We start from the raw sequence: 57,671 nt of genomic DNA on the forward strand, positions 1-57,671 counted from the left end.
CGGTTCAGTTCGCGGTGAAGTTCATAGGCGCTTGTCGTGCGGCCTTCGTTTTCGTAGATCTCCTTCCACCGCGCGAGGCCCCAGTTGTAGGCAAAACGAGCGGCCCCGGCGTGCTTGGCGAGGAGAATGCGTTGTTCCTTGTTGGGATCGAGCTCGTAGCGGTAGGCTCTATGGATCTTCACGTCGAAGCGCCTCCAACACTTTTTTGCCCGGCGTTTCGCAGAACGCTTGCCGTAGAGACAAACAGCTAGGGAAGGGAGTACTTCGGCCATTAGGTGATGCCGCGCCTTTTGGCCCATTCGCTGAGTTTCATGGGTATACTTTACCAAAGAAAGGAATGAAGATCAATCGTATTTTTATCTGTTGGCAACCCTCATGCTACACATGCATTACCTGGACATCTACCGCTTCCAAGTAGCCAAGCAGCCGGACGTTCCCCTCTGGCTCTACCTTGGCTCTACCTCTTCCCGCGCAAATTTTCGCCGGAAGAAATTCGAGAACACCTCGCCTACTACGAACCGATCGCCGTCCACGACTCTTCCCTTTCGCCTTCCGTATTCGCCGCGCTTTGGGCGCGAGCGGGGGATGTTGAGCGCACCTACGCGTATCTCCGGTACGCCGCCCGCATCGACCTCGACAACCTGCACGGCGACACACGGCACGGCGTACACCTTGCCGCCATGGGCGGCGCGTGCCAGGCGTTGCTCGAAGGTTTTGGCGGCATCGTCGCCGACGAAGATAGGCTCGAAATCTCACCCCGCCTCCCCGGAGCATGGAACTCCCTCACCTTTCGCTTCCGCTACCGCGGACGTCTCCTCGAAGTTCGAGCCACGCGTGAGCGTACCGACGTCCACCTTCTCGCGGGCGAGCCCTTTTCCGCCACCGTACACGGCGCCCGTGTCGAACTCGTTTCCAGAAAGCCGCAGTCGATTCCCCGAACATGGTAAAAAAAGCCAATGAGCACTCGAGACCTTGACCTTAAATAAGTTTGCGGAATCTCCGGTGTGAAAAATCCCATCGCTTCCGGTGACAGCGTAGGTTGGCCGCTCATGGACGTGATCGAATACTTTCTCATCGCGTTCGGCGGACTCCAACTACAGCTTGACTTGAACAAATGGCGTTAGTCCCTCTCTTTCAGGGACTTGCCGCCCTCGACTTGATCAACTCGTACGTCGGGCTCATTTTCGTCCACGCCGCCTGGGGGCTACCGTGGATCACGATGTTCCTTCGGAACTTCTTTACAACCGTGCCCGTGGAGCTCGAGGAAGCGGCGCGCATCGACGGCGCTTCGCGCACCTACACCTTTTTCCGCATCCTCCTGCCCGTAAGCCTCCCGGCCCTCGCCTCGGCCGCGGCTCTCCAGTTCAACTGGGTGTGGAACGACTTCTTTCTCGCCCTCATCCTCATCTACAGTCCCGACAAGCTCCTTGTCACCCAGCGAATCCCGCTTCTTCGAGGACAATATTACGTGGACTGGGGTCTTTTGTCCGCCGCGGCTCTCCTTGCGATGTCCGTACCCATCCTCGTCTTTCTCCTTCTCCAGCGCTACTACGTGCGCGGGCTTGTAGGCTGGAGCGTGGAAAAGTGATCCCTTACGTTCGCGTCAACGCTCAAGAGATTTCCCCCTCTCAGAGTCATAGGTGTGGGTTATTTAGGTGTGGGTTATTATTTTGAACGATTTCGTAGCTAGCCGAGGTCAGTCGGCCCGGGACGTCATTAGTGTAGGTGGCTTCGCCTACCGGCAGAACCATACTGAGCAAAAGCAGGATGTCACCGGCTGCTTCTAGGAAAATCTCGGCTTCACAGTCATCACCCCTCTCTATGCTATATCCAGCGTAGATCATTTCTTCCTTACCACCAGTTTTCCACTTCTTTTATTATCCTTTCATCTATATTTTTGCCGTCACCGTTAACACCTACCACTACGAAGCCTTCAAGCATCCTCGGGTATGTCGAGTAGTGAAGCTTCTTCGGGATAACCGCTACTTCTCTAAACATTAGGAATAGTTCATTATCCATCGGTGTCACTTCTTTTATCCTCGGACTGTCAAAAACCTCGGTTATCGTGAACTCCTTTCCTCTTATCGCGCCACTGTACTTGCCTTCTGCCAGGATCGCCTTGTACCTGTTCTCCCCCGGTTTTCCTACCGGGTCCAGGTAGCACGCCGTATCTACATCGTACTTCGACAAAAGGGCTTTAAGGTTGTTCTGCACAATCGTAATTAATATTCCTTGTGTTGCACCGTAAATAATTACGAAAGCGCAGACAGTTGACAAAAGAGAAAGTTTCGCAATACCATATGTTATAACCTCATGATATACTAAAATGGGAATTGATAAAGTTTCAACAAAAACAGTTATTCCGCCGAGCAATCCCAAGATTAAAGGAAGATGTTTTGTTTTTTTATGCAAAAGAAATCCGCCTAGCACACCGACTAAAATATTCAAAGACATTGTATAAATGTAAAAGATAAATTTTCCTCTTTCTTCTTGAATATATATGATATATCCAAATATTACAACGACCACGAAAAATAATGCTATCATGTAATAAGTAAACATAATAAATATTCTTCTTTTGTCCAAAACTATTCTCCTTTCTTTTTAAGTTATAGCATTCTTATATAAAGGTGCTATTTTAGAAAAAAATGCTACTTAAAACTTGACATAGGCTTCAATGACTTTTCCAGTGTTAGGGCAAAGTCGTAAGTAGTCATAGCTCCTTGGATTTCTAGACTCTTCGTGGAATAAAGCAGTGGGAGAACTCTGCCCTCTGGTGTAAATGTTGTCAAGTTTTCGATCATGTTGCCTACCTTTCCCATAACACCACCTACTTTGGACAAAAATCCGACCTTTCCCATAACACTACCTGCTTTGGACAAAAATCCGAGACCCGGAATTATACCAAGAGCATTTGATATTTGTGTAAGAATGTATGCCGTGTCCATCGGCTGATTAGATTTCTGACGTTGATATTCTGTATATACAAGAGAAACTGATGATGCTACTACTCCCACCATTGTGGCTCCCAACACCACCACAGCGGGAGCCCCTGCCAACCCTGCCCCTAAAGCAATAACTCCTGCTGCAAACCCTGCTACGCCCGCTATAACTGATATCCAGTCCCGCCCGAGGGGATCGATGAAAATTACGGGGTTGTCTGCAGCGAAAATGTAGGGGTTTAGGCTCAGAGGATCAAATATATCACTCGCTCTCCTGTCTTTGCTCACAAACCTCTTGATCTCCGGGCTGTAGTACCTAGCCCGCATGTAGTAAAGCCCGTTGGGGTCGGTCATTACTCCGTCCCGCCCGTTGTACAAAAACGGAGTCTGCGATTCACCCACGTGTCGCAAAAGTTCGCCGTACGGACCGTACCAGAAGCGATCGCGAACTTCTCCCAGAAAGCCGCTCAAGGTAATCATACTGCCTCGCAGGTCGTAATGGTAAGCACGGAACTCGCCGCCGCTTTCCTCTCCGATCAAACCGAGACCGTACACGTAGTACGTCTTTTCCCCGTTGTCATCCTCGCGTACGAGGACACGGCTCAGCCCCATTCCGGATCCACCACGCATTTCGTCTGCCGTACACCTTGGTCGATTACGGCAATTCGGTTCCCTTCTGCGTCGTACACATATTCCGTTTGCCCGACACGAATTAGTTTCCCTTGGGAATCATAAACAAAATTTACCATTTCTCTACCCAAAGGTCCACATGCCATATTACCATCGCCGTGGTATTTGACCTCTTCACCACGGTATCGAGCGAGACGGTTGTCTGGACCGTAAACGTACTCTTCGTCGGAGTTCGGATAGGGGACCACCTTTGTACCCGACTCTTCTCGCACGATATTCCCTGCCGCGTCGTAGGCAAATTCGTAGCGTGCGATTTCTTCACCTCGATCGTTCCGGTCAACCTGTCGCACGACGCGCCCTGCATCGTCGTACTCCAGGGTCAACTCCGTTCCGTTCGGACGGCGAATTTTCGTGACACGGCCGGCGGCATCGTAGACGTAACTCGTCTTACGACCAGCCCAGTCGGTAACTTCCGTGAGACGTCGCACCCCATCGTAGGCATATGCGACCTCTTTTCCGTCGGGGTAGGTAAGCTTTACGAGATTTCCTCCCGCATCGTACGTGTAGCGAATGGTATTCCCATTTACATCCGTAAACCGCACCACTCGGTTCAACGCATCGTATTCGCGAACGATTTTTCCGATTGGATCTTCCACTTCCAGGAGATTTCCGTTGGTATCGTAGCGATAACTTACCTCCCGATCGGGGTAGATCACCTTCGTCAACCGCCCGGCCGCATCGTATCGGTACAAGATCTCCTGACCGCGGCCGTTGACGACCTTGGAGACAAGCCCACGGGCATCGTATTCAATCCGCGTGCGGTCGCCCACGGCTGTGACAATTTCTACAGGTCTGCCGGCCCGATCGTAGACAAACCGCGTCGTGTTTCCGTTCGGATCCGTCAGACTTTCGAGATTGCCGTCCACATCGAAAGTCTGAGAAGATTTCCCTCCCAAAGCATCAAGCGCCTCGATCATACGGTCGTATACATCGTAAGCGTAAGACGTCGTCCGTCCAAGCGGGTCTACAGACTTTACCATGCGCCCTAAAGTATCATATGCAAAAGTTTGTGCGTTCCCGAGTCCGTCTGCTCCTGAGAGAGGCGACTCGGGTTGAACATAAAGAAAAGGAGCGTGTCGTACTTTGCAAGCTCATCCGCCGTGAGTTCATCGGGATTGAGCTTGCTAAACTCCTAATCCGGATAGTCATTAGGATTAAAATATCCCAAAGCAGATGCGTAGAACTTGCCGTCATATGCTTCATCAAGAACCCCCACAAACCGAAACCGACTCGACTTCTTAGCTCCTACCTCCAATTCCTTGGCGAGAGCAACTTCGGGCCTCGGAAGAGCGCAATGGGTTCCACCAAATAAGACAATAAGGCCAAGACAACGAGTACAACCGTGGCTTTCCAAAGAAGACCTCTGGAATGTCCTATATAACGCCAACCTCCTCAAGACTCGTTTTGTTTTCGTGATGCTTGACGTAAGTGAACAAAAAATCGGGAAAAACAGATAGGAGAAAATTTCTACGTCCTGAAAGCACCTGCATCGCATCTCAGAATTAAAAATCGATGGAGAGAACGTCTATTTGCGTAGAGCAATGTAGCCCGAGTAAACTCTAGACACACTTCTCCCATCCAAACTCGTGCCGTCGAAGTGCGACACCGCCCACGGCAAGAACTGCCCCGCCCACGACGAGAAGGAATTCCGGCGACAAAAGGCCCGTTCGAGGGAGGGTACGCACGGATCCAGAGGCTAAAGCGTGCGACGGATCGGAGGTTTTGGGCACCGTGGGGAGGATCGGTTCAGAAGACTTGGGCGTCCCGGAGGGAGGTGCATCGCCCGACGAAGGAGCGTTCCCCGTATCGTCCGAACCCGGCGGAGCGGTACCTGCCTCGTCGCCGGGAGTTGGGGCGGGGGAGGTCGCCGCGTCCGCGCGTTCGATGCGGCCTTCCACGCGAGGCGAGACCGGGGAGTGGGCTTCTAGGTATTCGACCAAGGCGTCGTGGTCAACTTCGTAGAGTTCGATGATCCGGCCTTCGTCTTTCGCCCGCTTGAAGACCTCGTAGCCGTCGCCCCCGTCGGCGACGAAGTTGTTCGTCACGAGGAGGTACGTCGCCTTGGGGTCGAGGGGGCGGTACGCCCGTGCCCCTTCGTCCCAAACCTCGACGCGAAGGATGCGCTCCCCTGCGGGGCGGGATGGATCGAAGGCGTAGCGCATCCCCGCGACCTGGGGGAACCTCCCGTGCTTGTCCTCTACCTTGGAGACGCCGTTTTCTAGCGCGTTCAAGATTTCCGCGCCTGTAAGGCGGAGGATCACGAGCATGTTGTTAAACGGCATGACCTCAAGAACCTGACCCAAGGTGACGTCTCCGGCGGGGATGGACGCGCGGATGCCGCCGCCGTTGACCAGCGCGAGCTGAGTCCCCGGAACCGCCTTACGGGCCTTTTCCAAGTAGGCGTCGGCGATCAAATTGCCGAGGTTGGTCTCCTGCGTGCGCACGCGCTCCCGCGCTCCGTCCAAGCCGACAAGCGTCTTCCCCACCACACGCCGCTTGATCTCCTCGAGGGGGGCGTCGTACGAGTTGAGGAGTTCCTTGAGCTCCGGATCAGGAGGGACGTCTTTAAGGGAAAGGAGCTCCCCCTGCACCCGGGAAAGCCGAGGCTTCCCGCCGGACTCGAGACCAAAGGACAAATCGAGGCGCCCGAGGTACTTCCCCCACTCCCCAGCCTGGGCGATCCACATCGTTCGTCCGTCGGGTTGGGACAAGCTTACGGGAGGGTTGAGCGCGGTATGCGAGTGGCCGCCGACGATCACGTCGATTCCCGGCACGGCCTGGGCGAGGCGCCTGTCCTCGGCGTAGCCGATGTGGGTGACGGCTACGATCACGTCGGCGCCGCGCTTCGTAAGCTCTTCCACCATCCGCCGCGCCGTCTCTACCTCGTCGGCGAAGGCTACGCCGGGCCCAGGGTTTGAAAGAATCGCCGTCTCCTTGGTCGTAAGTCCGAAGATCCCCACGCGCACGTCGCCAAGATCCCAAACGGCGCCGGGGTAGATCTTCCCGGCGTAGTCCTTCTTCGTCGCCGGGGTGATGACGGGGATTTCGTTTGCCACCACTTCGGCAAGCTTCGCGTCGGGTTGCACGCTGAGGTTGGCAGAAAAGACGGGAAACGCGAGCGCGCGGACAAACGTCGCGAGAACCTCTTGCCCTCGGTCGAACTCGTGGTTTCCGAGGACGAGGAGGTCGTAGCCCATCCGGTTCATGAAGTCGGCATCGGCGAGCCCTTGGTAGTGCGATGAGTAGAGCGTCCCCGTAAAGACGTCCCCCGCGTCCACGAGAAGGACGCGCTTCCCAGCGGCCTCCGCCTCGCGGCGAATCTCGGCGATCTTGGTCCCGCGGGCGGGGGCGTTCTCCAGATGGCCGTGGGTGTCGTTCGTGTGAAGGATGAGGAGATCCGGCGGCGGCTGAGGTGCCTCGTCCTCGGCGCGGGGGAGGCCAAATCCCCCAAAAAAGAGCGAGATGAAAAAGACAGCGAGGAACATCCCCGCCAAACCGGAACGAAGTCGCGCTCGCGCGCGGATTCCCTTCATCGACAATACCTCCCCGACCTTGTCCTTGCTATGGCTCCCATCGTTCCGCAGACGGGAAACGCGATCCACCACGCCGACATGGGGCTTCCAGACGTCAAGGTAGGCGCTCGAAAGAATGCACAGGGTTGTCCCCTTTGCGCACCATTGTAGTTCACGAAGATGAAGTCCCGGTAAACTTTGCGTAAAGATTCGGTTACAAAACGAAACACACAAGGGGCGGGGAATCCCGCCCCTTGTGTGTGGCATCCGATTCCGGTTCGTCTTTCCCGAATACGAAACCGGGGGCTTTTCTCCGACGGGGCCTCCAAAGGTGGTGCGGGTTCTCGTGCGACCTCAAAACGCGCCCCCACAGCCCAAACGGGTACACCTGCAGGCGGAAAGGTGGAGGAGATTCGGAGAAAAAGCACCCGGTAAGGGAAGGGAGCGACGCGCGATTCCCTTCGCCTACGCTTCCGGAGGTTCTTCGGCGATCCGGCGCTTCAGGTAGTCGACGAAGGCGCGCAACGCCTGGCCCCGGTGGCTGATCGCGTTCTTCACCTCGAGGGGGACTTCGGCGAGGGTCTTTCCGAGGTCGGGGACGTAGAACACGGGGTCGTAGCCGAAACCGCCCGTCCCCCGCGGTTCTTCGGTGATGACGCCTTCCAGCCTGCCTTCGAAGGTCTGCACGGGCTCCCCGGGAGCCGCGAAGGCGACCACGCTCACGAAGTAGGCCCGGCGGTCGGCGACGCCTCGCATCTCGGCGAGCAGCTTGGCCACGTTTGCCGCGTCGTCTGCCCCTTCTCCCGCATAGCGGGCCGAACGAACCCCCGGACGCCCGCCCAGGGCGGGGACGACGAGGCCGGAATCGTCGGCCAGGCTGGGAAGCCCGGTAGCCTCCATAGCCGCGATGGCCTTGCGCACGGCGTTTTCGGCAAAGGTCTCGCCCGTCTCGGGAGGGAGCTTTACGTCGGGAAACCTCTCGAGGGAAACAATCCCCCACGCGAGGGAGGCGAGGAGCTCGCGCACTTCCCGGATTTTCCCGGGATTTTGGGAAGCGATGAGGAGGAGGCGCATGAGGCGCGGGCGGCTCACGACGGACCACCGTCCTCGGGAACCCCGCCTTCGGAAGCGTCGAGGGCCCCATGCTCCTCGGAGGTGCGATCGTCGGCCGCGGACGCGCGTCGCGCGAGCTCGGCAATCCGCTCCCCGATCGGACCCAGGACCTCCCGTTCGATTTCCACGAGGCGCTGGATTCCGCGTTCCGCAAGGGACAAGAGCTCTTCGAGCTCTGCGCGAAGAAAGGGGGATCCTTCTCCGCTTCCCTGGATTTCGACATACCGCCCGCTGCCCGTCATGGCCACGTTCATGTCCACACGCGCCTCGGAATCCTCGGCGAAGTTGAGGTCGAGGAGGGGCACGTCGCCGACGACGCCCACGCTCGTCGCCGCGAGAAAGTCCACGAGGGGGATTTCGGCAATTTCCCCGCGCTCGCGCAGGCGTTCAAAGGCAAAGGCGAGGGCGACAAAACCGCCCGTGATCGCAGCCGTCCGCGTTCCACCGTCCGCCTGGAGGACGTCGGCATCGACGATCACCGTGCGCTCCCCTAGCCGCTCGGGGTCGACCACGGCGCGGAGTGCCCGACCGATGAGGCGCTGGATTTCCATCGTGCGCCCCTGGAGGTGGCCCCGTACGGACTCGCGCTGCGTGCGGGTTTCCGTAGACCGGGGGAGGAGGCTGTATTCGGCCGTCACCCAACCGCGCCCTTGCCCGCGGAGGAAGGGAGGGACCTTGTCTTCCACGGTGGCCGTCACGTAGACGCGCGTATCGCCGACCTCGATGAGGACGGACCCTTCGGCGTACTTGTTTACGTGGGGTGTGATGCGGACAGGCCGGAGTTCGTCGGGGCTACGTCCGTCGATGCGCACGCGTTCCACCTCGCTTCGAACCGCACGAACCACTCCCTCATTATACCCGAACCGTTCCACCTCCCCACGGGGAACCGAGGGTACACCCGAGGTACCCGTCCTCAAGCGCTAAAAACCCAAGGGGTTCAAAGTTCGGGGGCGCGCCACGGGGCGCGTGAGGTCGAAGTCCTCCCCAACCTTGATCGCCTGCCCGTCTACGAGGATCTGTGCTTCCTTCGTCCCCGCCATCTCGGTTGCCGTGAGCGCCAAAGCCTGCACGGAACGCGCCGCCCAGGCGTCCGCCTTCCCGTCTTTGGTGAGGAGGTGGGGATCCACGTCCACGACCGCAACCCCGCCGTCGACGAAGGCGCGGTGAAGGCGCACGGAAGGACGCACGGTGGGCAGGAGGGAACTCCCTCCCAGGGGACCGCGAATGAGTTCGCGAATCGCCGCCTCGAGCGGCCGATCCGTACGGGGGACGAGGCGCGTTACGGGCACGAAGTAGGTAAACGTGCCGTCTTCCGATTGGGCTTGGAAGTACAGGCGAACGGGAGTCGTATCGCCGGGAGTGGCCTCCGGTGCAAGCTCGACGTTGATCCCCATCGACCGATCGAGGGGAGAGGAGACGGGTAGTCCTCCCTTCCCAAACCTCTCGAGCGGATGTCCGGAAACGCGCAGGGACACGCGCTTCACTGTGGGAAACTCCGTAAGCGTCCAGACGACGGCCTCCAGGGTGCGCGCGGCGTGTTCTGCCGCCACATTTTGTACCTCGGGACCGAAGTCGACTACGGCCTCCCCCTCCGGAGTCACGTCTATGGTAAACGTCGTTCCCTTGGGCAGGGGAGCGTGAAAGCCGTGGGGGAGAATCGCTTCTCCGGGGCCACCTTCTACGAGGTACGTGAGCGCCTGCTTTGCCACACCCTCGACGAGCGGCAGGCGGGCGGTGAAGGGGACGACGTACCCGTGGGCGTCCGTAACGTACAACGTGTAAGACGTAAGGGCGAGTTCTTTCCCTGGGGTCGCGGGGTGAAGGGAAGAAGCGCCTCCCTCGTTCTTGGACGGCGAAGGGGAAGGACCACTCGCCTGATTCCCCGTTCTCCCGCAACCCGCAAAGGAAAGAACCGCTACGACCAAGGCGAGAACGAGGGCAATTCCGCGAACGTAAGGAACGGTGGTTCCGGCCGACCGTGTCTTCCCGCGCATCCGTAAGCCCCTCCTTACGGCAGCGTAGTCCTAGGGCATGTATACGGGTGCGGGGACAACGGTAGACCGGCGGGGTCCCGAAGCGCGATCGGCGCTCATCCGCCGAAACCCGGAAGCGGCGCGTCTTCGGAACCCTGGAGGACGGACAGGGGAAGATGGACCACGTGCACGGGGCGGGCGAGCACCGCTCCCGCCCAGCGGGAAAAAAAATCCGGGTCCCCCGTCGTGTAGAAAAGGACCTCCCCCTTCAGAGAGGAAGGGTACATACGGGCCACTTCCTCGGCGACTTCCTCCGCGGGGTTGAGCAGGGTAACCTCTTCGCCGAGGCACTCGCGAATGTACGGGGCGAGAAGCGGGTAATGCGTACACCCGAGGAGGACGGCGCGGAGACGGCGTCTCCCGTTGGCCCCAGACCCATTCCAGAGAATCCGTACGGAGCCAAGCTCCTCGCACACCGCGCGGCGAAGGCGCTCGGGTGGAGCACCTCCCTCGAGCAGAGGTACCCACGTAGGACAGGACTTGGAAAAGACGGAGAGCTCGGGCCGCAGGTGGTAGAGGAGGCGAGGGTAGACGCCGCTGGCCACGGTTACGGGGGTGGCGAGGACGGCGATCTCCTCCGCACCGGCCCGGGCGGCAAGACGTGCCCCGGGTTCTACCATCCCGAGGACGGGGACGTCCGCCTGGCGGCGAAGGAGGTCGAGGGCCACAGAGGAAACCGTATTGCACGCCGCAACGACGAGGGCGGGCCGAAAGCGCAGGAGGAATCCCAGGATCTCGAGAGAAAACATCCGGATCTCCTCGCGCGAGCGCGAACCGTACGGACTGCGCGCCTGATCCCCTACGTAGACGAGAGGCGCCCGGGGAAGGCGAAGGAGGATTTCCCGTACCACGGTGAGACCGCCGAGCCCCGAATCGAACACCGCAATCGGCCCGGTCATCTGCTTCTCGCCCCTTTTTCTGCGTGTCCCGACGAAATCGCATCTCCGTATCGCCTAACCCCGGCTTCACCCAAAGCTCCGGAAATTCATCCTAGTCATCTCTATGCGTGGCACGACCGCTTTCGAACTCGCGCACCATTTCCGCGTGCAGGCGGGCGAGAAGGCGGCGCAGCTCTTCCGCCTCCTCGGGAGAAAAGCGGCGGAGGAGCCCGGCAAGGTACGCCTGCCGCCGGCGGATGACCTCCTCGATGACCGTACGCCCGGCCTCGAGGAGTTCCACGCGCACGACGCGGCGGTCGTGGGATGCGCGCACGCGGCGCACGTAGCCGCCGCGTTCCAATCGGTCCACGAGGTCGGTTACGGTGCTGTTCGCGAGGTACATTTTGGCGCTGAGTTCGCCAATCGTGAGGTTTCCGGCTTCTTTGAGCCACTGCAGGGCGATGAACTGCGGAGGCGTAAGGGGGGTTTCCTGAAGGAGCTCCCTTCCCTTTTGCTTCAGAAGGGCGCTCACGTGCCGAAGGTGCCACTCCACTTCCTCGGCGATCGCCCGTCCGCCTTCCTCTTCGGCACTCCGGCGATCCGCCCCTTCTCCTTCGTTTTGCGGAAACTCTCCCCCTGCGTTCCTCTCGTCCACTCCCGCTCGTCCCCTCTCGGGCCGGCAACCGGCCTTCCCTACCCGACTTCGCTTGCCTCTATCAAACCGGAAGGGCAAAACCCATGTCAAGGGGCGCCTCCCCCCCCCGACATGCAACCAGTTCCTGACGGGTGGTACAATAAGACGCACCGATACAAGGCGAAGGGGGCGACATATGTGGGCAAACGCTACGCGATCGTTGGCGGCGACGCCGCGGGGATGAGCGCGGCGACGCAGATCCGCCGTGTAGACCCGCAGGGCGAAATCGTAGTCTGGGAAAAGGAAGGCGTGATCTCCTACGCGCAGTGCGGCCTTCCCTACTACGTCGGCGGCGTAGTTTCCGCTCCGGAACGACTCCTCGCCCGAACGGCGGACGAATTCCGCGAACGCTATCGGATCGACGTACGCCTGCACCACGAAGTCCTGGCGATCGACCCCCAGGGGAAACGCGTGCGCATCCTCCGCCGCGACACGGGCGAAGAAATCGAGGAAGGGTACGACGTCCTCCTCCTCGCGACGGGGAGCGCCGCCGTACTCCCCCCGTGGGAAGGAATCGACCTGCCCGGCGTCTTTCCCCTTAAGACGCTGGCGGACGCCGAGCGGTTGGTGGCCTGGCTCTCCCGGCGCAACCCCAAGCGCGTCGTAATCGTCGGCGGCGGGTACATCGGCCTGGAAGCGGCGGAAGCGCTCGTGCACCGCGGCCTTTCCGTCACCGTGGTGGACGTGGCGCCCCAGCTCATCCCGAGCTTTGACCGGCCGATCGCCGAGCTCGTCCGGCAGGAACTCGAACGGCACGGCGTCGAAGTTCGCCTGGAAGAACGGGTACGCGGCTTTTCCGGCGACTCCGCAGGCGTGCGGGAGGTCCTCCTGGAAGGCGGTTCCCTTGCGGCGGACCTCGTCCTCGTCGCCGTAGGCGTCAGACCGGTCAGCGAGCTCGCGCGCGCCGCAGGGATCGAGCTCGGACCTCGGGGGGCCGTCCTCGTCGACGAATACCTGCGAACGAGTGCGCCGGACGTGTACGCCGCGGGCGACTGCGCGACGCACTTTCACCGGATAAAAAACGCTCCCGACTACATTCCCCTGGGTACCACGGCCAACAAGCAGGGGCGGATCGCGGGAGCAAACATGGCCGGTGCGCAAATCCCCTTTGCCGGCGTTTTGGGCACGGCCATCGTCAAGGTCTTCGACCTCGCCATCGCCCGCACCGGTCTAGGAGAGGAAGAGTGCCGAACGTCGGGGAGGACGTGTGAGACGGTGGCAATTCAGGCGCGTCCCGTGAGCCACTACTACCCGGGAGCAGAAGACGCGCTTACGCTGAGGATTACGTTCGACCTCAAGACGCGGGCGCTTCTGGGCGGACAGATCGCAGGCCGTCGCGGAGTAGACAAGCGCATCGACGTCCTCGCCACGGCGCTCTACGCCGGCCTCACGATCGACGAGCTCCAAGCCCTCGACCTCGCCTACGCGCCGCCGTTTAACGGCGTGTGGGACCCCCTGCAGCAGGCGTCTACAGTAGCACAAAAGAAGGCATAGCGCGATACGTCGGGCGTGGCGCGACCGGCGCCGCACCTCCGCCGAACGAACAAGCTCCTCCTGGATGCCTAGATCTTGAGTTCCCCCATGCGCACGAGCTCCACGACGGCTTGAGATCGGCCCTTGACGCCCAACTTTTGAATTACGTTGGAGATGTGGTTCCGCACGGTCTTTTCGCTGATGAAGAGCTCGCGCGCGATCTCCTTGGTGGTTTTATCCTTTACGAGCAGTTCGAAGACTTCCCGCTCGCGCGGCGTGAGGATCGACGAACGTTCGAGGTTGGGGGCCACCCCTACCCCTCCCTTCCGAAGCCACCCGAGAAGGTGCGGTGCCGGATGTCAACGTATCGTATGTGGAAGGGATTGGTGGGGTGTAGGCCGGTATCGAGGGGAGTCCGAAAATCCCCGCGAACTAGGCCTCCCGCCTTCCGCCCTGGGGAGAGGGGGTACCCTCCGCCTCGGCAGCTTCGTCGTCGAGGCCAAACGCCGTGTGCAGGAGACGGGCGGCCCGGCACGCCTGCTCGCGTTCGACGACGACGGAAATCTTGATCTCCGAGGTGGAGACCATCTTCACGTCGATCCCCGCGTCGGCGAGGGTCCGGAAGACTCCGGCCGCCACCCCGGGACGCGACGCCATCCCCGCACCTACGACGGATACCTTGGCCAACCCGCCTTCCGCGTCCAGGCGGTCGTAGGCGAGAGAACTCCGCCGCGCCGCGAGGAGTTCGATGGCGCGCTCGAGGTCTCCCGCCTCGAGGCTGAAGGCGACGTCCAGCCCGTCAGGGCCCGCGACACTCGTGATGATGATGTCCACGTTGATCTCCGCCTCCGCGAGAAGGCCGAAGAGGCGCTTGAGGGCCCCCTCCGGTGGGCGAACACCCCGAAGCGTCACGCGGGCGACGGATTCGTCTACGGCGACGCCGGTGACGACGCGTCCTCCTTCCATGTCCTGCGCCTCCCCTCCGATCCACGTCCCTTCCCGATCGTCCAACGAAGTGGCCACGTAAAGCGGTACTCCGTAGCGCTTGGCGAGTTCTACGGCCCGGGGGTGCAACACGACGGCACCGAGGTGGGCAAGTTCGAGCATCTCGTCGTAAGTGACGTGGGCGAGCTTGCGCGCCTTGGGAACAACCCGCGGATCGGACGTGTAGACGCCGTCCACGTCCGTGTAGATCTCGCACCGCTCCGCCCGAAGGGCAGCTGCGAGGGCCACGGCCGTCGTATCGCTTCCCCCCCGACCGAGCGTGGTGATCTCCTCTTCCGCGGTAACCCCCTGAAATCCCGCGACGAGGACGACCTTCCCACCGCTCAGGTGGCGTTCGAGTCGCGCCGACTCCACGGACTCGATGAGGGCCCGGCCGAAGGAGGGCGTCGTGCGGATGCCCGCCTGCCACCCCATGAGGGCAACCGCCGGCACGCCGCGGTCGCGCAGCGCCATTTCCATAAGGGCGATGGACACAACCTCGCCCGTAGACAAGAGGAGGTCCAGGGCGTCCGGGTGGGGACGCGGGGAGACCTCGCGGGCAAGGGCGAGGAGCTCGTCCGTCGTATCGCCCATCGCGGAAAGGACGACGACCAACGGTCCGTGCTCGCGGTACGCCCGCGCGATGCGTTCGGCTACGTTCAGGATCCGCGCGGGCGTCGCGAGGGACGAACCACCGTACTTCTGAACAACGCGCACCGGCGTTCCCCCCTACGCGACCGAATTCGCTCGATCCGCTCTTGCAAAAGCTTTTTCTATTCTACGGAGTCGTGATTTTTCCCGCAAGGTCTCCGACGCCGTCTCCCGTTCCGCCGGACGTGTAGACCCTCAGGAAATCCTCCCCGTATCGACCTCCTCCTTCGGGAGGTCGTCTCGTCCTGTGCGGTCGGCACCTCGGTCGGTACGGTACTCCCCGGGTGATTCCGCCACCGCATCGGCCGTAGAGGCAAGGGCGCCTTCCTCTCGACCGTAGGAAGACAGATACGCCCGCAACGTCTGGGCGAGCTTTTTCCCCACCACGGCCGCGAGCTCCTCCTCGGGCGCCGTCCGGATGCGCTCCAAGGAACCGAAGCGGCGGAGAAGCTCGCGCTTGCGCTTGGGGCCTATGCCCGGAACCTCGTCGAGGACCGAAGCGAAAGCTTCCTTCTTCCGCCGCCGTCGGTGGGTCGCCACGGCAAACCGGTGCACTTCTTCCTGCATGCGCACGAGGAGGAGGAAGGCCGCACCGCGCCGGGAAAGGGCGAGGGGGCGCGGCGGATCTCCGGCCAGCGCCACGCGCGTCTCGTGGCGCTCGTCCTTGGCCAGGGCGAGGAGGGGGGTAGGCCGCCCGAGCTCCTCCGCGAACACCTCGCGGGCTACGGCCAGGTGACCGCGGCCTCCGTCCAGGACGACGAGATCCGGCCACGGCCCGCCTTCCTCGAGGAGCTTGCCGTAGCGGCGCCGGAGGACCTCCCGCAAGGCTCCGTAGTCGTCCCCGCGGGCTGCCTCGCGGATTCGGTACGTCCGGTAGTCGTGCTTGGACGGACGACCGTCGACGAAGACCACGACGACGCCCACCGCCTGGGCGCCAAAGAGGTGGGATTGGTCGAGGACGTCGATCCGGCGAGGTGCGGGAATGCCCAGGACGCTCCCGAGCTCTTCCAAGGCCGAGGCGATGCGCTGCGCGTCCCGCGCCTCCAAGGCCACGTGCTCCTCCAGGGCGTGCCGGGCGTTTTCTTGGGCCATCTCGAGAAGGCGCCTCTTTTCCCCGCGCTTCGGGACGTGCACCCGCATCCCTAAAGCCTGCCCGAGCGCCTCGGCATCCTCGATGGGGGGGAGGAGGAGAAGGCCGGGGCGGTTGGCGACGTCGAAGTCGAGGTAGTACTGCCCGAGGAACTGGACGAAGGCCTCCTCGGATTCGCCGTAGTAGGGGCGAATGTCGCGCTCTCCCTCCAAAAGCCTCCCCGCGCGCACGTGGAAAATCTGAATTGCGATCCGCCCGTGCTCTGCGAAAAAGGCGGCGATGTCCCAGTCTTCCGTTCGGTTCGGGAGGAGCACCGCCTGCTCTTCCTTGAGGTGCCCGATCTCCCTCAGGAGGTCGCGGAGCTGTGCGGCCCGTTCGAAGTCGAACCGTTCGGCCGCCTCCCACATCTGCGCCTCGAGGCGCTTCTCCACGCCCTCGGTCTTCCCCCGAAGAAAGGCGGCGATTTCCCGAACCATCGGCCCGTAGACGTTCGGGTCCACCGGACGGACGCAAGGCGCAAGGCACTGCCCCATGTGGTAGTACAGGCACGGCCGATCGGGCAAGGTTCGGCACTTGCGAAGGGGGTAGAGCTTGTCGAGGAGGCGCTTCGTGGCGCGCGCCGCCTGGGCGTGCGGATAGGGGCCGAAGTAACGCCCCCCGTCCGGCTGGACGCGCCGGGTGATCTCGATCCGCGGGTGCTCTTCGTTCGTGATCTTGATGTAGGGGTAGGACTTGTCGTCCTTGAGGAGGACGTTGTAGCGCGGCGCGTAACGCTTGATGAGGTTCATCTCGAGGAGGAGCGCAGCCGTCGGGTTGGGCACGACGATCGTCTCGAAGTCGGCAATCTCGGAGATCATCCGCTCCGTCTTCGCGTCGTGGGCGCCCGTGAAGTACGAGCGGACACGCTGCTTCAGGGAGTTCGCCTTTCCGACGTAGATGACCTCACCTTGGGCGTTCTTCATGAGGTACACGCCCGGTCGCTCCGGCAAAAGCTCCACCTTCGCCCGAAGGCGCCCGCGATCCCCGGAAAGGCCCCCTTCGATCGGACCATCCGCCACAAGCCTCACCCCCTTCCCTTTTGCAACCCGGGGACAAACGTCGTCAACCGGTTTCTCCCGTTCGAAGCTCGCGGACGGACCACACGAGGACGACGGCGAACAAGAGGAACCAGATCAGATCTCCCCCTTTGGGGGCGAGCGGCCAGGCGAAGGGAAGGACGTCGGGCGAACGCGTGAGGACGCGCGCTAAGGCGTCGGCCAAAAGCACCGCACCGACGAACGCGTACCTTCTCCGAACCACGGCCGAGTAGAGGAGGACGGAGAGGGCGACGTCCCACACGTACCAGAGGAGGGGAAAGAGGCCGTAGCGGTAGGCGAGGATCCAAGGAGATTCGACGAAGGCGCGAAGGAGTTCCGGCGGAAAGAGCCCCCAAAGGGCTTCCGGAGAGAGAGCCCCCGGGAGGCGGGAGCGAATCTCCCACGCCCGCCCGAAGTTCCAAAGCGTGGCGACGAAGGTGAGCTGGAGGAGGGACATCCCCCCGTAGCCTATCCCAAACGAAAGCGCCTCCGTAGGGGAACCCTCGAGCCGATCGCGCACGAGGACGAGGGTGCCTGCCCGCCCGAGGATACCGAAGAGGGCCAACGTCCCGGCGAGGAGCGTCAACTCCAAGAGAGACCAGCCGCCGCTTACGGCCGTGAGGATTCCAAGGGAGCCGAAAAAGATCTGACGCGTGAAGATCTGGCCGAGCATGAGCGTGAAAAAGAAGTAGGCAAAGGCGCCGTAGCCCACGGCACCCCAGGAAAATCCCCGCGTCCGACCGAACCACAGCGCAGAACCGAAGAAAATCCCGAGAACGACCACGGGGACGGCGACGAGCGTCACCACCGTCGGAAGGGGAAGCATGGAACGTCCTCCGTTTCCGAACGTCGGAAAGTAAGGCGCAAATGCCGGCGGCACCTTCCGGGGGAAGGCCCCTCCAACAAGTATATCAAAGCGCCGGCGTGCCCTTCGGATGAGGCTCCCGTGCCGATTGCTTCCTGCCGAACCCGCGCGTCTCCCTCGCTTCCTTCTGCGGCAAAATGCGCGCGAAAAAACGCGACCGCGGGCTTCGTCGCCCGCGGTCAAACGTTCCTTTCCTCTCTTTCCCCTACCCTCAGTCCTCCAGCGTGGAGAGGTCGCCGGCGGGAAGCCCGAGCTCCCACGCCTTGAGGACGCGGCGGACGATCTTTCCGCTCCGCGTCTTGGGGAGCTTGTCGCGAAATTCGATTTCCCGCGGTACGGCGTGGGCGGAAAGGCCCTTCTTGACGAATTCCATGAGCTCCTTCTTGAGCTCTTCGCTCGGCTGGTAGCCCTCCCGAAGGACGACGAAGGCCTTGATGATCTCGCCGCGCTCCGGATCGGGCTTGCCGATGACGCCCGCCTCCATGACCGCCGGGTGCTCTACGAGCTTGCTCTCGATCTCGAAAGGACCGACGCGGTACCCTGAGGTTTTGATCACGTCGTCGGCACGACCGAGGAACCAGTAGTACCCGTCCTCGTCCTTCATAGCCACGTCGCCGGAGATGTACCAACCCGGGAAGCGGAAGTACTCCTGGTACTTGGCCTCGTTGTTCCACACCTTGCGGAACATGGACGGCCACGGCGTCTTGATGCAGAGGTTCCCAGGCGTGTTGGGCGGCAGCTCGTTCCCCTCGTCGTCGAGGATCCCGATCTCCACGCCGGGGATGGGTTTGCCCATGGAACCCGGCTTGATCGGCAGGCAGGCGAAGTTCACGCAGATGTGGGCCCCCGTCTCCGTCATCCACCACGTGTCGTGGATCCGCTGCTTGTACACGCGGTACCCCCAGCGGACAACCTCGGGGTTAAGGGGTTCTCCGACGCTCAGGACGTGGCGCAGCGAGCTCAGGTCGTACTTCTTGGCGACTTCCTCTCCGGCGCCCATGAGCATGCGGAAGGCCGTCGGAGCGCTGTACCAAACGGTGACGCGGTACTTCTCGATCGTAGAGTACCAGTCGTCCGGGCTGAAGCGCCCGCCGCGGACGAGGTTGGTCGCCCCGTTGAGCCACGGCGCAAAGATCCCGTAGCTCGTACCCGTCACCCATCCGGGGTCGGCGGTCGTCCAGTAGACGTCCTCTTCCTTGAGGTCGAGTACCCACTTCCCCGTGATGTACTGCTGGATCATCGCGTTGTGCACGTGGTAGATCCCCTTGGGCTTGCCCGTCGTGCCCGAGGAGTAGTGGAGGATCATCCCGTCTTCCCGCGTGAGCCACACAGGTTCGAAGTCCCGCGGCGCCTTGGCGACGAGTTCCTCGTAGTGGTAGAACTTGGTCTTGCCGTCGGAAGGCGGAAGGTCCTTGGCGCCGACGACGATCACGTGCTCGAGATCGGGAAGATCGCGGTAGGGTACGCGCGGCAGGAGTTCGGCGTTCGTAATGAGGGCCTTGGCGCCGCTGTCCATGAGGCGGTCCTTGACAGCGGTTTCCATAAACGCCTCGAAGAGGGGACCGGCCACGAGTCCCGCCTTGATGATCCCGAGGATCCCGACGTAGAGCTCCGGCGAGCGGGGCAGGAACGTAAAGACGCGATCTCCCTTCTCAAGGCCGAGGGAGGTGAGGGCCGCGGCGACGCGCGCGGTGTGCTCCTTCATCTCGGCAAACGTGTACTTTACCTCGCGCTCGCGGTCCACGTAGATGAGGGCGACCTTGTTCTTCCGCCAAGATTCGGCGTGGCGGTCGATCGCTTCGTAGGCCATGTTCACCTTGCCCGTGTGGTACCAGGTGAACTCCTTTTCCACGTCTTCCCACTTAAACGTCCGACGCGCCTCTTCGTAGTCCTTGAGGTTGGGGTTGGGATTTTCGGGCAGGAGAATTTCCTCCCCCTGTCGGAGCTCCTGTACCATCGCACCTTTCGCCTCCCGTGAGCTGTTTCGGATACGAAAAACTTAGCACAACTGCCCGACCCATGCAAAGGGTCCGTCGAGGCAAATTTTTGAACCCTTGTACCTTCTCGGCTCCGGCGCTCCTTCGGCTTCACTCGGCCCCGACGCCTGTGTTCGCCCGAAACACGAGCTCGTCGTATTGGGCGGAGTATTCGGTTTCCGGCCGCGTGGCCAGGCTCACGAGCACGGAGGCGAGAAATCCGACGGGAATGCTCACGATGGCAGGGTTGGAGAGGGGAAAGAGGGCTCCCTTGCCCATCACGTTCGGGCCTACGAGCACCAGCCCCACGGCGGTGGCGAGACCGGCGAGCATGCCCGCGAGAGCCCCCGCCGTGTTGAATCGCTTCCAGTAGAGGGAGAGGAGGATCGCGGGCAAGTTCGCGCTTGCCGCCACGGCAAAGGCGAGCCCGACGAGGTGGGCGACGTTTTGCCCCTTGGCGGCGATTCCGATCAAAATGGACAGCCCGCCGATGGCGAGGGCCGTATACCGGGCGACGAGAAACTGCTTCCGTTCGTCCACCTTTCCACCGCGGATCACGTTTGTGTAGATGTCGTGGGCGAACGCCCCGGAAGCGGCGATCACGAGGCCGGCCACGACGGCCACGATCGTCGCGAAGGAAACGGCGGCGATGGCCGACATGAAGAGCTCCCCGGCGAAGCTCCCCTGTCCGCCCCCGAGGACGAGGGCGAGGAGCGGAGCGGCCATGTTGCCGCCCTTATCGGCGGCCTTGATCTGTTCGGGTCCCACGAGCACCATGGCGCCGAAGCCGACGTAGGTGATGAGGAGGTAGAAGACGCCGATCACGCCCATCGCCCAGAGAACGCTCTTGCGGGCGTCTTGTGCCGTGGGGACGGTGTAGAAGCGAATGAGGATGTGGGGCAGTCCCGCCGTGCCGAGGACGAGGGCGAGGCCGAGGGAGAGGAGGTCGATGGGGTTCTTGTACAGCACGCCAGGGTTCAGGTACTGGGGACCGTACTTTTCCGCGACCTGTCGGAAAAGCTCGGAGGGGTTGAAATGGAAGGCAAAGCCCACGAGGAGGACGAGGAGAATCGTCCCTGTGAGGAGGAGGACGGCCTTGACGATCTGCACCCAACTCGTGGCGAGCATTCCGCCAAACACGACGTAGACCACCATGAGCACGCCGACGATGAAGACCGCCCACTCGTAGGGGATCCCGATGAGGAGCTGAATGATCGACCCGGCGCCTACCATCTGCGCCACGAGGTAAAAGGTGCTGATCGTGATCGTCACAAGGGCCGCCGCGCTCCGAACGGGACGGGCGTTGAGACGAAAGGCGAGCATGTCGGCGACGGTGAACTTTCCGGAATTCCGCAGGGGTTCGGCGACGAGGTAGAGGACGACGATGTACCCCATGAGGAACCCGATGGCGTAGAGGAACCCGTCGTAGCCGTTTAAGGCCACGAGGCCGGCGATTCCAAGAAACGACGCGGCGCTCAGGTAATCCCCGGCGATGGCCAAACCGTTTTGCCAGCTCGTGAGCGATCGCCCCGCGGCGTAAAACTCGCTCGTGCTCCGCACGCGCTGGGCCGCCCAATACGTGATGTAGAGCGTGAGAAAGATGATCCCCAAGAAGAGCAAAACCCCCAAAACGTGGGCCATGCGCCTCGCTCCTCCCTTTTGCGCTTCGGTGCGTTTGCCTTCGTCACGCGGACCTTCCGCCGTCGACCCAAACAAAGGAAACCGTTTTCCCGGCGACTTGCCCTACCTGCTCACCGCGCGGCCTCGGCCGAAGGAGCCGCAGTCGCTTCGGAAAGCGCGGAAGCGGTCCCCGACGCGCCGTTCGTAGCCTTCTCGGCAAAGGCCCGCGCATCGCGGTCGAATCCCCGGGAGAGTACGACGTACACGTAGGCGAGCCCCCAGGCTACGAGGTAGTAGAGAAGCCCGAAGGCGTAGCCAAAGGTGACGAACCCGAGGACGTACTTCGCCATGAGCGGCTTGGCGTACCCCGCGAAGATGGGGAGGAGCATGTAAAACACGAGGAAGAGGACGACCACCGTCCAGAGGACGAAGACCTTTTTGCGCAGGAACGTCCGAAATTTCGGGTCCTCCGCAATTTGCGCCACAGAGGGACGCATGTACACAGCCACCTCCTGTACCAGCACGTTGTATAACAGAAGTTTGGCGTTATTCTACAGGACGCTCCGGGAAAACGCAAGAGGGGGCAAAAAATACAGCATCCCGGCAGCAAATTCGCTGCCGGGATAGAAAACAAATTTACCGTAAAATGCGTGTAAAAAGTACGACGCCGCTACGGCCGCTTCCGCGGGGACGCTCAGGGATGGCCGACGATACGGGTCAAAAATGTCCGCACCTCGTCTTCGGGGTGGTACCCGAGGAGCTTCCCTCGCACGGTTCCGTGGGAGTACACGTACAGGGCGGGAACGGCGTACACGACGTACCGCTCGGCGACGGCCGGGCCGCGGTCGACGTCGTGTCGGACGAACTTGCACTTCCCGGAGGAGAGAAGGGGCTCTACCGCCCTCCGGACGACCTCGGAAAACATGCGGCAGGGAATGCACCACGCCGTGGAAAACTCCACGACGCACCACCCCGGAAAGTCCTCCACTTCGCGGGAAAAGCTCTCGTCCGTAGTTTCGACGGGCGTTGCCCGATCCTCCGCCCCTTCTCCCCCGCCGATCGCGCCCGACAAGCCCCTCCCCCCCTTCCCAAGCGTTCCCGCAGACGTGCCGGTCAGACACGTTTGGGACATACGTTGCTCATCGTCGTCACGAGCACGATCCGTCGGCCATCCGCCGCAAAGGAAAAAAGTTCGCGCACGGCGCGCCAAACGAGATCCGCATCCCCCGCGATGAGCGTGCTCATGGGCCCCACCTCGACGCGCAGCCCCTGACCTTCGTAGGAATGCAAAAGATCGATCGCCTGCCAGATCACCGCCCCATAGTCTTCTTCGGCGAGCGGGTAGAGCTGGAGTTGTGCGGAAATCTCCACGGTTCCTTCCCCCTTGGTACGCGCTTCGGTGTAAAGCAGCTCCCCTTCCGCTGCGGGGCAAGGGAAGCCTGACCAAGACCTCAGGTCCTGCGACGACAGGAAGGCAAAGAATCTCCCGTTCCCCCGTTCGGAGAGACCTTACGGGCCGAGTTCGACGACCGTCGCGCCTTCGCCGCCCTCTCCCTCCCCGCCGGCGCGAAAGGCCCGGACGTACGCGAGCTCCCGTAGGCGTTCCCGCACGGCCCGGCGAAGGGCCCCCGTTCCGAGTCCGTGGATCACGCGCACGCGCGCATATCCGGCGAGAAGGGCGCGGTCGAGGTAGTGTTCCAAAGCGTCCAACGCCTCTTCCACGGTCATTCCCCGAAGGTCGAGCTCGGGAGGAACCGCGGCGTCCGCCCGAAGAACGTTCCCGCCCGCCTCGTCGCCTTGTCCTTCGCGGGGGGGACGCCCCTTCCGACCGAAAACGGGCGACGGTTCGCCGCCGCCTCCTGTGGGCACGCTCACGACCTCCTCCGGCGCGACGCCGATGCGCAGAGAGCCGGCGCGGACGACGAGTTCCCGCGGGGTGACCCGGACCACTTCCGCCTGGAGGTTGTAGCGAGGAAGGAAGACGCGGTCCCCGGGACGGAAGGGCCGCTCTTCCCCGTTCCCCCGTTCGGCCGCACGGGTTCTTTCGCTTCCCGCATCGTCCCCCGTTTGCCCCTCGGAGAATTCCGGCGGAAGCGCCTCCTCCCGCAGGGCGAGGCGGCGGTAAGCCGCCTCGGCCGCACGCAAGAGTTCTCCCGCCCGCGCTTTGGAACCCCCGCCTTCCCGCGCACCCTGCGCAAAGGAAGCGTGGCGGGAAAGTTCGTCGCGGAGTTCGCGCAGCTCCCGAAGGATCGCGCGGGCCTCGTTGCGCGCCCGGCGCAAGTACTCTTCCGCCTGCGCCCTCGCCTCGGCGAGAATCCGCTCGCGTTCGCGGCGGAAGTCCTCCCGCTCGCGCCGCAACGCCTCGAGTTCCGCCGCGTATCGGGCGCGCAGGGCTTCCGCCTCTTCCCGCGCGCGTTCGTGGTCGGCTCGGGCACGCTCCAGCTCCGCGATGCGCTCCCCCAAGAGCTCTCGCCCGGCCCGGAGGTACCGCTCTGCGGCGGCGAGGATCTCCTCGTCCAGCCCCAAACGCCGGGCAATCGTAAGGGCGTGGCTTTCGCCAGGGATGCCTATGCGCAGTTCGTAGGTAGGGCGAAGCGTCTCGAGGTCGAAGGAGACGCTGGCGTTTACGATTCCCGGGCGGGAAAGGGCATAGGCCTTGAGTTCGCCGTAGTGCGTCGTGGCGACAACGTGGGTCCCCCGGGCGAGGAGGGCGTCGAGGATTGCCTGGGCGAGGGCGGCCCCTTCCGCCGGGTCGGTCCCCGCCCCGATCTCGTCCAAGAGGACGAGGCTGTTCCCCGTCGCCCGCCGGAGGATTTCCACGAGGTGCCCCATGTGCGCGGAAAACGTAGACAGGTTTTGCTCAAGGCTTTGCTCGTCGCCGATGTCCGCGTAAATCCCGTCGAAGACGGGGAGCTCCGCCTCCCGGGCCGGTACGAAGAGGCCGGACTGCGCCATCGCCGCAAAGATCCCGACTGTCTTCAGGGTGACGGTCTTGCCCCCCGTGTTCGGTCCCGTGAGGAGGAGCGCCCGTACCCCCTCGGGAAACACGATGTCGTTGGCTACGGCCTCCGCGGAGGGCAAAAAGGGATGCCGGGCGCCCCGAAGCGCGATGCGCCCCCGCGGCCGCAAGGTAGGTCGAGTGGCGCGGAGCTCCGCCGCATAACGCGCCCGCGCAAAGATCGCATCCAGGGCGCCCAGCGCCTCGTGGGAGGCGAGGAGTTCGCGGGCGTGTGCGCCCGCCTTACGACTCAGCCGGCGGAGGATCCGTTCGATCTCCCGCGCCTCTTCGGCGACGAGCGCTTGCCTTTTGTCTCCCAGGGAGACCACACTCTCCGGTTCGACGAAGAGGGTGTAGCCGGATTGGGAGACGTCGACGATCCGCCCACCGAAGACGGGGGCCGAGCCGCTCTTCACGGGAAGGACGGGGCGGCCCGCGCGGAAGGCGATTACGGGTTCTTGGAGGTGCTGGCGAAATTCGGGATTCCGCACGTAGTCCTGCAGGATCTCCCGCACGCGGGCGTCGAGTTCCCGCAGACGACGGCGAATCTCGAGAAGGTCGTCCGAGGCGCGGTCGAGGACCTCTCCGCGCTCGTCAAACACCCATTCTATCTCCTCGACGAGTGCGGGGAGAGAGGCGAGGCGCTCGGCGTACGCCAAAAGGTGTGAAAGCGGCCGCTCGCGGGAAACTTCGGTGAGGGCGCGGCGGAGCCGCTCCGCGGCGCGGAGGTGCGCGCGCAAGGCGAGAAACGCCTCGGGGGGGAGGACGCCCCCCTTCTCCGCCCGCACCACCCACGGACGAATGTCCGTTACGCCGGAAAGGGAGGGGACTTTAGGGAGGCAAGCGAGCGCCTCTTCGGTCTCCGCGAGGCGGCGTACGGCTTCCCCGGCATCCGTCGTGGGAAGGAGTTCTTCGACGATGCGTCGTCCCATCGGCGTGTCCGCCAGTTCGGCGACGCGCGCGCGCAGGCGATCGAATTCGAGGCGTTCCAGCTCGCGCACCTCCACCGCGCTCACCTCCTCACCGCATCTTTTCCACGCGGAGGACGAGAAAGCCCGGGCGCTCCCTCCCCTCTGCCTGAGCCTCCAACTCGTCGAGGCACACCCGGCCGGCGGGTTCGCGGACGGAAGGCGAAACGTAAAGCCCCCGCAGGACCGCGGGACGACCGGCTCCGGGTAGGTCGCGGATCAGCGCCCGAAGCTCCTCCTCCGTGTAAAAGCGGGCGCCGTGGTACACGCTTTCGGGGTCGCGGCCCTTTTCCCGGTAGAGTTCTCCCCACGCCCCTTCGCCGGCGATTGCCCCCACGACGAGACGTCCGCCGGGCACAAGGACGCGCCACATTTCCCGCACGACCGCGCTCGGATCGGCGACGAATTCGAGGGCGGTTACCGCGTAGACGGCGGAAAACTCCGCCTCCGGAAACGGGAGGCGTTCCCCGACGCCGGCGAGAAAGCGCACGCGCTCCCGAATTTCGGCCGAGGCGCGGGCGAGTTTGTCCTCCGCCACGCGGCGCATGGCTTCGGAAGGCTCCACGCCGACGACGCGCACGCCTTGGGCGGCGAGCCACAGGGCCTGATGGCCGGTCCCGGAGCCGACTTCGAGGAACTCCTCGCCGGGCAGCGGATCCAACGCCTGGCGAAGGAGGGCCTTCTCCACCCGATCGGCGTAAGCGCCGAGAGGGGTAGAGTACCACGCGTCGTAGGATTCCGCAAAGGGGGCAAAGGGGTCGGAGGAAGATCGTTCCCCTGCCGCCACGTTTTCCCTCCTCACATCGTCTGGCGTAGGGTCGAACCCGCCTGCCTACACTTGTCGGCCGCGGTAGGGAGAAGGTCCCCGGTTGCGCCGAAGGTAGGACCACAGGCGCGGAAAGTCCCAGGTGTTGATCACCGTATCCCGGAGGACGTAGGCCTTGCGCGCCGTGGCTACGCCGAAGAACATGTCCTCAAGACCTTCGACGTTGTGGGCGTCCGTATTGATGGCGATGCGGACGCCGTGCTCCTGCGCGAGGGCGAGGTGGGGCGGTCCGAGGTCGAGGCGGTAGGGGTGGGAGTTGAGTTCCAAGGTCACACCGCTTTCCTGTGCTGCCGCGATGAGGGCTTCGACGTCGAGGGCGTAGGCGTCTCGGCGCCCGTACACGCGGCCCGTAGGGTGACCGATGATGTCGACGAAGGGGTGGCGGGCGGCGCGCACGATCCGCGCGGTGATTTCCTCGCGCGACTGCTGAAAGTGCGTGTGCACCGAGGCGACCACGAGGTCGAGCTCGCGGAGGACCTCGTCTTCGTAGTCGAGGGAGCCGTCAGGAAGGATGTCCACTTCGGCGCCGCGCAGGATGACGAACGGACGGCCCGCTTCCTCGGAAAGCCGCTCTTCCAAACGGCGGATTTCCTCTCCTTGCTCGCGCAGACGCTCGAGGGAGAGGCCCCCGGCTACCTTGAGCGACCGGGAATGGTCGGTGATCGCGATGTACGTATACCCGCGGGCGAGGGCCGCACGGGCCATGGCTTCCAAGGTGTCGCCGCCGTCGGAGTAGTCCGTATGCATGTGCAAATCGCCGCGGATGTCTTCGAGGCGCACGAGGTGGGAAATCCGCTCCCGGTTTTCCGGACGGAAGGGCGTATCGCCGATGCGGAGTTCCGGAGACGGGGCGAAGAGGTCCAAAACGCGGTAGACGTCCTCTTCTTCCGGGCAGAGAATGCGGTCGGTCGGGTCCGCTTCGCGCTCGAATCCCCACTCGCTCAGGTGGTATCCCCGACCTTTGGCCAACCGCCGAAGGTAGATGTTGTGTTCCTTGTCTCCCGTGAAGTATACGAGTCCGGAGCCGAAGATCTCCGGGGCAAAGAAGCGGATGTCCACGCGGATAGGCCAGAGGAGCTCGTACTGAAAGGAGAGGGCATCTTCTCCGCGGGCGAGGATTTCCCGAACGCCCCGAAGGCGGACGATGCGCTCGGAGACCTCTTCGGGTGTCGTCGTCTTTACGGCGATGTCGATGTCGCCGATCGTAGGCTCGACTCGGCGGATGCTCCCTCCGACGACCGCATCGAGCACCCCGGGGATCCGTCGAATCTGGGCGACGAGCGCCTGCGCCAGAGGATAGACCTCGGCGAGGGGTACGCGCTCGCGGCGCTTCCCCATAGCGCGAATGCCTTCGAGAATCCGGGCCTCGACTTTCCCGCCGAATCCCTTGAGCGTGCGGATCTTCTTTGCCTCGGCGGCGGCCCGCACTTCCTCCACGGTAGTGAGTCCGAGTTCGGTGTACAAGCGGTAGATCGTCCGCGGTCCGATGCCGGGAACGTCCAAGAGGCGGAGGAGGTCGCCGGGGACGCGTTCCTCGAGCGAGCGAAGGAGCTGCGATTCTCCCGTGGTCAGAAGTTCCTCGATCACCGCGCGGATGCTCTTCCCCACGCCGGGGAGATCCTCGAGCACCTCCGCGACCGGTCGGTCGAGGCGTTCCACGGTTTCTGCCGCGCGGCGGTAGGCGTTCACGCGGAATGCGCTTTCTCCGAGAATTTCGTAGTAGTCGGCGATGCGCGAGAGAACCCAGGCGATCTCGAGGTTGTCCACCCCGCCACCCCCTCACCCTCCGAAATGCGGAACCGACGCCTTGGATTTCATCTTACCGCAGACGCCGCCAAAGAATCCACAAACGCCGCGCCGTACTTCGTCCCGTGCGCAACGGATACCCTGCGGGGTACAATCAAAATGCGTGGCAAAACAAAGCGCGCCGCGCGCGAAAACCGCGGGCGGGCGCAAGAGCGCGTCTACGCAGATGAACGGGGAGGGATTTTCGTGGATCCGAAGGCGCGAAAGACGGCCCTCCGGGGCATCGTCTACGGATTGTACGTCGTAGGGACGACGGGCGAACAAGGGCCAAATGCCTTTGCCGCCAACTGGCTCACCCAGGTGTCCTTTGAGCCCCCGCGGGTGGCCCTCGCCGCAAAGAAGGGGTCGCGCGCAGAAGGAGAAATCGCCGCTTCCGGCGTCTTCAGCGTAAACTTCCTCCCGACGGGCGCTAAGGAATTCGCCCAGACGTTCTTCGGCCCCGTGCACGAAGAGGAAGGAAAGCTCGGGGGGTATCCCTTCCGACTTGGGGTTACGGGATGCCCGATCTTTGAAGATGCCGTTAGCTACATCGAGTGCCGCGTCGTGGAGCGCCTGGACGTCGGCGACCACGTCCTCTACGTCGGAGAGGTGGTCGACGCCGGGGTTCACCGGGAAGGCGTAGAGACGCTCACCTTGCGCGAAACGGGGTTCTACTACGGAGGCTGAACCGCCCTACGTTCGTTCTACGGGAAACCCTTCGTCTTCCAGGGCGCGAATCGCCTTCTCGATGTATTCCGGTTCTTCCGCCACGAGCGTGTGGTAGTGGTGGCCTCCGGTGATCTCGCTGAGGAGGGGGAGATGGCTCGCCCGCCACTTCTCCATGAAGGTTTCGACGTCTTTAGGCGTGCGGATCCCGAGTTCCGCCCGAAGCGTCCCGTACACCGGGTGCTCGATGATCACATCCGCCACCTCCACGTGGTGCGCGACAAGGATCTCGAGCTCCCGCCTGAGGCGCTCGGGGGGGTGGGAGATTCCAATGACTTCATGTTCCTTTGGGGGTGCCTCTTCGAGGAGGTACCCCCGCGTCGTCGAGAGGATGCGGTACCCGTCTTTGCGCAAAAACGCGATGTCCTGCACGAGCGTCTGCCGACTCACGCCGAGCGCCCGGGCGAGCTCGCTCCCCTTTACAGGGCCTTGGGCCCTGCGTAAAAGGGCGAGGAGCAACTCTTTGCGGTCCATTTCGCGTTCCCTCCAAATCGCGAGACGACGACGTCCGCGGACGTTCTCGCGCTCGGGTCCGTGCCCCTAGCTCCGTAGGCGTTCGAGGAAGAGGCGCTTCCCGCTCTCCCACATCTCGCGGGGAGACTTTCCGCGCAGGGCGAGGATCCTCCTCCGCCCGTGTTCGACGACCCGCCGCACAGTTGGGTCGCCGAGGACGTACAGGAGGAATGCGTACAGGGCCGCGCCCAAGGTGATGATGGCGAAGAGAAGAAGGAGCCGGGTAAAAAACCGCGAGTCGTAGGGAAATACGTACGGAACGGGGAGTAGGGCGAGCGTGAGCCCTCCGGTCGCCAGGAGGGCCCTGAACAAGGCAGCGCGGAGATCTTCGTCCCAAAGCGAGCCGATCTGCCTCTGAAGGTCGCGGTGCAGGAGGAACGCGGCCACGGTAAAGCTCACGGACGTCGACAAGGCCAACCCTTGGGCGCCCAAAGGCCCTACGAGGAGGAGGTTTAGGGCGATGTTCAAGGCCACGGCGAGGACGCTGTTCCACATAGGCGTGCGCGTATCCTGCAAGGCGTAAAACGCCCGCATCCACAGGTCGCGGAGCGAAAGGCCGAAGAGGCCCAAGGAGAAGAGCGCGAAGAGAGGGGCGGTGATCGTCGTCGCCTCGCGCGTAAACACGCCCCGCTCAAAGAGCACCTGGACCACGGGGAGGGCGAGGACGACGCTCCCGGCCGTGACGGGGAGGAGAAAGAGGACAAGGCCTTCCAACGTTCGCCGCAAGGTACGGGAGAGCTCGGCCGTTCCCTCTCGCGCGGCAATACGGGTAAAGTGGGGAAAGAGGACGACAAAAAGAGATGTGGCCAACACGCCGTATGTAAACTGCATGAGCTTGTTTGCGTAGTTGAGCGCGGAAACGCTCCCGGCCGGAAGACCCGAGGCGAGCATCCGGTCCACCATCACGGCCACTTGAGAGGCGGCGGTACCGATGACGACGGGAGAAAAGAGGACGAGCGTCTGGCGAAAACCCTCCTCGCGAAAGTCGAGAACGGGGCGATACGGATACCCCACACGAAACAGAGGAAAGACGAGGAGGAGGAACTGGGAAAAGGTCGCCACGACGGCGATCCACGTAAACCCCACGATGCCCAGACGGCTCCCCACGGCAAACAACGTTCCCACGAGGATCAGGTTGAACGGGATCCCCACGGCCGCGGGAAAGAGGAATTTCCCCTTCACCTGAAGGTAGGCGGAAAAGAGGGCGGTGTACCCCAAAAAGAGCACGGTGAGGAGGAAGATCCGCTCGAGCCGTACGGCGAGGGCAAAGGTATCTTCGGGAAAACCCGGGGCAAACAGCCGCACGAGGGGGCCGGCGAAGAGGTAGCTCACGACGAAAAGGAAAAGGGAAAAGAGCCCGACGATATTCGTTAGGTTGGCGAGGTAGCGGTCGCGTTTGTCTCCGTCCAGGCGCTCGTATACCGGAATGAACGTGGTCCCAACAGCGGCGACGACCGTCGACAGAAGCACGCCGGGGATGGAAAAGGCGACGAAGAAGGCGTCGGCTTCGGACGTCGCCCCGAAGTACTTCGCGATGGCCGTCTCCCGGAAGAACCCCAGGAACTTGCTTACGAGCGTGATCACCATGATCCAAAAGGAGGTCTGGAGAATCCGCGTCATCGCCCGACCCCTTTTCTCCCACCCTACCCCTGAGGAGGGCGGGAAGGCGGTGCCGACGCCCATTATACTACTCCTCGCCGCTTTCTCGAAAAAAACCGCCCGCCGCGGGATGCGCGTCGTTCGCTGGACGCTACTCAGCTATTCTTCGGCGGCCTCCGAAACCCGGCTTCCCAGGGCGAACACGGCTACGGCTGCCCAGACGAGGACAAAGCCGACGAGGCGTCCGGGCCCCAGGGGTTCGTGAAAGACGAACACGCCCAAGAAAAACTTGAGCGTCGGGGCGAGGTACTGGATAAACCCGATCCACGTGAGGGGAATCCGCCGGGCGGCTTCCGAAAACCAGAGAAGCGGGAGGGCGGTCACCACTCCCGCCCCCGCCAACCAAAAGACGTCCGCAACCGTTTCGGGTGCGGCCGAGGGGCCGACCCAGAAGAGGTAGGCGAGGACGATGGGCGTGAGATAGATGGTTTCGAGGAAGATCGATGCACGGGCGTCCGCCTGCAGGACCTTCTTGAGGAGGCCGTAAAAGCCAAAGGAAAACGCCAAAAGCAAGGACACCCACGGCGCCACATGGGCTTCGACGGCCATGAGGAGCACCCCGGCCGCCGCGAGGGCGATGCCGTAGACCTGCGGACGCGTGAGCGTCTCCCCGAGAAAGAGGGTCGCAAGGGCTACGCTTACGAGCGGATTGATGTAGTACCCGAGGCTCGCATCCAAGACGTGGCCCTTCTCGACCGCCCAGATGTAGACGCCCCAGTTCACGGCAATGAGGAGGCTCGCGAGGAAGAGACCGCCCGCCATGCGCGGGTTCCGAAAGGAACTCCGGACAAAGTCCCACCTATGCACTGCGGAAAGGTACGCGGCCATGAAGAGGGCGGAGGCGGCGAAGCGGTAGGCGAGAAGGACGAGGGCGGGGTAGCCTTCGAGTTGTTTCCAGTACAAGGGAAGAACGCCCCACGAGGCAAAGGCGGCCACCGCGTAAGCGATACCCGAGGCAGCCGCCCGCTCGGATCGGCGTTGGGAGCGAACGTCGTGTACCACCGATGCCTCACCGCCCTTGGAAAGGGTTGGGAGAACTTAAGCTTCGCGGGGGGAGGACGCCCCTCCGGGCGACGGGTTTTGTCCCCCTTCCGTGAGAAGGACCTCCTGAAGCGGCGGTTGGGCGGAAACGCCGAACTTCCGCAAGAGTTCTCCGAGAATGAGGAAGTGCTCGCTTCGGTAGGCAAACCACTGCGAAAAGTCCGCCGTGCGCACGTAAAAGCGCACGTGGACGGCAATGCGTCCCCCGTCGAGCGACTCCACACCGAGGATCCGACCCTCGTCCAGGACGTTCGGATCGCGCCGGAGGAGGTCTTCGAGCTCGGCAAGAAAGGCGCGCACGTCGGAGGCGGCGAGCGTGGTAGGAAGGGAGAGGGTGTAGCGCACCATACGGTGGCGTACGCGCCCCCAGTTCTTGATGTTTGCCTGGGCGAGGACGGCGTTCGGTACGGTGACGAGCGTGTCGTCCTGGGCCCGGATCTTCGTGCTCCGGAAGTTCATGGTCTCTACCGTTCCCGCTACGTCTCCGAACTCGATCCAATCGCCCACGGCAAAGGTGCGCTCGCCGATGAGGACGATCCCGCCGAAGTAGTTGGCGAGCGTGTCGCGCGCCGCTAGGGAGACCGCCAGACCTCCAAGGCCGAGCCCGGCGACCAGCGTATCGATCCGGTAGCCGAATTCCTGAAGCACCATCCCTGTACCCACGAAGGCGAGGAAAAGGCGCGTGGTCCAGGAAAGGATGGGAACGAGGAGAGCGCGGTGGGCCTTTTCTTCCTCCGTAATTCCGAGGTGTAGGATACGCTCCCACAGGGGAACCAGTCCCGCAAAGGCGTAAAGTCCCCAAAAGACGAAGACGATCGTAAGCACGCGGAAGGAACCGCGGACGTACGGGTGAAGCCACAATCCGGGTTCGAAGAAGGAAAGGAACACGGCCGCACCCGCGAGAAGGACGAGGGCGAGAGCGGGACCGCGAAAGGCGCGGGCGACGAGGCTGCGAAGCGGGGACGAGGTCTCCTGCGGATTCGCCAAAGCGCCCACCTCCCAAAACCGCCAAAATGCGGCCGAATCCGGCCCCGGGGGACCGGGGGACAGGCTTACCCGGCGAGGATTTCTTCGCCCAGTTCGTCCACGGCGAGGGCGCCTACGATTCGGTGGCGCACGTGTTCCTCGTCGAGGGAGGGAAACATTCCGGCCTCCCTCACCCGTCCGTAGAGGTCGTCAAAGGGCTCGAGCTTGGCCTTCTTCGCGCGAACGGCCTCCCACCCTTCGAGGACGAAGGCGCGCAACGATCCGATGCCCTGTTCGGCAAAGAAGGCGCGGAGCGCCTCCACGTCGTGGACGAACTCCTCCTGGAAGCGGCGGCGCGCCCAACCGGCGAGGAGGGCGATTTCCGCTTCGTACATCGGCCGCTCCTTGCCCTTCGTACCCACCCACGGCGTCTCCAGAATGAAGGGACGGCCCGCGAGGGCCGGGTGGTGGACGACGCGGTACGGCACCGCAAACCCCAGGTATCCCGTCCCTAAAACGGCGTGGCGGTCGCGCCGCGACCCGAAGGGGAACTTGCTGTCGTTTACGTGCACGCAGGCGAGGCGCTCGAGGCCGAGGACGCGGTCGAAGGTCTCGAGTACGCCGTCGAGGTCGTGGAGGATGTCATAGCCCGCGGCAAATACGTGGCAAGTGTCCAGGCAAATGACGAGCCGGGGATCGCCTACCTCGTCGAGAAGGAAGCGAAGCTGTTCGAAGGTTCTCCCCACCTCGCTTCCCTGCCCCGACATGGTCTCGAGGGCGACGCGTACGGGATGGGGCGCGCGCAGGACTTCGCGCAGGCCGGCGGCAATCCGCTTGAGGGCCTCGTCCTCCGTTTGGCCGACGGCGGCACCCGGATGGACGACGATGAGGTCCGTGCGCGCTTCGTGCGTGCGCACGATCTCCTCCTGGAGAAAGCGCACGGTAAAGGAGAATCCCTCTTCCTTGGGCGTCGCCAAGTTCACGATGTAGGGGGCGTGGACGAGGAAGTACCGAAGCCCCGCTTCGCGCATGTACGCCCAACCTTCCTCGACGAACTGCTCCGCCATGGGCTTGCGCACCGTGTTCTGTGGAGCGCCCGTGTAGATCATAAACGCAGTCGCCCCGTAGGAATGGGCTTCCTGGGCGGCGTTCAAGAGTCCTTTCTTGGAAAACGAGACGTGGGAACCTACGAGAAGGTCAGTCGAACTCGCGGTGCTCAACGGATGCCCCCCTCCCCAAAACCTTTCGCAAGCCCCGTCGCGGTCCGGAGCGTTCTTCCGCGGGACGAAAGGTTCACCCCGCCGCGGCAGCACGTAGAGCGCCCCCGCCCCGGTCCCGACCGTCAAACCCGGCTTCTATCCTACCATACGCCGCAATTCGGGCTCAGCGGCGAAACTTCCGGGCAAAGTCGGGAAGGTCTCTAAGGAGGTTGGCCATTTCCAACGCGGCCAGGGCGGCCTCGGCACCCTTGTTTCCCGCCTTTCCCCCTGCCCGATGCACGGCTTGTTCGGCGTCGTCTAGGGTGAGGAGGGCGAAGCCCACGGGAACCCCGGTTTCCCACGCGACGCGGGCGAGACCGGAAGATGCCTCGCCTGCGACGTAGTCGAAGTGGGCCGTTTCACCGCGCATGACGACGCCGAGGGCGACGATCCCGGAAAAGGCACCGCTTTCCGCCGCGCGTTTGGCCGCCAAGGGGAGTTCGAACGAACCCGGAACCCAAATCTCGGCGATGTCCTCGGGGCGAACTCCGTGACGGACGAGGACGGATCGCGCCCCGTGGACGAGGGGGCGGACGAAGAACTCGTTGAAGCGCGAGGCAACAAGGGCAAAGGTGAGTCCCTCTCCCCGGAGCCGGCCTTCGAGCACCGCTTCCGAAAGGGACGGGTGTGTGTCGTCGCGGTCGAGCACGTAAACCCCCTCCTTCCCTCCAAATCCGAGCCGGACAAAGGACGCGAGACCCGATGCGGCCCTCCAGAGGAAGTCCGCGGGCGCTCACAGATGGGAAAGCAGGTGTCCAAGGCGGTGCTTCTTTGCCTCGAGGTAGCGGCGGTTCTCCTCTCGCGGGGGGATTTCCAAGGGTACGCGCTCCACGACCTCGACGCCGTACTGCCTCAGGGCTTCCACCTTGTCCGGGTTGTTCGTGAGGAGGCGCACGCGCCGAACGCCGAGGTCGAAGAGGATCGCGGCGGCTACGTCGTAGTCGCGGGCGTCGACCGGATGTCCAAGGACGAGGTTGGCGTCCACCGTGTCAAAGCCGCGTTCCTGCAGGGCGTAGGCCCGAAGCTTTTCGTAGAGGCCGATCCCCCGCCCTTCCTGCCGGAGGTAGACGAGAACCCCGCCCTCCGCCTCGATGCGCGCGAGGGCAGCCTCGAGTTGGGGACCGCAGTCGCAGCGGTAGGAGCCGAAGACGTCGCCCGTGAGGCACTCCGAGTGAACGCGCACGAGGATCGGCCGGTCGGAAGAAATGTCCCCCTTCCACAGGGCGAGGTGCTCACGGGCGGTGCAGTTTCCCGCCGCCGAAAGGGCAGCCCCCGGTTCCCGGTAGGCGACCGCGCGGAAGGCGCCGTACTCGCTCGGGAGGTGCACGACGTCGCTCCGTTCGAGGCGAGGAAGGCGGATGTAAGGAGCCGTGCCGCCCGTTCTTGCCAGAGAAGGCGAGGCGGACAAATGCCCGACCGCACCACCTTCTGCACCGTCCCACGCCGCCACGACCCTGGCGATGTCTTCGACGGTGAGGAGGGGGAGGTTTTCCCGCGCCGCCAGACGCTCGAGGTACGAAAGCGACGCGGGCTCCCCGGTTTCGTCCAAGATCTCGATGATCGCCGCCGCCGGGCGTGCGCCCGCGAGGCGGGCGAGCTCGATTGCCGCCTCCGTATGGCCGCGGCGTTCGCGTACGCCCCCGGGGCGTGCCACGAGGGGGAAGACGTGGCCCGGGCGGCGGAAATCCTCCGGGCGGGCGGATGGATCGGCAAGGGCACGCAAGGTGAGCGCCCGCTCGCGCGCGGAAATCCCCGTCTTCACGGAGACGTGATCGACGGAGACGGTAAAGGCGGTCTCCTTAGGGTCCTGGGATTCCGCCACCATGGGCGCCAGGGCGAGTTCGCGGGCGCGTTCAGCGTCCAAGGGGGCGCAAAGGAGCCCGCGCCCTTCGCGCAGCATGAAGTGGACGACATCGGGGGTGGCGTGCTCAGCGAGAAGGACGAAGTCCCCTTCGTTTTCGCGATCGCGGTCGTCGAGGACGATCGCGGGAAGCCCCTGGCGAAGGGCGCGAACGGCCGCCTCAACCCGCAGCTGCGCTTCCCACACGCGCGGACACCTCCTCGAAATCGGGCGTTCGAAAGGATCGAAGCGGCGCTCTCTCAGGGCTACGTTCCCGCGGACGACAGAAACCGCCGCACGGCTTCGACGACGTAGCGGGCGAGGACGTCCACCTCGACGTTTACGGTGGAGCCAGGCCCCTTCGTCCCCAAGGTCGTGACGGCGAGGGTATGGGGAATGAGGCCGACGGAAAAGGAAACCTCCCGACCGTCGGGCGACCCCACGTCGACCACCGTGAGGCTCACGCCATCTACAGCTACCGAACCCTTGGGGGCGAGGTAAGGGGCGTAGTCCGCGGGCAGGACGAACCTCACGAGGCGCGAGCCGTCCGCCGCCTCTTCCACCTCCGCAATGCGGGCGACCGCGTCGACGTGCCCGGTGACGATGTGGCCTCCCAAAGGATCCCCGACGCGAAGCGCCCGTTCTACGTTCACCCGCATGCCGGGAAACGCGTGGGCGAAGGTGGTCCTGTGGACCGTTTCCGGCATGAGGTGAAAGACGAGCGAGTCCGCCTCTCGGGATTCCACCGTCAGACAGACGCCGTCTACGGCGACGCTGTCTCCCACAGCGGGGAGTTCGGTCCACGGAAGCTCCGTGAGTACGAGGCGTACGGCCTCCCCCTGTTCGACGATCCAGCGCTCCAGGCTCCGAATGCGCGCGGTACCTTCCACAAGCCCCGTAAACATCGGCCGCTCCCCCCGGATGTCGATCTCCTCTTTCCTTCCAACCGAAACGGTCGAACGTCACCCGTCTTGGGACGTGGGGCGGCCCACGAAGACGAAGTCCGCGCCAAACCGCGCGGTTCCCTCCCACTCGAGGGGAAGCCCTTCGGCGAGTGCGGCCACCCCTTCCCCCGCCAGCCACCCCGGGGCCTCCCGCCCGCCCAAAAGGCGCGGGGCGACGAAGACGACGAAACGATCCACGAGGCGGCGGGAGACGAACCGGGCGATCGTTTCTCCGCCTCCCTCCACGAGGAGGGCGTTTACCCCGCGTTCGGCAAGGAGGGCGAGGAGAGCGGGGATGTCGACCTCGCCCTCGGCGTCCTCGGCCGGTAGGCGGACGACTTCCACCCTCAAATCCCCGAGTCGTCGTTCGGCTTCCCGGTCTCCCTCCGTTCCCGTGGCGACAAGCGCGGGAGCGAGCCCGTCGCGAAAGAGGTCGGCATCGGCGGGGAGGTCGAGGGAGCGCGAGAGAACGACGCGCAGCTTGCCGATTTCCTGGCCTTCGCCCCCCAGACGCACGGTGAGGCGGGGGTTGTCGCGGCGTACGGTGTTTGCCCCCACGAGGACGGCGTCGTGGCGCAGGCGGAGGTAGTGGACCGCCCGAAGCGCTTCCCCACCCGTGATCGTGCGGCTCTCGCCCGTTCGCGTGGCGATCTTCCCGTCCAAGGTCATGGCCACCTTGACCGTCACCCAAGGCCGGCCCCGCTCTACGCGCGTGAGGTACGCGGCGTGGACGCGGCGCGCCGCTTGCGCGCATACCCCTTCCTGGACCTCCACCCCCGCCTCGCGGAGAATGCGCAGTCCTTCGCCCGCGACGAGAGGATTGGGGTCGCGCAGGGCGACGACCACGCGCCGAACCCCGGCATCCCGCAGCGCCACCGCGCAGGGCGGCGTACGTCCCCAGTGGCTGCAAGGTTCGAGGGTGACGTAACACGTGGCGCCGCGCGCCGCCTCGCCGGCCATGCGGAGGGCGTGCACTTCCGCGTGCGGTTCGCCCGTGCGGAGATGCGCCCCGATGCCAACGATACGCCCGTCACGCACGAGAACGCAGCCGACGTTGGGGTTCGGAGCCGTCTGGCCCTCCACGGCAGCGGCCAGGGAGATGGCAAAGCCCATGAAGTGGCGGTCGAGGGGCGAAACATCGGGGTCGTCGCAGCCGTCCGTCCCCACCGCCCCTGCCGCCGCTGGGAGCGGAAGGAGGGGGGCGAGCCCCGGAAACGTCGGATAGCCCGGGGCGCCTACGCCGAAGTAAGCGGACGCACCGAGGCCTTTCGCATCGGCCACAAAGCCACCTCCTTCGTCGGTCGGAAAAGGGGCTTCCCTACGCACGAAAAAACCCGCCACGTCCCTCCGTGGCGGGTTGGGTGCAGGAGAAATGAAGAACGCACGGCCTTCGGCCCGAAGACGCACCGGCAAACCCCGGGCGCGCACCCTAGAAAGCCCCCGAGTCCTCACCGCGACAACGGCCGCGGCAAAGAACCCGGGCGCACGCCCGACCCGGAAGCAGCGAACTCGGGCCACGAGGAAAACCGCCGTCCGTTCCTTCTCCCATCCGGACTTTCACCGTCGGCTCCGGAATTTCACCGGATCCTGCCCGCCGGCATTCCTGCCGGCAGGCTCGCGGGCTCTGGCCGAAGTCCGGTCGCCGCAAAGGGCCAAGACCTCGGCGCATCACCGCCGGTCGGGAATTTCACCCTGCCCCGAAGGAACGTCCCCGCTTCCGGCAGATGCGTGCCGAAAGACGGAGTACCCTAAGTGTACCTTTCCTCGGCTTCAGAGGCAAGAAAGGAAGTGTCGGCTCCGCGTCCCGCATCGGCGTCGGCCGGCGGGCGTTCCCCGGAGGCGCGGTCCGACTCCTCCTCCGGCAAGTCGAAGACGCCGCGCAGACGGCGGGAGAGGCGCTCGCGCTCGAGTTCGGCGGCGTCTACCGCGCGCAATGCCTCGTCGAGCTTGCGGCGTGTACGCGAGAGGAGGTCGGCGAGGCGGGAAAAATCCGCCTGAACGCGCCGGAGGAGCTCCCAAACCTCGCCCGCGCGCCGCTCAATGGCCACTGTGCGAAGGCCGAGGGAGAGGCTGTGGAGGATCGCCGCGAGCGTCGTCGGCCCCACAAGCACGACCCGCCACTCCCGCTGAAGCGTCTCAAATAGCCCCGGCTCACGCAACGCCTCCGCGTACAGGCTTTCAAAGGGCAAAAAGAGGAGGGCGAAATCCGTAGTGTGCGGAGGAACGACGTACTTTTCCCGAACCTTTTGGGCCTCCAGGCGGAGGCGTTCGACGAAACGACGTCGCGCCCGGCGCACGGCCTCGGGGTCCCCCGCCTCCTCCGCCGCGAGGTACGCCTCCACGTCGGCAAGGGGGAACTTCGCGTCGATCGGCAGCCACATCCCTTCCCCTGCCGTCCGACCGGGCAGGCGGACGGCGAAGTCCACGCGCTCTTCCGAGTTCGGATTTACACGCACGTCGCGGGCGTACTGCTCGGGAAGGAGGATGTCGGAGAGGATGTTCTCCAATTGGACCTCCCCGAGTACGCCCCGGCGCTTCACGTTGGCGAGTATCCGCCGAAGGTCCCCCACGCCCTCCGCAAGGGCGCGCATCTCCCCCAGACCGCGGTGGACTTCTTCTAACCGTTCGCTCACGAGGCGAAATGAGGCGCCGAGGCGCGCTTCGAGCGTCGTCTCGAGCTTCTCGTCGACCGTGCGGCGGAGCGATTCCAGGGTGCGTTCGTTTTCGTCGCGAATTCGGTGAAGTTCTTCGGCGACGCGCGCCTCGAGGCGTTCGAGCCGGCCCTCGCTCCCCGCGACGAGGTCCATGAGCCGTTCGCTCAAGAGGCCCATCTGCTGGACGAACGTCCGCTGCTCCGACTCGAGGGAACGCGCGAGCCGGTCGAGAGTGCCAAACACGCGGTCTTCGGAAGCCCCACCTCCGCGGGAAAAACGCCGCGCCGCCCACCAGCCCAAACCGAACGCAACCACGACAAGGACGAAGACGACTCCTACGGGAACGTGCACCCCCCACACCCCGTCCGGCACCGCCGTCCCCCCCTTCCCGTCCCCCTACTCCGCGTTGGCCAGGGGAAAGTCCTTTGCCCGCGGGAGGAAATGTTGGAGACACGAGGAAAAATTGAAATACAAAAATTTTTGACGATAAATTGGGAACTTGCTAGACTCAAAGTACATACCCCTTCGGAGGTGACCGACGCGCCGGGGTTCCCGCGAATCCGTACGGCGCAGAAGGCGGATGGAAGACGATCGGACGCGAGCCCGAATTGAAGCGCGCCTCGGGATTCTGAGCGCCCTGGGAAACGCCTTCCTCGCGCTGCTCAAGCTCGGCCTCGGGTGGGCGGGGCAGAGCCGCGCGCTCTTTGCCGACGGAATACACAACGTGGCAGACCTCCTCGTCGGCGGCGTGGGGGCGCTGAGCGCGCGCGTTGCGGAAAAACCGCCGGACGAGGACCATCCGTACGGACACGGAAAGGCCGAAGTGCTCGCTGCCGCGGGCGTCGCCGCCTTTCTCGGCGTTCTTGCGCTCCTCCTCGCGGTACAGGGAATCGCGTCCTTCGGAAACCCCGAACCCCCGATCCCCTCGTGGGAAACCCTCGCGGCCGCGCTCTTCTCCCTCGGCCTCAAGGGCGTCCTCTACCGCGCGACGATTCGCGAGGCCGAGCGCCTTTCGAGTTACGCCCTGCAGGCGGTAGCCCTGGACCATCGGTCGGACATCTGGGGCTCCCTGGCGGCCGCCCTGGGCATCCTCGGCTCGTACCTCGCGTGCGCCACCCCCTTTGCCTGGTTTCGCCACGCCGACGCGGTAGGGAGCGTCGTCGTGGCCGCGCTCATCCTCCGCATGGCCTACGATCTCCTCCGGGAAACCGGCGACATCCTCATGGAGCGAACGCTTCCCCCGGAAACCCTCGAGAGGTACGCCCGGATCGTCCGGAGCTTCCCCGAAGTACGGAACATCGACCGCCTGCGGGCGCGTACGCACGGCCACTACGTCCTTGTCGACCTGCGCATCGCCGTGGACGAAAACCTCACGGTCGCCCAAGGGCACGCACTGGGGCGGGCGGTAAAGGAAGCCCTCATCGCCGACGACCCCCGCATTCGCGAAGTCCTCGTCCACCTGAACCCGTATCCCTACCCGGCAACCGAAGGGGGGCGACCTGCGGCGGCCGAACCCTCCCGAAACGAGGGCGAAGGCATGCCGGGCGACCGGCCTCCGTAGGCTACGTCCCCCCTCCTTCGGGAGGGGGGCTTTCCGTAGATTTTCCCTCGGTTTCCTCCTCGAGAAGCTCGTACACCTCGTCGAGCTCGCGCCGCAGACGGAGCACTTCGTCGGCAAAGGAAAGGGCGGCCAGCACCGCAACCCGCGGAACGTCGAGGTGGGGACTTCGCGCGGCAATCTCCCGCATCCGCTGATCGACCATTTCCGCCAGGCGGTGGAGGTGCTGCTCCGTCGCATCCCCTTTGAGGTGGTACGTCTCGCCGAAGATCTTTACCCGGGCCGTCGTGGTCCGCTTCACCGCCTATCTCCCCCAATCTCCTCGTGCGGTAGGCGATGCGGCGCGCACGGGCGGCCCGCCTCCCTTAGGCCGTTCGCCACTCCACGGGAAACTCGGCTTCCAAGGCGCGGCGAATCGCCTCCATCCGCACGTCGACCTCTTCGTCCGTGAGCGTGCGATCCGATCTGCGGAAGAAGAAGGCGAGGGCGAGCGAACGCTTCCCCTGCGGCACCCCTTCCCCACGGTAGACGTCGAAGAGCACGACGTCTTCGAGTTCTTTCCCGGCGGCCGAACGGGCGGCGCGAAGGAGGGCCGCCGCGGAAACCTCTTCCGAGACGAAAAAGCTCAGGTCGCGGCGTACGCCGGGGAAACGGGGTACTTCTTCCGCCTGAACTTCGGGCGCGGCAAACGAGAAGAGGCGTTCGAGGTCTACCTCGAGAACTGCCGGCCGATAGAGACCGTACTCCTCGGCAACTTCCGGGTGAACCTCCGCCACGAGGCCCACGGGTTCTCCGCCCACGCGAAGTTCTGCCGTCCTTCCCGGATGTAGGCCTGGAAGAACCCGAGGGACTACGTCCCATGCGGCCCGAATCCCAAAGAGAGCGAGGAGCCCCTCGAAAACCCCCTTCGCGTCGTAGACGTCGACGCTTCGGCGTAAGCCGCGCCAGTGAAGGGGGTCTTTTTCTCCTGCAAGGAGAACCCCGAGGTGTAGAACTTCGCGTGCGGGGGTGTGGTGGGGGCGCGGAACGTGATCAAACGGGTCCCCTCCCTCCCCACGCGGGAAAAAGACGGGCCCTACCTCGAAGAGGCGTAGGTCGCGCTCTCCGCGACTGGCGTTGTACCGGGCGGCGGCGAGAAGCGAGGGAAGAAGGCTCGGGCGCAAATACACGTGGGCGTCGCTCATGGGGTGGAGCACCCGCAACGCGTCCGCAGGCCCGACCGTCACCCATTCGTCCCCCTGTCCGGCAGGAAGAAGGGCGGGGAAACGCCCGAGCTCTGCCTCGGACAGGAGGCGGTAGGCGTAGAGCTCGAAAAATCCCCAGCGGACGAGGGCGTGCCGGAGGCGGCGTCGGAGTTCCTGCGCAAAGTCCCTCCCCCGTCCGTCCACGACGCCGCCCGGTGACGCCGCAGGGATCTCCTCGTAGCCGACGAGGCGCGCGACTTCCTCGACGAGATCTTCGGGGATGCGTACGTCGAGGCGGCGCGTGGGGACTTCCACCGTCCAACCTTCTGAGGTGGAGACGGCGGGAAAGCCGAGGCGACGGAAGATGCCCTCCACCTGCTCGCGCGGAAGGCGCGTTCCAAGCAGGGTGTAGAGCTTCTTTTCCGAAAGCTCGATACGCGCCGGTTTGGGCAGGTCTGCCTCGGAAAATACACCGCCGGCGATGCCTCCGACGACGCGCCCGCCGGCGATCTGGACGATGAGCCCTGCGGCGCGATCGAGGGCGGCGCGGACGCGCCCGGGATCGACTCCGCGTTCGAAGCGCCGCGAGGCCTCGGAGCGAAGGCCGAGCGCCTGAGCCGTGCGGCGAATTTGTGCGGGGCGAAAGTAGGCGGACTCGAGAAAGACGCGCGTGGTCCCCTCCGTGATCTCCGAGTTCGCCCCGCCCATCACCCCGGCAATCCCCACGGGGCGGCCACCGTCCGTGATGAGGAGCATGCCCTCTCGGAGGACGCGTTCCCTCCCGTCCAAGGTGACGATTCGTTCCCCTTCCCGCGCCGGACGGACGCAAACCTCGCCGCTTGTGATCGCGTCGGCGTCGAAGGCGTGGAGCGGCTGACCGAACTCCAGCATCACGTAGTTCGTCACGTCCACGACGTTGTTCAGCGGGCGGATCCCCGCCGCGAGGAGGCGGTTTACGAGCCATTGGGGCGACGGTCCGATGCGCACCCCTTCGATGAGACGCCCGAAGTACACGGGCGCGTCGGCGGGAGCCTCGACGCGCACGCGGACGTCTGCATGCGGTTCCTCGGAAAAGAAGGGAACCTTGGGCTCGTAGACCTCGCGGTCCGCAAGCGCCGCAACCTCGTACGCCACGCCGAGCATGCTCAGGGCGTCGGCACGGTTGGGTGTGAGGTCGAGGACGAGCACGGTGTCGTCGAGGGCCAGGGCTTGAACGCCGTCCATCCCGACGCCCGTACCGGGGGGAAATACGTAGATTCCTTCCCGGAGCTCCCGAGGGAGAAGGTCGTCGTCGAGGCCGAGCTCGCGGTAGGAGACGAGCATCCCTTGGGAGAGGACGCCGCGAAACTCCCGAGCTTCGAGCGTAAGGCCAGGCAGCTTGGCCCCGGGCGGAGCAAAGAGGACGACGTCCCCCACACGGACGTTTGGCGCCCCGCTTACGACCGTGTATGTGTTCCCTCCCGCCTCGACGCGGGCGACGACGAGGCGGTCGGCGTTGGGATGCGGGGAAACGTCCACCACCCGGGCGGTGATCACCCCTTCGACCCCGCGGTTGCGCGCCTCTACGGCATCTACCTCGAGTCCCGCCATGGTCAAGCGTCGGGCGAGCTCGTCCGGATCGATGTCCCAGACGTCCACGTAGTCCGAAAGCCAGGAAAGCGAAACGCGCATCCTCTGCCCACCCTCCGTCGGAATGTCGCGACTTCACGCATGTACGCGGAACGGACGCAGGAAGCGCACGTCTCCCGTGTAGAAAGAACGGACGTCCTCCACGCCGTACTTGATCATCGCCAGGCGTTCGACACCGAGGCCAAAGGCAAAGCCGGACACGCGTTCCGGATCGTACCCCGCCCCACGGAGGACCTCCGGATGCACCATCCCCGCGCCCAAGACCTCGATCCACCCCGTGAACTTGCAGACGTTGCATCCAGCGCCGCCGCACTTGTGGCAGGAGACGTCCACTTCGACGCTCGGCTCCGTAAACGGGAAGAAGCTCGGCCGCAGGCGGATCCGCGTCCCTTCGCCAAAGAAGGCGCGGGCAAAGGCGAGAAGCGTGCCCTTGAGGTCGGCCAGACTCACCCCTTCGTCTACGACGAGACCCTCCACCTGCGTGAACATGTGGGAGTGGGTGGCGTCGTCTTCGTCGCGACGGTACACGGTACCCGGAGCGACGATGCGTACCGGCAGTCCGCCTCCGCGGGCGAGAAGCGTGCGAACTTGCACGGGCGAGGTGTGCGTGCGAAGGAGGACGTCCTCCGCCAGGTAGAAGCTGTCCTGCATGTCCCGCGCCGGATGGTCGGGGGGGATGTTCAGGCGTTCGAAGTTGTAGAGGTCCCACTCCACCTCCGGTCCCTCGACGACGGAGTAGCCGAGGTGGAGAAAGATCTCCTCGACCTCCTCGATCACGCGCAAAATCGGGTGTGACGCCCCGAGGGGGTACGGCTCCCCCGGGAGGGAAAGGTCGAGTCGTTCCGCTTCCAGGCGTCGCCGCGTCTCTTCCGCCCGAAGCGCGGCCCGGCGCTCCTCGTACGCACGCTCTACTTCTTCCCATGCGGCGTTGAGCGCCCGACCTGCGGCGGGACGCTCTTCCGGCGGAAGTTGCCGCAGACGCTCGCGGGCGAGCGAAAGGACGCCCCGCTTTCCGAGGTATTCGACGCGCAACCCCTCGAGGGCAGCCTCGTCAGCGGCCGAGGCGATGCGCGCACGCGCTTCCGAAGCGATCCGCTCAAATTCCGAAGGGTCGAACCTCGCAAGGTCCATCGGGAAACCTCCTCACCTGTCGCACGGCACCGGCGCCAAACAAGTCTGAGCGCATTATACCAAACTCCGCCGTATCTGCGCTTCCGCCCTTCGGGTGCGGTCCCGCGGACCCTCACTCTCCTTCCTCGCGCACCGGTCGCTTGAGCGTGTGTGCGCCCACGACGTCGTGCACGCTCTCTACGACCACGATGGCATCGGGATCGTAATCGAGGACCAAGGACTTAAGACGCGCGATCTCGAGGCGCGTGAGGACGATGTACAGGGCGGTACGCGGTTCTTCCCGTTCTCCGACGCAGGTCACCGCAAAACGGGTCACCGTACGGCCGAGCTCGCGCCCGACCGCCTCGGCGATTTCCCCGCCGGCGGTCGTCACGATGAGTACGGAACGCGATTCATCCAGACCCTGAAGGACGACGTCCACCGTGCGGAAGGCGACGTAGTACGCGAGGGCGGAATACATGCCGCTTTCCGGCGAAAGGAGGAAGGCCGCCAAGGCAAAGACGACGGCGTTTAAAGCGAGGGCGATTTCCCCCACGGAAAAGTCCGTCCGCTCGGAAAGGACGAGCGCCAAAAGGTCCATTCCGTCCACGGAAGCCTGGCCGCGAAGGATGAGCCCGATGCCTAACCCGACGAAAAGGCCCCCGAAGATGCTGGCGAGGATCGGACTTCCGGTGAGCGGAAACGGCGGCGCCAAGGCGCCGAGAAAAAATGCCAGCGCGAGAAGCGCGTACCCCGCCCCGAGCACGAAACGGCCTCCGAACTCCCGGAACCCGAGGTAAAGAAAGGGAGCGTTGAAGAAAAAGATCAAAGCGGGCAAAAAGAGGTGCAGACGGTAGGCGAGGAGCATCGCCAACCCGTTGACCCCCGCGTCGACGATGTGGTGCGGCAGAAAGAACCGGGAAAAGCCGAAGGCGACGAAGAACGCACCGAGGGTGAGCGGAAGAAAACGCCAAAAAGGGTGGCGGCAAGGGCCGCATCGGGGTACCGCGCCCGAACCCATTCGCGGCTTTGGGGGAGTCGACATGCCCATCCCTCCGGTCGTTGTACCAACTTACCGACGCGTTTCTCGGGCTACTCCCTCCGCTCTGCACATTCGCGCGCCTGTCGCCAGGCGTACAGGAGGACGGCGGCGGCGACGGCCACGTTGAGAGATTCGGCGCGCCCGTAGATGGGAATCCGCACGCGGACGTCCAAGAGCGCTTCGACCTCCCGGGGAATCCCGCCCCCCTCGCTTCCCAAGACCAAGGCAAAGCGCGGCGGCCACGCCACGTCCCACACGACCGTGTCTCCCCGTGGATCGGCCCCTAAAAGGAGAACCCCAGAGCGGCGAAGGGAGGCGAGCGTCTCTTCCGTTCCCTCCCACAAGGGAAGGCGGAAGTGGGCTCCCATGCCCGCCCGAAGGACCTTGTCCCCGTAGGGATCGGCGGACCCCCGCAAGACGAGGACGCCGTCGACCCCCGCCGCTTCCGCCGTGCGCAAAACGGTCCCCACGTTCCCCGGATCCTGCACGCCCGCGAGGGCCACGAGGCTCAGAGAAGGACGGGAGGTGAGCGCGGACAGCTCTTCCGGAGGAGAAAACGTGCGCGCCGTGGCAAAAATCCCCTGAGGCGTTACGGTCGCCGCGAGGCGGCGGGCGACCTCCGGTGCAAGCACGAATACGGGAATCCGCCGTTCCGTGGCGGTGGCGAGGACGTTGGCGAGCTCAGGATCGGCTCCAGAACGAACGTCCGCATACACACCTTCTTCCAAAAGAAGGGAGGTCACCGCCCCCGCAGCCCAGGCATCGAGGACGAGGCGCCTCCCTTCGAGGAATACTTCCCCCGTACGGCGGCGTCCGGAACGCGTGAGAAGTTTGCGCCACGCCCGAACCCGCGGATTTCCCGCAGAGGTGATCTTCGTGACCCTGTACACCCTCTCGTACCCTCCGTTTTTCCGCCCGCGCCGGGGTGGAAAAAAGTCGTCCGCCCGTACTGGGCCTTTGCCGGTATGTCCGGGCCGCTCCCTCCCATCCTAAGGAGCGGAAAATCCGCAGAAAGGGAGGTGTGGCCGCGATCGCCCAAACTCCGGACGGTCCGGCCGAAACCGATGGCGCCGATTTCGGGAACGATCAACCTCCGCCAAGCCCTCGAAGCGAAGCTGAGCGGTGCGACGCACGAGGAACTCCGAGAGACGATCGAAGATGCCATCCAAAGCCGCGAAGAAATGATCCTCCCGGGGCTCGGCTACCTCTTCGAGATCCTCTGGAAACACGTAGACGAGGCCGAGCGTTCGCGCATTCTCGACGTCCTCGCCCGTCACTTCTCCTAGCACGGGGAGGAGTTCAGGCGATCGTCTGGTCGCGACCGCGAGAAGGAGCGCCTCCCTCGGGGAGATCGTCCTCTCCTCCCGGGGCAAACCCCAAGGCTACGATGGCCTCGCGCACGGGTGGTAGGGCCGTGTAGTTAGCGATGAGGAAGAGCTCGACGTCCGGGCGGGGATTTTCGGGATCCTTCATGAGGGGGTATGGAAACTCGAGGAGACGGGCAACCGCCGTGCGCGGATCCGCCTCTACGAAGAGTCGGTCCGCGGCAACCCCTGCCTCCCGAAGCACCCGGCCGAGGTCTTCGCGCCGCGTTCCCGTGACCGCAATCGCCTCTACGTCCAAGCAGGCGAGTGCGGAGAGGCCCGCATCGTCGATCCAGCTCGTATCTTCGCCGTCGGCCGGTGCGTTGTTTACCGCCAAAAGGAAGCGCTTGGCTCCTTTTCGCCGGAGAAACTCGGACAAGGTGACGCGCATTCCCGCCGCATTTTTGGCCAGGTTGAGCGTCGCCCGAACGCCCGAAGCGCGGAATACCTCCATCCGACCCCGAGGAAGGCGGAACCGTGCGAGAGCCCGGGCAAAGGCTTCGGGAGAAACTCCCAGGGAGGAGGCAGCACTCCAGGCGGCGAGAACCGTATAGGCGTTGTAGATGCCCGAAAGCGGCACGGCAAACGTTTGGCCGGAAACCTCGAGGAGAAATCCCCGGGTAAAGAAATCCGGAGGGACGATCCTCCCCTCCCGCACGTCCGCCTCCGGACGGCGAAATCCGCACACCGGACAGCGGTAGCGACCTAGGTTGGGGCCCAAAGCTTCGGGAAGGCGCACGGCATATACGAGGGAGGCACCGCAATAGGGACAAGCCTCCGAGGTCTCCTCTTCGGTCTTCTCCTCGTCACGCACCCCGTCCGGCGAGAGTCCAAAGTACGATGGAGCTCTTGCCCCCTGAGCGGCGTACACAGCGAGGGGCTGGTCGGCGTTGGCGAAGACGACCAGGCGCCCTCCCGAGCTTTGGTCGAGTTCTGTCAACGCGTTCCGCAGGCGTTCGGAAAGCTCGCGCGGAGACCCGTAGCGGTCGATCTGGTCGGGGTAGAGGTTGAGGAGGACGAAGAAGTCCGGCACGAGTTCGTGGACGAGCGCGGGAAGGCTACCCTCGTCCACCTCGAAGACGGCGTAAGCCCCCCGAAGCAACCGCCCGGAAGGATCCGCCGCGTTCACGAAGGCCGTTGCGAGACCCGAGGGCATGTTGGCCCCCTTGTCGTTTGTGACCACCGGAATTCCGCTCTCGCGTAGGGAGCTGGCGACGAGAGCGGTGGTCGTCGTCTTGCCGTTTGTCCCCGTGAGAAAGACGACGTGCGTCACCCGGTCCGCCCAATGGGACAACCCCCGAGGGCAAAGTTTCAAAAAGACGTACCCGGGCAGGCTCGAACCGCCTTCCGGCCGCAGGCGCAGGAGGAATCTCACGAACCGGGCCGCGCAAAAGGCTGCCCGACACAGAAGGTCGCCCATCCACCCGGAGAACCTTGCGCTTCGGCTGTGTTCCATGGGCTTCCCCGTCCCCGCGATAAAGTCGTGGTACCCCTCGTCCCCACTTCCATCTTACCCGGAACGTCGGCCTTTTCCTCGTGCGTTCTGCCGAAATTCTTCCCGAACCCTGTGCGCGGTAGAGCCGTGAAACGAACGGGAACCGATCCCCGGAGAGAACGGAGACGGCACATGGCCCGCCCCTGCAGAAGGGGGGTACCCTCCGCCGAGCGAGGGGCCAGCATACGAACGGGTACATCTTACGTCAAATTGCACCTTCCCACAAAGCGTTGCGGGGCAGTCCCGTGGACTGCCCCCGCAGAAAAGTCCCCCGTTTTCCGAGTCCCTGGAAAGAGACGCTCTTCAGGCGAGAGCCGTCTTGGCCTTTTCCACAAGCGCGAGAAACGCCTGAGGATCGCGGACGGCGAGGTCCGCAAGCATCTTTCGGTTGACCGCAACCCCCGCCTGCTTCAAGCCGTAGATGAAGCGGTTGTACGTGAGGCCGTGTTCCCGTACGGCCGCGTTGATCCGGACGATCCACAGGCGGCGGAAGTCGCGCTTCCGCTGACGCCGATCGCGGTACGCATACACGAGGGACTTCATGACCTGCTGCTTTGCAACGCGGTACAGCGCGTGCTTGGAGCCTCGGTATCCCTTGGCGAGCTTGAGAATCTTCTTGTGCCGACGGCGTGTGACCGTTCCGCCCTTGACGCGCATCGCTTCTCACCCTTTCTCGAGACAACCCGTTCTCCGCGTAAACGTATGCGTACCTTCTGCCCGAACCAGCGTGGGAAACCGCAAGCCCTGCGAGACGACGACGGAGCCGTGAAAGATCCTCACTTGAGGTACGGTGCGGCACGCAAGATCCGCTTTGCCTGAGTCTTTCCGAACACCGCCTTGCGGCGCAAGCGGCGGAGGCGCTTCCGGGACTTGTGCTCGTTCAGGTGCGAACGATTGTTGCGCCAGTGAACGATCTTGCCGCTCCCCGTCCGCTTGAAACGCTTCATCGCCCCGCGGTGGGATTTCATCTTGGGCATCTTCGAACCGACCCCCTGTCTCGAACGAAATCGTGTGCACCGACGTCCGCGTAACCGAATCCCTCTTTCCCGCGCAGAGGCTCACACGTGAGGTTCTTCTTCCCGAACCTGGGTCTCCCTCGCCGGCGAAGCCGCAGGGCGGGCCTGCCGCGGGGCGAGGATCATGATGAGCTGCCTGCCTTCCATGAGCGGCTTCCGCTCGACGGTGGCGAGATCGGCGACCGCTTCGGCGATGCGCTGCATGACCTCTTGCCCCAAGTCCGCATGCGTAATTTGCCGCCCGCGGAAACGAAGCGTACACTTCACCTTGTCCCCATCTTCGAGAAAGGAGCGGATGTGGCGAAGCTTCGTCTGAAAGTCGTGCTCGTCGATCGTGGGGCTGAAGCGGACTTCTTTGATTTCTACGGTTTTTTGCTTCTTCCGAGACTCCCGCTCCTTCTTGCTCTGTTCGAAGCGGTACTTCCCGTAATCCATGATGCGGCATACGGGCGGCGTCGCCTGCGGGGCCACGTTCACCAGGTCGAGGTTTGCCTCACGGGCGATGCGAAGGGCCTCCCGCAGAGGGACGATGCCGATTTGTTGGCCGTCGGGGCCGATGAGACGCACCTCTCGCGCACGAATTGCCTCGTTTACCTGTACTTCGTCGCGATACCGGCTGCTAATGGACCGCACCTCGCTTTGCAAGGTCGAAATTTACACAAAGGGCATAAGAAAAGCGCGGCATCCGCCGCGCACCCTGTATCGAACTCCCGGGGCCTCGGCATACCAAACCGAACGCCTATTTTGCCCACGGGATACGATCTGGGATTCTGCAACCTCTGGCCCACGGGGCGCGAGGTGAGAAGCGCGCGGCTTCTGCTTTTCTGAACTACCGCGAACATACCACACGGGGCCAGGCGATGTCAAGGGCGAAGGGCGTACATCCTCCGCGGGCTTCGCGTACTTTCGCCCAAGCCCTTGGTGAAAGCGCTGCGTCCCAAATATACCAAAAACACTAAACGACTAATGTTTAGAGACAATATATTATTCAAAAAATCCCCCTTTCGGGGGATCTACTACCTAATTTACATCCACGGTTTGTTTTTCGTTATTTTTACTACTTATTATTGCTAGAATTCCTCCAATCAAAAGCGAAGGAAAAGCTACGACATATCCCCAAGAAATTGAAACCAACCCTCCTAAAGATGCTACAATCATTAGTATTCCTGATATCTTTGGTTTGTTTAGCGAAAAAGCTCCTCCTACTATCCCTAAAAGACTAAAAAGTATGGAAAATATTCCCTGAACTACAACAGGACTTGTACCTGTTTCAGAAAATGCTGCGTCAACAGCTCCTACGAACAGTGCAAACAAAGCTCCACCAAGTCCGGCTATTCCTCCTACTATACCTAAAATCAAAGATGCGACTCTCACAATCTTTTCCTCCTTAAAACAAATTTAATGCAAACACGTAGGGATAAACAACTTATATGGAAAATCAGTTTAGATGAACGATCGCTTGACCTTGCTTAAGCAAATCAGGTTTGATGATAAACTCTAAACCCTTGGCCTCCTTGGGAACTTCAAAAACGATTTCTCCGCGAAGTTTCTTGCCCGGAGCTACCTCACCGTTGAGAGAGGCCTTATCTGTGGTCACGATGGTCTGTTTGTACCGGTTTCCTTCTGCATCCCTCAAGTCAAACATCATGAGAGACGACACGGGCTCCGGCTTCTCCCCGACGTTCTCTACCGTAACGTCTACGGCCAAAAAGGTGTTTCCGGGTTTCGGGGTCACGAACTCGGCTTTCACCTCGCGCGTTCCGTTTACGACGAAGACGAAGTTGTCCATTTTGATTTGGTCGCCTACGCGAAATTCGGGGTACGCGGCCTTCTCCTTCCCAGAAGTTTCTTGGGCGGGGGGTTTTTCGCCTTCTGCCGCCTTAGTTGCCTCCGAGCCTTTTTCCCCCACCTTCTCGGGCGTTACGCTTCCTCCGCAACCCGCGACAAAGACGCCGACAACCAGAGCGAGGACAACCATCGAAACGATTCGGTGCAAGCGCACGTCGTCTCCCTCCTCAACGCGATGAAAATCTTCGGGGGTTCGGTAGGTATCTGCCCTACCCCACGTTTCACCCCCATCCTACTTCCTCACCCCTGTCATCTGAGGTCATGAAACGAAGAAAGGGAACTAAAGAAAGGGAACTAAAAACAAAAATGCCCGGCCTTTAGACCGGGCGACGGCGGTCATCCCGCCAAAACCACTGCCACCTCCACCTTACGTCCTAGCAATTTGCCCCCCCAGGTGTCCCGAATCCCGCGGTGCCGCGTACCTTCGGCACATCTCCTCGGCTTCCCGACGAAGTTCCTCACGAAATTCCGCGGGTTCCAAGACTTCGGCCTGAGACCCGTACTGAAGGAGCCACCGGCGAATCTCGTTTGTCCCTAGAACCTCAAACCGAAGGACGAGGGATTCGCCGTCGTCTGCGAGGACGGTTTGTCCGGGATGCCACGCACGCTCGCGCACGTAGCGGGAGGCGGGAGGATAGAAGTGGACGACCACGGCCACCTTCTCTCGGTCGCGTTCGATTCTCCACGATTCGTTGAAGTACGAATCGGGATCGAAGGTATCTGCCACGGGTGAGGAAAAGGGCCGATCGGTGATTTCCGCATGGCGAACCCGGTCCAAAGCAAAGGTGCGCACTTCCCCGCGAAGGTGGCAGTACGCGGCAAGGTACCACACGCCCTCGTAGTAGCGGAGGTGCAAGGGTTCGACGTCGCGTTCCGTCTCCTCTCCGCGATACATGGAGAAGTAGCGCATGTGAACCACGCGCCTTGGGCCGATGGCCTCTTCAAAGAGCTGTAGGTAGTTCAGCACGTGGTTCGGGTCTCCGCGCGTGATGGGAAACCCGAAACTTAAAGATTTCCGAAGTCTTTCGTACTCCTGAATGCCCATCTCTTCCGGTAGGAGGTACGGTAGCTTTTCCTGGAGCGCACGGAGAGAGTCGCGAAAGATGTGCATCTCCATGCTTTCGATCGACCGAAGGGCGAGGAAGAGGGCGAGGGCCTCTCCCGCGGTGAGCCGTGCCGCAGACAGTGGTGGCACCCACGTAGAATCCGTGAGGCGATAGGTCTTGTGCCTACGATCGAATTCGATGGGAGCCTTCCAGTCGTCCCGAAGGAGTTCAAGATCGCGATAGAGTTGACGCTCTGAGGGTGGGCGGTCGAGGCCCACCGCGTCACGGTACGCTTCGGCGAGGGCGCGAATGGTCCAGCGCCTCCCTCCCCGACGCAGGGTCTCCACAAGGAACATGATTCGGTGCAGGCGATCGCGGCGCACGCGCAACCCTCCTTTCGATTTTGGATTCCTTCGGGAAGGCGTCACCGAATCGGGGGGATTGCAGCCCGCTTGCGCTTCTTCGTTTTTCTCAAAGCACTCGCATCTGCGCTAGCTCCCCACGAAGAGCCCCCCGTACCACTCCCCAAGGGCTTCTCCGTACAAAAACCACACCCACGCGGCGGCGGCGAGGAAGGGGCCGAAGGGGATGGGGTCCTTCCTCGTCCTCTTTCCCAAGGCGAGGAGAGGGAGGGCGTAGAGAAGTCCCGCAAGAGAAGCGAGGAGGATTATCGGCAGGATCCCGCCCGGGCCGAAGAAGCCACCGAGAACTGCGGCGAAGACCACATCGCCAAATCCCAAACCCCCGCGGCTCACGAGGTATACGAGAAAAAAGACGAAGGTGAACGCCGCGGAACCCAAAACCGCCGCGGGAAGCGAGTTCGGGTCGACCGCCGCGCGGTACGCGTACGTCGCAAGAAGCGCATACCCGCTTAAGCGAAAGGGGATCCGCATCTCCCAGAGGTCTGTGAGCGTCACGGCAGTCACCACGCCCGCGAGAAGAATCCCCCCGAGAACTTCCGGCCACCACGACGGCCAAAGCCGGAGAAAATCCTCTGGACTAAACCTCGCGAGATATGCGACCGGGGTCATGCCGTACGCATGGGCGACCCGAGAGAGTTCGTGCCAGGCAAGCCAGAGGATGAGAAAGAGGGTGAGAGATTCTCCAAACGGATAAAGGGGGGAAATGCGGACGCCGCAGGCGCGGCACCGTCCGCCTTGCAGGACGTAGCTCACAACGGGGACGAGGTCGCGTGCGGAGAGGGGATGCCCGCAGACGGGGCAGCGGGAGCGGGGAAAAAAGAGGCTCACGCCGTCCAAAATCCTCCGTGCAGACGCGGTGAAAAACGACCCCAACGCGAGCCCCAACCCGACGAGAAAGAAGAAAAACACCCCCCACAAAGCGACCACGGCCCAACCCCCTGATCTCTTCGGTTTCGCCCACCGGAACGTCTACGCCTTATGGGCCTGGTAGACGAAGTCGCGCTCCGCGTACTCTCCGGGAGAAAAGACGCGGAGGATTTCGTAAAACGTGTTGCGCTGCGCGGGCAGGCGCCCGGCGCTTCGAATGAGGTCGATGAGGTAGTTCGTCGTCACCGCGTGCACGGTTCCGGCGGCGGAAACGACGTTTTCTTCCATCATCGTCGAACCCATGTCGTTGATCCCGTAGTCGAGGGAACGGACACCAATCTCCGGGCCCATCGTCACCCAGGACGCCTGGAAGTTGGGGATGTTGTCTAAGGCGAGGCGGGCGACGGCGACGTTCTTGAGGTATTCCTCCGGAGAAACCCGAGAGTCGTACCCGAGCAGCGCGAGGCGTGTGTGTTCCGGCTGGAACGTCCAAAGGATGAAGGCGAGGTACCCCGTAAAGCCGCGGGCGCGGGCGCGGTCCTGCGAGTCGCGGAGACGGAGGAGGTGCAGAGCGCGTTCCTCCAGAGACTCCCCGAGGCCGATGACCATCGTGGCCGTCGTGTGCAACCCCACTTCGTGGGCCGCTTCCATGGTCTCGATCCAAAGGCGCCACGACCCCTTCTTCCGGCTCACGAAGAGACGCGTCCGGTCGTCTAGAATTTCCGCACCGGCTCCCGGAAGGGAATCGAGACCCGCCGCCTTCAGTCGCCTTAGGACGTCGTGGACGGAGAGGCCGTCCCGTTCCGCCATCCGCCGCACCTCGACAACGGAAAGGGAATGCAGGTGCACGTTCGGGTAGTGCCTCTTGATGGTGCGCAGGAGATCCTCGTAGAAGGCGATTCCGAGATCGGGGTGCGTCCCTCCCTGCATGAGGACCTCGGTTCCTCCTACGTCGACAAGCTCCCGTACCTTCTCGAGGATTTCCTCGCGGGTGAGTACGTAGGCTTCTGGATGACCCTTAGGCCGGGCGAAGGCGCAAAACAGGCAGTGGGTGTCGCAGACGTTGGAATAGTTGATGTTTCGGCCGACGACGAACGTCGTAAGAGGAAACTCGGGGTGAAGGCGGAGCATCATTCGATGGGCGGCGTACCCGATTTTCTCCACTTCGTCCGACTCGAGGAGCCGGACGATGTCTTCCAGCTCCAGCCTCTCCCCGCGAAACGGCTTTTCCAAGATCCCGTCGATCGCGCCCACGCGCTGTCCCCCCAATCGGTCGGACTGGCCGACTCTTCCTCCGTCACAACTTCCCCGTATGCCGATCGCTCACAGGCCTAGACGAACCGCCGGAGGAGAAAAGGCGATCCTACTTCCGCATCCTGCGGTTTCTCCCCTTTACGTGGTAGACGTCGGCGTACGAACGGATGCGCTCGACGAGTCGGTAGACCTTCCCCGCCTCGATGTCGCTCGCACCGAGGAGGTAGTTTTCCAAAAGGTCCTGAAGCGAGAGGTTCGACGTGAAGAGGATCGGCCTGCCCGCCTGCGTGCGCCCCTGAAGGAGGGGCATGAGGATCTCGTCCCGCACCCAAGCCGTAGCGTTCTCCGCCCCGATGTCGTCGAGGATGAGGAGGTCCGCCTGCACGAGCTCCGCAAGTTTGGGCAGGAATTCCCCGCCGTCCAAAGATGCGCGGAGCTCGAGGACGAGGCTGGGAACGTACACGAAGTACACCGAGTGGCCGCGTTCCACGAGCTCGTTCGCCGCACACGCCGCGAGGAAGCTCTTCCCCACGCCGAACGTCCCGTACAGGTAGAGCCCGCGGGTTCGAGGAAAGTCCTCCACGAACTTGCGTACGGCACGCAGTGCCTCACGGTTTCCGTCGTCTTCTTCGGCATCGGAGAAGCGCACATCGCGGAACTCCTCCGGCACGCCGATCAGGCGAAATAGCCTCCGCCGCCTCTTCGCATCCGTCGCCTTATGCCACTCCGCGCAAGGTTCGTAGCGGAAGAAGAACCGGCCCTCTTCTCGCGTTGGGATGGCGCGGTATCCCTTGAGCCTGTGCGGGCAGCGCTCCAATCCCGGGCAGGCAGCACAAGCGTCCTCTTCCTCGAGCCACGTCCACCATTCCGTAGACGCGGCGAGTACCTCGGCCTCCTCGAGGGACAGGCGGGCCATCCACTCCTGCACCTTTGGGTGGCGAAGGAGCTCCCGATCGCGCTCGACGGCGGATCCCAAGCGGCGGGCGAATTCGGGATAACGGGAGAGAATTTGCGACAGCGGGGTGAGACCCACGGAAAACACCCCCAGGGCGAAGCCCGTTTTGCAGTTCGTGCAGCGGATTTACGCGTCTCCGGGCGAAGGCTCGAGGCCGGGGGAATCGGGCGACGAGAGATCTTCTCCTAGGACGTCCTCCAGACGGATGTACGCCGGGACGCGAACCGGATTTTGCCGGCGTCCGCTTCGCCCGCGCGTCCCGCGAGAGCGGTTTCCCGAGTCGGAGGCATCCGCGCGCCCCTGCCCTTCGGAACCCGCATTGCCGGCGACTGACGCGGCCCTCGGCACCCGGTTCTTCCAATGGTAGCGGCGGTAGCGGCGAAGAAAGGCGTAGGCCTCCTCCGCCGTTCGGATCCCCTGACGGGCGAACGTTGCGGCCACCTTTTCCGTAAAGGCCCGAGGAAACGTCTTGTCCTTGACGAGGAGGACGTAGTCGATGAGCATGTTCACGACTTCGGAGGGAAGGCGGTATATGTACAACAAGTCGTCTACGAGCCGCCGATCCGCGGGCGACAACTCGGTGACCCCTTGGTAGTGGCGCAGGAGGTCGTAGGGGGAGATGGTCTTGAAGTTCGCCAAGACCTCGTCTTTGCTCCGAGGCACGAGCGTGAGCCCGCTTTCGGCCGCAGGTTCCCCGGCCTTACCCCGGACTTCGTCGGCCGACCGCCCCGAAATCGCCGAGCCCTCCGCCAGATCTTCGACGAGGTGGAGGGAGATCGGTTCGGCGGGAAGGGAAACCGCGCTTCCGCTTTCGCCCAACTTCCCCCGCCGCCGCTTTCGCTTGCCGAACGCCTCGAGCGCCTCGATGAGGTTGCGCAGGTCGTACTCCGGGTACGCCTCGCCGAACGACGCCGTGACCTCGCGGCCGAAGTTCCGCGGATCGGGAGGAACGTCATACGAACGAAACATGGCGCGAAAACGCTCTTCGCCTACGGCCCGTCGAAGAAGGGCGGGTAAGACGTCGCTCGCCAAAAACTCGTGGGGCACGAGGGGCGGAAGGAGGAGGTACAAAAGCCCGCCCTCAGGTTCTCGGAGAAAGGTCCGC

At 63.5% G+C, this 57,671-nt stretch carries 54 protein-coding genes, 2 pseudogenes and 1 riboswitch (1 of these 57 running past the window's edge); of the genes and pseudogenes, 7 read left to right on the forward strand and 49 right to left on the reverse strand.

Going from position 1 to position 57,671, the window contains the following annotated elements:
- On the reverse strand, positions 1-182 hold a 182-nt coding region (locus C7438_RS05300; RefSeq protein ID WP_170143582.1), incomplete at its 3' end, for a helix-turn-helix domain-containing protein.
- Between the two features lie 258 nt (positions 183-440).
- On the opposite strand from C7438_RS05300, the pseudogene C7438_RS09630 reads away from it, so the two are divergent.
- From C7438_RS09630 to C7438_RS05315, 3 genes and pseudogenes are all read left to right on the forward strand, one after another.
- A pseudogene (locus C7438_RS09630) lies at positions 441-680 on the forward strand (glycoside hydrolase family 65 protein); the annotation flags it as partial.
- Positions 681-701: 21 nt separating this feature from the next.
- Positions 702-947, forward strand: a complete 246-nt coding sequence (locus C7438_RS09635) for a glycosyl hydrolase family 65 domain-containing protein (protein WP_245956518.1) — start codon at positions 702-704, stop codon at positions 945-947.
- 167 nt (positions 948-1,114) lie between these two features.
- Positions 1,115-1,588 carry a carbohydrate ABC transporter permease gene (locus tag C7438_RS05315; protein WP_121444337.1) on the forward strand — a complete coding sequence of 158 codons (474 nt, stop codon included), beginning with the start codon at positions 1,115-1,117 and terminating at the stop codon, positions 1,586-1,588.
- Positions 1,589-1,851: 263 nt separating this feature from the next.
- Here the strand turns inward: C7438_RS05315 and C7438_RS05325 are convergent, their stop codons facing one another.
- The 10 genes and pseudogenes from C7438_RS05325 to C7438_RS05370 all read right to left on the reverse strand — a co-directional run bounded on the left by C7438_RS05325 (position 1,852) and on the right by C7438_RS05370 (position 11,733).
- On the reverse strand, positions 1,852-2,562 hold the full coding sequence (locus tag C7438_RS05325; RefSeq protein ID WP_121444339.1) for a hypothetical protein: 711 nt from the start codon (positions 2,560-2,562) through the stop codon (positions 1,852-1,854).
- A gap of 89 nt (positions 2,563-2,651) precedes the next feature.
- A complete protein-coding gene (locus C7438_RS05330) occupies positions 2,652-3,554 on the reverse strand; it encodes an RHS repeat-associated core domain-containing protein (protein WP_170143583.1) in 903 nt (300 codons plus the stop codon).
- Positions 3,545-4,384 (reverse strand): hypothetical protein, encoded by an 840-nt coding sequence (locus C7438_RS09705; RefSeq protein WP_491996586.1) that lies wholly within the window; start codon positions 4,382-4,384, stop codon positions 3,545-3,547. Before C7438_RS09705 ends, C7438_RS05330 begins: the two co-directional genes overlap by 10 nt.
- Positions 4,358-4,624: pseudogene (locus C7438_RS09735) on the reverse strand (hypothetical protein); the annotation flags it as partial. The pseudogene C7438_RS09735 and the gene C7438_RS09705, both read right to left, overlap by 27 nt.
- Before the next feature lie 567 nt (positions 4,625-5,191).
- Positions 5,192-7,165, reverse strand: a complete 1,974-nt coding sequence (locus tag C7438_RS05345; protein ID WP_170143584.1) for a bifunctional metallophosphatase/5'-nucleotidase — start codon at positions 7,163-7,165, stop codon at positions 5,192-5,194.
- Positions 7,166-7,609: 444 nt separating this feature from the next.
- On the reverse strand, positions 7,610-8,218 hold the full coding sequence (locus C7438_RS05350) for an XTP/dITP diphosphatase (protein ID WP_121444517.1): 609 nt from the start codon (positions 8,216-8,218) through the stop codon (positions 7,610-7,612).
- A gap of 14 nt (positions 8,219-8,232) precedes the next feature.
- On the reverse strand, positions 8,233-9,069 hold the full coding sequence (gene rph, locus C7438_RS05355) for a ribonuclease PH (protein WP_121444516.1): 837 nt from the start codon (positions 9,067-9,069) through the stop codon (positions 8,233-8,235).
- Positions 9,070-9,177: 108 nt separating this feature from the next.
- A complete protein-coding gene (locus C7438_RS05360; protein ID WP_121444344.1) occupies positions 9,178-10,251 on the reverse strand; it encodes a GerMN domain-containing protein in 1,074 nt (357 codons plus the stop codon).
- Between the two features lie 95 nt (positions 10,252-10,346).
- Entirely contained in the window at positions 10,347-11,189 is an 843-nt protein-coding gene (murI, locus tag C7438_RS05365) for a glutamate racemase (RefSeq protein WP_121444345.1), read from the reverse strand.
- A 91-nt stretch (positions 11,190-11,280) separates the two neighbouring features.
- Positions 11,281-11,733 carry a MarR family winged helix-turn-helix transcriptional regulator gene (locus C7438_RS05370; RefSeq protein ID WP_121444518.1) on the reverse strand — a complete coding sequence of 151 codons (453 nt, stop codon included), beginning with the start codon at positions 11,731-11,733 and terminating at the stop codon, positions 11,281-11,283.
- Between the two features lie 267 nt (positions 11,734-12,000).
- Between C7438_RS05370 and C7438_RS05375 the strand changes: the two genes are divergently transcribed.
- Positions 12,001-13,356: an FAD-dependent oxidoreductase gene (locus tag C7438_RS05375; RefSeq protein ID WP_121444346.1), complete on the forward strand. Its 1,356-nt coding sequence runs from the start codon at positions 12,001-12,003 to the stop codon at positions 13,354-13,356.
- A gap of 68 nt (positions 13,357-13,424) precedes the next feature.
- Here C7438_RS05375 and C7438_RS05380 read toward each other — a convergent pair whose 3' ends face one another.
- The 12 genes from C7438_RS05380 to polX all read right to left on the reverse strand — a co-directional run bounded on the left by C7438_RS05380 (position 13,425) and on the right by polX (position 28,156).
- Positions 13,425-13,646 (reverse strand): helix-turn-helix domain-containing protein, encoded by a 222-nt coding sequence (locus C7438_RS05380; protein ID WP_121444347.1) that lies wholly within the window; start codon positions 13,644-13,646, stop codon positions 13,425-13,427.
- A gap of 121 nt (positions 13,647-13,767) precedes the next feature.
- The gene (locus C7438_RS05385) at positions 13,768-15,036 is read right to left on the reverse strand and encodes an aspartate kinase (protein WP_121444348.1); all 1,269 of its coding nucleotides are present in this window, start codon (positions 15,034-15,036) and stop codon (positions 13,768-13,770) included.
- Between the two features lie 129 nt (positions 15,037-15,165).
- A complete protein-coding gene (uvrC, locus tag C7438_RS05390) occupies positions 15,166-17,118 on the reverse strand; it encodes an excinuclease ABC subunit UvrC (protein WP_211322093.1) in 1,953 nt (650 codons plus the stop codon).
- A 43-nt stretch (positions 17,119-17,161) separates the two neighbouring features.
- The gene (locus C7438_RS05395; protein ID WP_121444349.1) at positions 17,162-17,962 is read right to left on the reverse strand and encodes a YhfC family glutamic-type intramembrane protease; all 801 of its coding nucleotides are present in this window, start codon (positions 17,960-17,962) and stop codon (positions 17,162-17,164) included.
- A 250-nt stretch (positions 17,963-18,212) separates the two neighbouring features.
- A complete protein-coding gene (gene acsA / locus C7438_RS05400; protein ID WP_121444350.1) occupies positions 18,213-19,958 on the reverse strand; it encodes an acetate--CoA ligase in 1,746 nt (581 codons plus the stop codon).
- 130 nt (positions 19,959-20,088) lie between these two features.
- Positions 20,089-21,618, reverse strand: coding sequence for a solute symporter family protein (locus C7438_RS05405; protein ID WP_121444351.1), 1,530 nt, complete (start codon positions 21,616-21,618; stop codon positions 20,089-20,091).
- Positions 21,619-21,728: 110 nt separating this feature from the next.
- Positions 21,729-22,094: a DUF485 domain-containing protein gene (locus tag C7438_RS05410; RefSeq protein ID WP_121444352.1), complete on the reverse strand. Its 366-nt coding sequence runs from the start codon at positions 22,092-22,094 to the stop codon at positions 21,729-21,731.
- 197 nt (positions 22,095-22,291) lie between these two features.
- Complete coding sequence (locus C7438_RS05415; RefSeq protein ID WP_170143585.1) at positions 22,292-22,669, reverse strand: thioredoxin family protein; 378 nt, start codon at positions 22,667-22,669, stop codon at positions 22,292-22,294.
- 41 nt (positions 22,670-22,710) lie between these two features.
- Entirely contained in the window at positions 22,711-22,968 is a 258-nt protein-coding gene (locus C7438_RS05420) for a YkoF family thiamine/hydroxymethylpyrimidine-binding protein (RefSeq protein WP_170143586.1), read from the reverse strand.
- Positions 22,969-23,106: 138 nt separating this feature from the next.
- Positions 23,107-25,602: an endonuclease MutS2 gene (locus tag C7438_RS05425; protein ID WP_121444355.1), complete on the reverse strand. Its 2,496-nt coding sequence runs from the start codon at positions 25,600-25,602 to the stop codon at positions 23,107-23,109.
- 13 nt (positions 25,603-25,615) lie between these two features.
- Positions 25,616-26,350, reverse strand: coding sequence for a class I SAM-dependent methyltransferase (locus tag C7438_RS05430; protein WP_170143587.1), 735 nt, complete (start codon positions 26,348-26,350; stop codon positions 25,616-25,618).
- Between the two features lie 45 nt (positions 26,351-26,395).
- Positions 26,396-28,156: a DNA polymerase/3'-5' exonuclease PolX gene (polX, locus tag C7438_RS05435; RefSeq protein WP_121444357.1), complete on the reverse strand. Its 1,761-nt coding sequence runs from the start codon at positions 28,154-28,156 to the stop codon at positions 26,396-26,398.
- Positions 28,157-28,381: 225 nt separating this feature from the next.
- Here polX and C7438_RS05440 point away from each other — a divergent pair, with 225 nt between their 5' ends.
- On the forward strand, positions 28,382-28,861 hold the full coding sequence (locus tag C7438_RS05440; RefSeq protein WP_121444520.1) for a flavin reductase family protein: 480 nt from the start codon (positions 28,382-28,384) through the stop codon (positions 28,859-28,861).
- A 6-nt stretch (positions 28,862-28,867) separates the two neighbouring features.
- On the opposite strand, the gene C7438_RS05445 is transcribed toward C7438_RS05440, so the two are convergent.
- The 10 genes from C7438_RS05445 to C7438_RS05490 form a co-directional block, all read right to left on the reverse strand.
- Positions 28,868-29,374, reverse strand: coding sequence for a transcription repressor NadR (locus tag C7438_RS05445; RefSeq protein ID WP_121444358.1), 507 nt, complete (start codon positions 29,372-29,374; stop codon positions 28,868-28,870).
- A 66-nt stretch (positions 29,375-29,440) separates the two neighbouring features.
- A complete protein-coding gene (gene murJ / locus C7438_RS05450; protein ID WP_170143588.1) occupies positions 29,441-31,033 on the reverse strand; it encodes a murein biosynthesis integral membrane protein MurJ in 1,593 nt (530 codons plus the stop codon).
- A 138-nt stretch (positions 31,034-31,171) separates the two neighbouring features.
- Positions 31,172-32,074, reverse strand: coding sequence for an EamA family transporter RarD (gene rarD / locus C7438_RS05455; RefSeq protein ID WP_121444360.1), 903 nt, complete (start codon positions 32,072-32,074; stop codon positions 31,172-31,174).
- Positions 32,075-32,110: 36 nt separating this feature from the next.
- Positions 32,111-33,100: a mechanosensitive ion channel family protein gene (locus tag C7438_RS05460; protein ID WP_121444361.1), complete on the reverse strand. Its 990-nt coding sequence runs from the start codon at positions 33,098-33,100 to the stop codon at positions 32,111-32,113.
- A 65-nt stretch (positions 33,101-33,165) separates the two neighbouring features.
- Positions 33,166-34,299 carry a deoxyribonuclease IV gene (locus C7438_RS05465; RefSeq protein ID WP_121444521.1) on the reverse strand — a complete coding sequence of 378 codons (1,134 nt, stop codon included), beginning with the start codon at positions 34,297-34,299 and terminating at the stop codon, positions 33,166-33,168.
- 163 nt (positions 34,300-34,462) lie between these two features.
- Positions 34,463-34,987, reverse strand: a complete 525-nt coding sequence (ribH, locus tag C7438_RS05470; protein ID WP_245956521.1) for a 6,7-dimethyl-8-ribityllumazine synthase — start codon at positions 34,985-34,987, stop codon at positions 34,463-34,465.
- A gap of 84 nt (positions 34,988-35,071) precedes the next feature.
- On the reverse strand, positions 35,072-36,385 hold the full coding sequence (ribA, locus tag C7438_RS09480; protein WP_252393328.1) for a GTP cyclohydrolase II: 1,314 nt from the start codon (positions 36,383-36,385) through the stop codon (positions 35,072-35,074).
- A 59-nt stretch (positions 36,386-36,444) separates the two neighbouring features.
- The gene (locus C7438_RS05480) at positions 36,445-37,083 is read right to left on the reverse strand and encodes a riboflavin synthase (protein WP_121444362.1); all 639 of its coding nucleotides are present in this window, start codon (positions 37,081-37,083) and stop codon (positions 36,445-36,447) included.
- 57 nt (positions 37,084-37,140) lie between these two features.
- Complete coding sequence (gene ribD, locus C7438_RS05485) at positions 37,141-38,403, reverse strand: bifunctional diaminohydroxyphosphoribosylaminopyrimidine deaminase/5-amino-6-(5-phosphoribosylamino)uracil reductase RibD (RefSeq protein ID WP_211322094.1); 1,263 nt, start codon at positions 38,401-38,403, stop codon at positions 37,141-37,143.
- Between the two features lie 252 nt (positions 38,404-38,655).
- Positions 38,656-38,831: riboswitch (FMN riboswitch) on the reverse strand.
- A gap of 39 nt (positions 38,832-38,870) precedes the next feature.
- On the reverse strand, positions 38,871-40,148 hold the full coding sequence (locus C7438_RS05490; RefSeq protein WP_121444363.1) for a DNA recombination protein RmuC: 1,278 nt from the start codon (positions 40,146-40,148) through the stop codon (positions 38,871-38,873).
- Positions 40,149-40,356: 208 nt separating this feature from the next.
- On the opposite strand from C7438_RS05490, the gene C7438_RS05495 reads away from it, so the two are divergent.
- Positions 40,357-41,337 carry a cation diffusion facilitator family transporter gene (locus C7438_RS05495; protein ID WP_121444364.1) on the forward strand — a complete coding sequence of 327 codons (981 nt, stop codon included), beginning with the start codon at positions 40,357-40,359 and terminating at the stop codon, positions 41,335-41,337.
- A gap of 1 nt (position 41,338) precedes the next feature.
- On the opposite strand, the gene C7438_RS05500 is transcribed toward C7438_RS05495, so the two are convergent.
- The 5 genes from C7438_RS05500 to C7438_RS05520 form a co-directional block, all read right to left on the reverse strand.
- Positions 41,339-41,635, reverse strand: a complete 297-nt coding sequence (locus C7438_RS05500; protein WP_121444365.1) for a cell division protein ZapA — start codon at positions 41,633-41,635, stop codon at positions 41,339-41,341.
- A gap of 64 nt (positions 41,636-41,699) precedes the next feature.
- A complete protein-coding gene (gene pheT / locus C7438_RS05505; RefSeq protein ID WP_121444366.1) occupies positions 41,700-44,189 on the reverse strand; it encodes a phenylalanine--tRNA ligase subunit beta in 2,490 nt (829 codons plus the stop codon).
- 33 nt (positions 44,190-44,222) lie between these two features.
- The gene (gene pheS, locus C7438_RS05510) at positions 44,223-45,278 is read right to left on the reverse strand and encodes a phenylalanine--tRNA ligase subunit alpha (RefSeq protein ID WP_121444367.1); all 1,056 of its coding nucleotides are present in this window, start codon (positions 45,276-45,278) and stop codon (positions 44,223-44,225) included.
- 112 nt (positions 45,279-45,390) lie between these two features.
- Entirely contained in the window at positions 45,391-46,302 is a 912-nt protein-coding gene (locus C7438_RS05515; RefSeq protein WP_170143589.1) for a YitT family protein, read from the reverse strand.
- Between the two features lie 47 nt (positions 46,303-46,349).
- Positions 46,350-47,189 carry a TrmH family RNA methyltransferase gene (locus C7438_RS05520; RefSeq protein WP_121444369.1) on the reverse strand — a complete coding sequence of 280 codons (840 nt, stop codon included), beginning with the start codon at positions 47,187-47,189 and terminating at the stop codon, positions 46,350-46,352.
- Between the two features lie 129 nt (positions 47,190-47,318).
- Here C7438_RS05520 and sspI point away from each other — a divergent pair, with 129 nt between their 5' ends.
- Positions 47,319-47,585 (forward strand): small acid-soluble spore protein SspI, encoded by a 267-nt coding sequence (gene sspI / locus C7438_RS05525; protein ID WP_434963944.1) that lies wholly within the window; start codon positions 47,319-47,321, stop codon positions 47,583-47,585.
- A gap of 13 nt (positions 47,586-47,598) precedes the next feature.
- On the opposite strand, the gene C7438_RS05530 is transcribed toward sspI, so the two are convergent.
- The 11 genes from C7438_RS05530 to C7438_RS05580 form a co-directional block, all read right to left on the reverse strand.
- Positions 47,599-49,038 (reverse strand): MurT ligase domain-containing protein, encoded by a 1,440-nt coding sequence (locus tag C7438_RS05530; RefSeq protein WP_170143590.1) that lies wholly within the window; start codon positions 49,036-49,038, stop codon positions 47,599-47,601.
- A 423-nt stretch (positions 49,039-49,461) separates the two neighbouring features.
- Entirely contained in the window at positions 49,462-49,815 is a 354-nt protein-coding gene (rplT, locus tag C7438_RS05535; protein ID WP_121444372.1) for a 50S ribosomal protein L20, read from the reverse strand.
- Positions 49,816-49,934: 119 nt separating this feature from the next.
- A complete protein-coding gene (gene rpmI / locus C7438_RS05540) occupies positions 49,935-50,135 on the reverse strand; it encodes a 50S ribosomal protein L35 (protein ID WP_121444373.1) in 201 nt (66 codons plus the stop codon).
- Between the two features lie 81 nt (positions 50,136-50,216).
- Entirely contained in the window at positions 50,217-50,807 is a 591-nt protein-coding gene (infC, locus tag C7438_RS05545; RefSeq protein ID WP_434963945.1) for a translation initiation factor IF-3, read from the reverse strand.
- A gap of 387 nt (positions 50,808-51,194) precedes the next feature.
- Positions 51,195-51,548 (reverse strand): DUF4064 domain-containing protein, encoded by a 354-nt coding sequence (locus tag C7438_RS05550; RefSeq protein ID WP_121444374.1) that lies wholly within the window; start codon positions 51,546-51,548, stop codon positions 51,195-51,197.
- A 64-nt stretch (positions 51,549-51,612) separates the two neighbouring features.
- Positions 51,613-52,176 carry a DUF4352 domain-containing protein gene (locus tag C7438_RS05555; RefSeq protein ID WP_121444375.1) on the reverse strand — a complete coding sequence of 188 codons (564 nt, stop codon included), beginning with the start codon at positions 52,174-52,176 and terminating at the stop codon, positions 51,613-51,615.
- Positions 52,177-52,389: 213 nt separating this feature from the next.
- The gene (locus C7438_RS05560) at positions 52,390-53,451 is read right to left on the reverse strand and encodes a helix-turn-helix transcriptional regulator (protein WP_121444376.1); all 1,062 of its coding nucleotides are present in this window, start codon (positions 53,449-53,451) and stop codon (positions 52,390-52,392) included.
- A gap of 108 nt (positions 53,452-53,559) precedes the next feature.
- Positions 53,560-54,417 carry a prepilin peptidase gene (locus tag C7438_RS05565; RefSeq protein WP_121444377.1) on the reverse strand — a complete coding sequence of 286 codons (858 nt, stop codon included), beginning with the start codon at positions 54,415-54,417 and terminating at the stop codon, positions 53,560-53,562.
- A gap of 42 nt (positions 54,418-54,459) precedes the next feature.
- Positions 54,460-55,611 (reverse strand): cyclic dehypoxanthinyl futalosine synthase, encoded by a 1,152-nt coding sequence (gene mqnC / locus C7438_RS05570; RefSeq protein ID WP_121444378.1) that lies wholly within the window; start codon positions 55,609-55,611, stop codon positions 54,460-54,462.
- A gap of 109 nt (positions 55,612-55,720) precedes the next feature.
- The gene (locus C7438_RS05575; RefSeq protein WP_147401999.1) at positions 55,721-56,644 is read right to left on the reverse strand and encodes an ATP-binding protein; all 924 of its coding nucleotides are present in this window, start codon (positions 56,642-56,644) and stop codon (positions 55,721-55,723) included.
- A gap of 48 nt (positions 56,645-56,692) precedes the next feature.
- Positions 56,693-57,671, reverse strand: partial view of a DnaD domain protein gene (locus C7438_RS05580; RefSeq protein ID WP_121444380.1) — the 3' portion only. It continues 254 nt past the right edge of the window; the window shows 979 of its 1,233 coding nt (coding positions 255-1,233); its start codon lies off the right edge, out of view; it ends in the stop codon at positions 56,693-56,695.

Source organism: Brockia lithotrophica (assembly GCF_003633725.1).
Classification (GTDB): domain Bacteria; phylum Bacillota; class Bacilli; order Thermicanales; family DSM-22653; genus Brockia; species Brockia lithotrophica.

Excerpts from the sequence above, each read along its gene's own strand:
- murJ (WP_170143588.1), bottom strand. The coding sequence starts at position 31,033 with ATGACGCGGATTCTCCAGACCTCCTTTTGGATCATGGTGATCACGCTC.
- rplT (WP_121444372.1), bottom strand. The coding sequence starts at position 49,815 with ATGCGCGTCAAGGGCGGAACGGTCACACGCCGTCGGCACAAGAAGATT.
- C7438_RS05515 (WP_170143589.1), bottom strand. The coding sequence starts at position 46,302 with ATGTCGACTCCCCCAAAGCCGCGAATGGGTTCGGGCGCGGTACCCCGA.
- C7438_RS05495 (WP_121444364.1), top strand. The coding sequence starts at position 40,357 with ATGGAAGACGATCGGACGCGAGCCCGAATTGAAGCGCGCCTCGGGATT.
- C7438_RS05445 (WP_121444358.1), bottom strand. The coding sequence starts at position 29,374 with ATGGACCGCAAAGAGTTGCTCCTCGCCCTTTTACGCAGGGCCCAAGGC.
- rpmI (WP_121444373.1), bottom strand. The coding sequence starts at position 50,135 with ATGCCCAAGATGAAATCCCACCGCGGGGCGATGAAGCGTTTCAAGCGG.
- C7438_RS05410 (WP_121444352.1), bottom strand. The coding sequence starts at position 22,094 with ATGCGTCCCTCTGTGGCGCAAATTGCGGAGGACCCGAAATTTCGGACG.
- pheT (WP_121444366.1), bottom strand. The coding sequence starts at position 44,189 with ATGCGCGTTTCGCTTTCCTGGCTTTCGGACTACGTGGACGTCTGGGAC.
- C7438_RS05315 (WP_121444337.1), top strand. The coding sequence starts at position 1,115 with ATGGCGTTAGTCCCTCTCTTTCAGGGACTTGCCGCCCTCGACTTGATC.
- acsA (WP_121444350.1), bottom strand. The coding sequence starts at position 19,958 with ATGGTACAGGAGCTCCGACAGGGGGAGGAAATTCTCCTGCCCGAAAAT.
- C7438_RS05345 (WP_170143584.1), bottom strand. The coding sequence starts at position 7,165 with ATGAAGGGAATCCGCGCGCGAGCGCGACTTCGTTCCGGTTTGGCGGGG.
- C7438_RS05395 (WP_121444349.1), bottom strand. The coding sequence starts at position 17,962 with ATGCTTCCCCTTCCGACGGTGGTGACGCTCGTCGCCGTCCCCGTGGTC.
- C7438_RS05330 (WP_170143583.1), bottom strand. The coding sequence starts at position 3,554 with ATGGGGCTGAGCCGTGTCCTCGTACGCGAGGATGACAACGGGGAAAAG.
- C7438_RS05350 (WP_121444517.1), bottom strand. The coding sequence starts at position 8,218 with ATGCGCCTCCTCCTCATCGCTTCCCAAAATCCCGGGAAAATCCGGGAA.
- C7438_RS05325 (WP_121444339.1), bottom strand. The coding sequence starts at position 2,562 with ATGTTTACTTATTACATGATAGCATTATTTTTCGTGGTCGTTGTAATA.
- pheS (WP_121444367.1), bottom strand. The coding sequence starts at position 45,278 with ATGGACCTTGCGAGGTTCGACCCTTCGGAATTTGAGCGGATCGCTTCG.
- murI (WP_121444345.1), bottom strand. The coding sequence starts at position 11,189 with ATGACCGGGCCGATTGCGGTGTTCGATTCGGGGCTCGGCGGTCTCACC.
- C7438_RS05360 (WP_121444344.1), bottom strand. The coding sequence starts at position 10,251 with ATGCGCGGGAAGACACGGTCGGCCGGAACCACCGTTCCTTACGTTCGC.
- C7438_RS05405 (WP_121444351.1), bottom strand. The coding sequence starts at position 21,618 with ATGGCCCACGTTTTGGGGGTTTTGCTCTTCTTGGGGATCATCTTTCTC.
- C7438_RS05480 (WP_121444362.1), bottom strand. The coding sequence starts at position 37,083 with ATGTTTACGGGGCTTGTGGAAGGTACCGCGCGCATTCGGAGCCTGGAG.